Origin of the sequence: Paraplanobispora takensis, from assembly GCF_016863195.1 — a bacterium.
Taxonomy (GTDB): Bacteria; Actinomycetota; Actinomycetes; order Streptosporangiales; family Streptosporangiaceae; genus Planobispora; species Planobispora takensis.
This window is the reverse complement of record NZ_BOOK01000035.1, coordinates 1-57,671: the sequence shown is the minus strand read 5'-3', so window position 1 is coordinate 57,671 and position 57,671 is coordinate 1. Positions and strand designations below refer to the sequence as shown.

40 protein-coding genes and 1 pseudogene (1 of these 41 running past the window's edge) are annotated in these 57,671 nt (G+C 69.0%); 19 read left to right on the top strand and 22 right to left on the bottom strand.

Features of this window, described 5'->3' with window-relative positions:
- Together Pta02_RS23700 and Pta02_RS23695 are read left to right on the top strand one after the other, a co-directional pair.
- On the top strand, positions 1 to 404 hold the 3' portion of the coding sequence (locus Pta02_RS23700; protein ID WP_203877119.1) for a VWA domain-containing protein. The gene continues 730 nt to the left of window position 1, outside the view; 404 of the gene's 1,134 nt are visible here — the last part of the coding sequence; its start codon lies beyond the left edge, outside the window; its stop codon occupies positions 402 to 404.
- Positions 401 to 2,461, top strand: coding sequence for a YehQ family protein (locus Pta02_RS23695; protein WP_203877118.1), 2,061 nt, complete (start codon positions 401 to 403; stop codon positions 2,459 to 2,461). Before Pta02_RS23700 ends, Pta02_RS23695 begins: the two co-directional genes overlap by 4 nt.
- Positions 2,462 to 2,688: 227 nt before the next feature.
- Here Pta02_RS23695 and fabG read toward each other — a convergent pair whose 3' ends face one another.
- Positions 2,689 to 3,393, bottom strand: a complete 705-nt coding sequence (gene fabG / locus Pta02_RS23690; protein WP_203877117.1) for a 3-oxoacyl-ACP reductase FabG — start codon at positions 3,391 to 3,393, stop codon at positions 2,689 to 2,691.
- An 11-nt stretch (positions 3,394 to 3,404) separates the two neighbouring features.
- Positions 3,405 to 4,745 (bottom strand): annotated as a pseudogene (locus tag Pta02_RS23685) (2-isopropylmalate synthase); the annotation flags it as partial.
- 163 nt (positions 4,746 to 4,908) lie between these two features.
- On the opposite strand from Pta02_RS23685, the gene Pta02_RS23680 reads away from it, so the two are divergent.
- The 3 genes from Pta02_RS23680 to Pta02_RS23670 all read left to right on the top strand — a co-directional run bounded on the left by Pta02_RS23680 (position 4,909) and on the right by Pta02_RS23670 (position 7,660).
- Positions 4,909 to 5,862, top strand: a complete 954-nt coding sequence (locus tag Pta02_RS23680; protein WP_203877115.1) for a UbiA family prenyltransferase — start codon at positions 4,909 to 4,911, stop codon at positions 5,860 to 5,862.
- A gap of 170 nt (positions 5,863 to 6,032) precedes the next feature.
- The gene (locus tag Pta02_RS23675; protein WP_203877114.1) at positions 6,033 to 6,995 is read left to right on the top strand and encodes a sensor histidine kinase; all 963 of its coding nucleotides are present in this window, start codon (positions 6,033 to 6,035) and stop codon (positions 6,993 to 6,995) included.
- Entirely contained in the window at positions 6,992 to 7,660 is a 669-nt protein-coding gene (locus Pta02_RS23670; RefSeq protein ID WP_203877113.1) for a response regulator, read from the top strand. Before Pta02_RS23675 ends, Pta02_RS23670 begins: the two co-directional genes overlap by 4 nt.
- Positions 7,661 to 7,674: 14 nt before the next feature.
- Here the strand turns inward: Pta02_RS23670 and Pta02_RS23665 are convergent, their stop codons facing one another.
- The 11 genes from Pta02_RS23665 to Pta02_RS23615 all read right to left on the bottom strand — a co-directional run bounded on the left by Pta02_RS23665 (position 7,675) and on the right by Pta02_RS23615 (position 19,730).
- Positions 7,675 to 8,532, bottom strand: coding sequence for an aldo/keto reductase (locus Pta02_RS23665; protein WP_203877112.1), 858 nt, complete (start codon positions 8,530 to 8,532; stop codon positions 7,675 to 7,677).
- 19 nt (positions 8,533 to 8,551) lie between these two features.
- Positions 8,552 to 9,544: a cytochrome d ubiquinol oxidase subunit II gene (gene cydB, locus Pta02_RS23660; RefSeq protein WP_239131182.1), complete on the bottom strand. Its 993-nt coding sequence runs from the start codon at positions 9,542 to 9,544 to the stop codon at positions 8,552 to 8,554.
- Between the two features lie 10 nt (positions 9,545 to 9,554).
- On the bottom strand, positions 9,555 to 10,838 hold the full coding sequence (locus Pta02_RS23655) for a cytochrome ubiquinol oxidase subunit I (RefSeq protein WP_203877110.1): 1,284 nt from the start codon (positions 10,836 to 10,838) through the stop codon (positions 9,555 to 9,557).
- Positions 10,828 to 12,246, bottom strand: a complete 1,419-nt coding sequence (locus tag Pta02_RS23650; protein ID WP_203877109.1) for a class I adenylate-forming enzyme family protein — start codon at positions 12,244 to 12,246, stop codon at positions 10,828 to 10,830. Before Pta02_RS23650 ends, Pta02_RS23655 begins: the two co-directional genes overlap by 11 nt.
- The gene (locus tag Pta02_RS23645) at positions 12,243 to 13,325 is read right to left on the bottom strand and encodes a sugar phosphate nucleotidyltransferase (RefSeq protein WP_203877108.1); all 1,083 of its coding nucleotides are present in this window, start codon (positions 13,323 to 13,325) and stop codon (positions 12,243 to 12,245) included. Before Pta02_RS23645 ends, Pta02_RS23650 begins: the two co-directional genes overlap by 4 nt.
- A gap of 29 nt (positions 13,326 to 13,354) precedes the next feature.
- Positions 13,355 to 14,143 (bottom strand): AfsR/SARP family transcriptional regulator, encoded by a 789-nt coding sequence (locus Pta02_RS23640; protein ID WP_203877107.1) that lies wholly within the window; start codon positions 14,141 to 14,143, stop codon positions 13,355 to 13,357.
- 197 nt (positions 14,144 to 14,340) lie between these two features.
- Positions 14,341 to 14,985, bottom strand: coding sequence for a guanitoxin biosynthesis heme-dependent pre-guanitoxin N-hydroxylase GntA (gene gntA, locus Pta02_RS23635; protein ID WP_203877106.1), 645 nt, complete (start codon positions 14,983 to 14,985; stop codon positions 14,341 to 14,343).
- A gap of 16 nt (positions 14,986 to 15,001) precedes the next feature.
- Positions 15,002 to 16,450: a carboxyl transferase domain-containing protein gene (locus tag Pta02_RS23630; RefSeq protein ID WP_203877105.1), complete on the bottom strand. Its 1,449-nt coding sequence runs from the start codon at positions 16,448 to 16,450 to the stop codon at positions 15,002 to 15,004.
- Entirely contained in the window at positions 16,447 to 17,196 is a 750-nt protein-coding gene (locus Pta02_RS23625) for a hypothetical protein (protein WP_203877104.1), read from the bottom strand. Before Pta02_RS23625 ends, Pta02_RS23630 begins: the two co-directional genes overlap by 4 nt.
- Positions 17,189 to 17,950 carry an enoyl-ACP reductase FabI gene (fabI, locus tag Pta02_RS23620; protein ID WP_203877103.1) on the bottom strand — a complete coding sequence of 254 codons (762 nt, stop codon included), beginning with the start codon at positions 17,948 to 17,950 and terminating at the stop codon, positions 17,189 to 17,191. Before fabI ends, Pta02_RS23625 begins: the two co-directional genes overlap by 8 nt.
- Position 17,951: 1 nt before the next feature.
- Positions 17,952 to 19,730 (bottom strand): NAD(P)/FAD-dependent oxidoreductase, encoded by a 1,779-nt coding sequence (locus tag Pta02_RS23615; RefSeq protein WP_203877102.1) that lies wholly within the window; start codon positions 19,728 to 19,730, stop codon positions 17,952 to 17,954.
- A gap of 147 nt (positions 19,731 to 19,877) precedes the next feature.
- Here Pta02_RS23615 and Pta02_RS23610 point away from each other — a divergent pair, with 147 nt between their 5' ends.
- From Pta02_RS23610 to Pta02_RS23580, 7 genes are all read left to right on the top strand, one after another.
- A complete protein-coding gene (locus Pta02_RS23610; RefSeq protein ID WP_203877101.1) occupies positions 19,878 to 21,071 on the top strand; it encodes an MFS transporter in 1,194 nt (397 codons plus the stop codon).
- Between the two features lie 81 nt (positions 21,072 to 21,152).
- Positions 21,153 to 25,616 (top strand): type I polyketide synthase, encoded by a 4,464-nt coding sequence (locus Pta02_RS23605; RefSeq protein ID WP_203877100.1) that lies wholly within the window; start codon positions 21,153 to 21,155, stop codon positions 25,614 to 25,616.
- A gap of 37 nt (positions 25,617 to 25,653) precedes the next feature.
- Positions 25,654 to 28,341, top strand: coding sequence for an aldehyde dehydrogenase family protein (locus Pta02_RS23600; protein ID WP_203877099.1), 2,688 nt, complete (start codon positions 25,654 to 25,656; stop codon positions 28,339 to 28,341).
- Positions 28,338 to 29,996, top strand: coding sequence for a thiamine pyrophosphate-binding protein (locus tag Pta02_RS23595; protein ID WP_203877098.1), 1,659 nt, complete (start codon positions 28,338 to 28,340; stop codon positions 29,994 to 29,996). The genes Pta02_RS23600 and Pta02_RS23595 overlap by 4 nt, the downstream gene beginning before the upstream one ends.
- Entirely contained in the window at positions 29,996 to 31,240 is a 1,245-nt protein-coding gene (gene fabF / locus Pta02_RS23590; RefSeq protein ID WP_203877097.1) for a beta-ketoacyl-ACP synthase II, read from the top strand. Before Pta02_RS23595 ends, fabF begins: the two co-directional genes overlap by 1 nt.
- Positions 31,241 to 31,271: 31 nt before the next feature.
- The gene (locus tag Pta02_RS23585; RefSeq protein ID WP_203877096.1) at positions 31,272 to 31,526 is read left to right on the top strand and encodes an acyl carrier protein; all 255 of its coding nucleotides are present in this window, start codon (positions 31,272 to 31,274) and stop codon (positions 31,524 to 31,526) included.
- A 92-nt stretch (positions 31,527 to 31,618) separates the two neighbouring features.
- Positions 31,619 to 32,536 carry an acyl-ACP desaturase gene (locus Pta02_RS23580; protein ID WP_239131181.1) on the top strand — a complete coding sequence of 306 codons (918 nt, stop codon included), beginning with the start codon at positions 31,619 to 31,621 and terminating at the stop codon, positions 32,534 to 32,536.
- 52 nt (positions 32,537 to 32,588) lie between these two features.
- Here Pta02_RS23580 and Pta02_RS23575 read toward each other — a convergent pair whose 3' ends face one another.
- Positions 32,589 to 35,258: a LuxR C-terminal-related transcriptional regulator gene (locus tag Pta02_RS23575; RefSeq protein WP_203877095.1), complete on the bottom strand. Its 2,670-nt coding sequence runs from the start codon at positions 35,256 to 35,258 to the stop codon at positions 32,589 to 32,591.
- 162 nt (positions 35,259 to 35,420) lie between these two features.
- Between Pta02_RS23575 and Pta02_RS23570 the strand changes: the two genes are divergently transcribed.
- The 5 genes from Pta02_RS23570 (at position 35,421) to Pta02_RS23550 (ending at position 41,250) form a co-directional block, all read left to right on the top strand.
- On the top strand, positions 35,421 to 36,746 hold the full coding sequence (locus Pta02_RS23570; protein WP_203877094.1) for a cation:proton antiporter: 1,326 nt from the start codon (positions 35,421 to 35,423) through the stop codon (positions 36,744 to 36,746).
- A gap of 800 nt (positions 36,747 to 37,546) precedes the next feature.
- Positions 37,547 to 37,858, top strand: coding sequence for a hypothetical protein (locus tag Pta02_RS23565; protein WP_203877093.1), 312 nt, complete (start codon positions 37,547 to 37,549; stop codon positions 37,856 to 37,858).
- Between the two features lie 600 nt (positions 37,859 to 38,458).
- Positions 38,459 to 39,076, top strand: a complete 618-nt coding sequence (locus Pta02_RS23560; RefSeq protein ID WP_203877092.1) for a hypothetical protein — start codon at positions 38,459 to 38,461, stop codon at positions 39,074 to 39,076.
- A gap of 284 nt (positions 39,077 to 39,360) precedes the next feature.
- On the top strand, positions 39,361 to 39,990 hold the full coding sequence (locus Pta02_RS23555; RefSeq protein ID WP_203877091.1) for a DUF2637 domain-containing protein: 630 nt from the start codon (positions 39,361 to 39,363) through the stop codon (positions 39,988 to 39,990).
- Between the two features lie 336 nt (positions 39,991 to 40,326).
- Positions 40,327 to 41,250, top strand: coding sequence for a hypothetical protein (locus Pta02_RS23550; RefSeq protein WP_203877090.1), 924 nt, complete (start codon positions 40,327 to 40,329; stop codon positions 41,248 to 41,250).
- Here the strand turns inward: Pta02_RS23550 and Pta02_RS23545 are convergent.
- The gene (locus Pta02_RS23545; protein WP_203877089.1) at positions 41,183 to 42,700 is read right to left on the bottom strand and encodes a hypothetical protein; all 1,518 of its coding nucleotides are present in this window, start codon (positions 42,698 to 42,700) and stop codon (positions 41,183 to 41,185) included. The genes Pta02_RS23550 and Pta02_RS23545 overlap by 68 nt on opposite strands.
- Positions 42,701 to 42,925: 225 nt before the next feature.
- Between Pta02_RS23545 and Pta02_RS23540 the strand changes: the two genes are divergently transcribed.
- Positions 42,926 to 43,642 (top strand): hypothetical protein, encoded by a 717-nt coding sequence (locus Pta02_RS23540; protein ID WP_203877088.1) that lies wholly within the window; start codon positions 42,926 to 42,928, stop codon positions 43,640 to 43,642.
- Positions 43,643 to 43,723: 81 nt separating this feature from the next.
- Here the strand turns inward: Pta02_RS23540 and Pta02_RS23535 are convergent, their stop codons facing one another.
- Positions 43,724 to 44,809, bottom strand: coding sequence for a DNA cytosine methyltransferase (locus Pta02_RS23535; RefSeq protein WP_239131180.1), 1,086 nt, complete (start codon positions 44,807 to 44,809; stop codon positions 43,724 to 43,726).
- Between the two features lie 282 nt (positions 44,810 to 45,091).
- On the opposite strand from Pta02_RS23535, the gene Pta02_RS42210 reads away from it, so the two are divergent.
- Positions 45,092 to 45,889: a very short patch repair endonuclease gene (locus tag Pta02_RS42210; protein ID WP_307837494.1), complete on the top strand. Its 798-nt coding sequence runs from the start codon at positions 45,092 to 45,094 to the stop codon at positions 45,887 to 45,889.
- 168 nt (positions 45,890 to 46,057) lie between these two features.
- Here the strand turns inward: Pta02_RS42210 and Pta02_RS23525 are convergent, their stop codons facing one another.
- The 6 genes from Pta02_RS23525 to Pta02_RS23500 form a co-directional block, all read right to left on the bottom strand.
- On the bottom strand, positions 46,058 to 49,219 hold the full coding sequence (locus Pta02_RS23525) for an ATP-dependent DNA helicase (RefSeq protein WP_203877085.1): 3,162 nt from the start codon (positions 49,217 to 49,219) through the stop codon (positions 46,058 to 46,060).
- Positions 49,220 to 49,390: 171 nt separating this feature from the next.
- Positions 49,391 to 50,857 (bottom strand): DUF6339 family protein, encoded by a 1,467-nt coding sequence (locus Pta02_RS23520; RefSeq protein WP_203877084.1) that lies wholly within the window; start codon positions 50,855 to 50,857, stop codon positions 49,391 to 49,393.
- Positions 50,857 to 51,753 carry a hypothetical protein gene (locus Pta02_RS41360; protein ID WP_239131179.1) on the bottom strand — a complete coding sequence of 299 codons (897 nt, stop codon included), beginning with the start codon at positions 51,751 to 51,753 and terminating at the stop codon, positions 50,857 to 50,859. The genes Pta02_RS23520 and Pta02_RS41360 overlap by 1 nt, the downstream gene beginning before the upstream one ends.
- Entirely contained in the window at positions 51,750 to 53,651 is a 1,902-nt protein-coding gene (locus tag Pta02_RS23510) for a hypothetical protein (RefSeq protein WP_203877083.1), read from the bottom strand. The genes Pta02_RS41360 and Pta02_RS23510 overlap by 4 nt, the downstream gene beginning before the upstream one ends.
- Positions 53,648 to 54,664, bottom strand: a complete 1,017-nt coding sequence (locus tag Pta02_RS23505; RefSeq protein WP_203877082.1) for a PD-(D/E)XK motif protein — start codon at positions 54,662 to 54,664, stop codon at positions 53,648 to 53,650. Before Pta02_RS23505 ends, Pta02_RS23510 begins: the two co-directional genes overlap by 4 nt.
- On the bottom strand, positions 54,661 to 57,222 hold the full coding sequence (locus Pta02_RS23500; protein ID WP_203877081.1) for a Z1 domain-containing protein: 2,562 nt from the start codon (positions 57,220 to 57,222) through the stop codon (positions 54,661 to 54,663). Before Pta02_RS23500 ends, Pta02_RS23505 begins: the two co-directional genes overlap by 4 nt.
- Positions 57,223 to 57,671 lie beyond the last annotated feature (449 nt).

The following is a 57,671-nucleotide window of genomic DNA, read 5'->3' as shown; positions in this document are numbered from 1 at the left end:
CGGGCGTGCGCACCCACCTGGTCGCCTTCGACACCGAGGTCGTCGACCTGACCTCCGACGTCGACGACCCGGTGGAGCTGCTCATGAAGGTCCAGCTCGGCGGCGGCACCGACATCGCCCGCGCGACGGCGTACGGCGCCGATCTGGTCGACCAGCCCCGCAGGGCGATCGTCGTGCTGATCTCCGACTTCTACGAGGGCGGCGATCCCGGCCGGCTGGTGCGCGTCGTCCGCGGCCTGGTCGAGCAGGGTACCAAGGTGCTGGGCCTGGCCGCCCTCGACGAGCAGGCCAACCCCGACTACGACCGGGGCCTGGCGCAGCGCCTGGCGGACGCCGGGGCGCACGTGGGCGCGATGACCCCCGGCGAGCTGGCCTCCTTCGTCGCGGAGCACGTGGGCCGATGAGAACCGACCTGCTCGCGCTCACCCCCGACTCCCTCGCCGCGCTCACCAACCGGGGCCTGGTCAAGCGTGCCGCCAAGGAGCTCGACAACGCCGCGCCGCGGCTGCGCACCGACGCCGACGGCACGGTGCACGGCGAGTTCCCCGACGGCCCGACCGCCGGCCTGCCTCCCGGCGGCCTCGACGCCGGGCGGTGCACCTGCGGCGCCACCGGCGTCTGCCGCCACCTGATCGGCGTGATCATGGCCTATCAACGCGCCGAGCGGCCGGACGAGGAAGTCCCGGTCGAGCAGCGCGCCGACCGGCCGAGCGAGGGATCCCCGGCTGAGCAGCGCGCCGGCGAGCCCGGCGTGGAACTTCCAGCCGGCCGGCGTGTCGAGGGGCCCGGCACGGGACGCCCGCCCGCCCGGCCGTCCGTGTCCTGGTCTCCGGGGCAGGTGACCGACGACGAACTCACCGCCAGGATCGGCACCCGCATGATGGCCGCCGCCCGCCGTACCGAACAGGCCGGATACACCGCCCGCGTCCGCCGCGCCACCGCCGCCGATCCGGTGCCGCAGGTCGAGCTCGCCACGGCGACCGTACGCTTCCTGGTCCCCGGCGACCTCGGCTTCGTGCACACCGACACCGTCGCGGGCAGCCGCGACGAGATCATCGCCTTGGCGGTGTGGGCGTTCCGCGCCGCCGACGACGGGCACCCCGGCGTGCCCGACGTACGGGTCGACGTCGGCGGCGTCGAAGCGGGCACCGGCTCCGGGCTGGAGCGGGCACTCGCGCTGGCCGCCACGGTCCTGCACGACGGCGCGACGCATCTCGGGCCGAGCCTGCAGACCACCGTCGCCGACGTGCGCCGCCACCTCGACGACGCCGGTCTGCGCTGGCCGCTGCTGGCCGTCGACGACCTCGCCGAGCAGCTGACCGCCTACCACGGCCGCGGCGCCCACTACCGTCCGGAGCTGCTCGCCGGTCACATCGCCGAGCTGCACGCCCGCCACCGTACGGTGACCCGCCCGGATGCCACCCTGCGCAGCAGCGTGCTGGGCACCGCGGAGGCCGCCGAGACACCCCTGCGCCGGGCCCGCCTCGACAGCCTCGGCTGCCGCGTCCGGGCCCTCGGCGACCAGCGGATCGCCGAGGTGTACCTCGCCCACGGCGCCGGCGCCATGGTGCTCGTACTCCGCCGCCACTGGGACGGCGACGCCGACGGCGCGGAACTGTCACGACGGCGGATCGCCACGACCACGCTGTCCGCGCTCGCCGCCGGCAACCTCGTCACCGAATCCGCCGTCCGCAGCGCCAGCCGGACGGTGCGGCTGGCCACGGGACGGATCTCCAAGACCACCGTCAGCCCCTCGCGGGGCGCCTGGGACGAACTGCCGCCGTCACTGGTGGCAACCGACTTCGCCGCCCTCGCCCGCGAACTCGACACCCTCGCCCCCCGGCCGATCCGCCCGCGTGTCGAAGCGGAGCTGGTCCGAGTCGTCGCCGTGGCCGGAGTGGAGTCCGTCACCTACGCCCCCGGCGACCAACGCCTCGACGCCGTGATCCTCGACCGGGCGGGCCACGCCGCCACCGTCAGCGCCACCCACACCGGCGCCGCCCCCGGCCGCCTCGACACGCTGGCCGCCGTACTCGCCGGCGCGGAAGGCGAGCTGCGTTTCATCAGCGGCATCGTGCGAAGAACGGCCGGAAACATCGTCATCGAGCCGGTGGGCCTGGCGACCGGCGACCGGGTCGTCGTCCCCGACCTGCGGCCCGCGGGAAACTCCGGCAGGCTCACGACCACTGACGCGCCCCCTCGCGAACCGCTGGCCGCGGCTCTGACCGACACCCGGGATCTGCTCGCGGAAGCACCCCACCGGGGCCTGAACCACCTGCCCCCGACGTACGGCGGTCGGCTCGCCGACGCGGCGCACCGGCTGACCGCACTCGGACTGCACCGCGTCGCCCAGGCCGTCACGGCCTTCGCGGCGACGCTGACCGGCGACCGCGACCAGAGGACCGAGCACGCCTGGGTCGACGCCTACCTGCGCCTGGAAATCGCCCTTGACCTGTGCTGACCGGCCCGATTCACAAGCGGGATGATGTGTTCCGGCTTTGATGGAGTTTTTGTCATTTCCGAAAATGGCGGGCTTGTCATTTCGCCGGTGATGACGACGGTGCCGGTCCTTGAGCGGGGGTCCTTTGCCTGCCCGTTCCGGACCGCCGGGCAGACCGGGTTTTCCTCGTCCCTTGTAACGCCCTGCCTGATCTTCTCCAGGATGTCCGTCGATATCTCGGCGGTGGATCAGTGGCCCATCGAGGCGCCCCCGTCCACCGGAATCACCGCGCCCGTGAGATAGGACGCCTGCGGTGAGGCCACGAAGCGGACCACGTCCGCGATCTCCTCGGGCGTCGCCATCCGCTGCAGCGGGATCTGGGCGCACATGTCGGCGATGCGCTGCTCGGGGAGCACGGCCGTCATGTCGGTGTCGGTGAGGCCCGGGGCGACGACGTTGACGGTGACGCCGCGCTTGCCGAACTCCCACGCCAGCGAGCGGGCGAACCCGATCAGACCGGCCTTCGAGGCGGCGTAGTTGCTCTGGCCCTGCTCCCCGCGGAGCCCCACGGTCGAGGAGATGAAGACGATGCGGCCGCGGCGGGCCTTGAGCATGGCCGGGGCGACACGCTTGGCGACGCGGAAGGCCCCCCTGAGGTTGGTGTCCAGTGTGGCGTCGAAGTCGTCCTCGGTCATGCGCAGGAGGAGCTTGTCGCGGGTCACGCCCGCGTTGGCGATCAGAACCTCCACGGGACCGTGCAGGGCCTCGACCTCGGTGATCGCGCGGGAGACGTCGTCGGGGGAGGTCACGTCGCACCGGTAGCCGGGCAGGTCCGGGGGAGGGGCGGTGGTGCGGTAGGTGACCGTCACCTTGTCGCCTGCGGCGGCGAAGGCGCGGGCCACGGCCAGGCCGATGCCGCGGGCGCCTCCGGTGACCAGGACGGAGCGGGTCATGGCGTCTCCCTGTACATGGAGGTGAAGGCGGCGGCGATGCGGTCGGAGGTGATCTCACCGCCCTCGGCGTCCGCCATGGACTGGATCACGTCGGCGAACTCGCGGCGGTCCGCCACGGGCACGTCCACCCCGTGGTGAGCGCTCATCACGTACGCGACGCCGCCCTTGCCGGACTGGCTGTTGATGCGGACCATCGCCTCGTACGATCGGCCCACGTCGTTCGGGTCGAGCGGCAGATACGGGACGCGCCACGGCAGGTCGCCCTCCGGCACACCGGCCTCGCCCGCCTCGCGGCTGAGCGCGTCCATGCCCTTCTTGATGGCGTCCTGGTGCGAACCGGAGAAGGCCGTGTAGACCAGGTCACCCGCGTACGGATGGCGGGCGTGGACGGGCATGCCCGTGCAGTGCTCGGCCACCTGCCGCACCTCGTCGATGTCGGAGAAGTCGATGCCGGGGTCGATGCCTGCGGTGAGCAGGTTCATGCCGAGGGTGACCAGGCACACGTTGCCCGCGCGTTCGCCGTTGCCGAACAGGCACCCCTCGACGCGTTCGGCGCCGGCCAGCAGGCCCAGCTCGGTGGCGGCGACGCCGGTGCCGCGGTCGTTGTGGGGGTGGATCGACAGGCACACGTGCTCACCCCGCCGCAAATTACGGTCGAGCCATTCGATCTGGTCGGCGAAGACGTGCGGTTGAGATCGTTCCACCGTGGTGGGGAAATTGAGGATCATCTCGCGCCCCGGACCGGGCTCCCAGGCGTCCATGACCGATTCGCAGACCTCGACGGCGAAATCCGGTTCCGTTTCGTTGAACACCTCGGGGGAGTATTGGAATCGGAGATCGCAGTCTGCGAGTGTGCGCTCTGCGAACTTCATCATGACGTGTGTCCCGCGCACCGCCATGTCCTTGCACTCATCGCGGGACATTTTGAAGACGACCTGTCGGAAAACGGGTGCGGTGGCGTTGTAGAGATGGAAGGTGGCCCGCGGCGCGCCGCGCAGGCTTTGCATGCTCTGCCTGATCGCCTCGTCCTTCGCGGGCACGAGCACGGTGATCCACACGTCCTCGGGGATGCGCTCCTGCTCGATCAGCATGCGGACGAACGCATGATCATCCCTGCTGGCGACGGGGAAGCCGACCTCGATCTCCTTGTATCCCATGCGGACCAGAAGCTCGAACATCGCCAGCTTCCGCTCGGGGTCCATCGGGACGGCGAGGGACTGGTTCCCGTCGCGCAGGTCGGTGGACAGCCAGCGCGGCGCGGCGGAGAGGCGCTGGTCGGGCCAGGACCGGTCGGGCAGCGACAGCGGGATGAATTGTTTATACCGGTCGGCGGATATTTGAGCGCGTTGCATGTCCCCGGATTTCCTTTCTCGGTCGCGTGCATGGCCGGATTTACGCTACCGCCGGGGCGTGGGAGCCAACAAGTACGAGGGAAAATATCGGAAGTAGTAGACCGGCCTACAACTTTCCATGTCCCCCTTACCGGAGGTCAATATTTAATGCAGCCTCATCATTATGCCAAGCGTCCGGACTTCCTCGGTTCCTTCTCCCTTCGTCCTCGCCAGGGACGGCGCCAACATGATGCGCATGTGCCTGCTGGAGACGCGCCCGTCGGTGCTCGCGCTGTTCGGGCTGCGTTTCGCCGCGGGGGCCGTCCTGGGTGCGAGCGTGCTCGGTCCCGGCGAGGGCACCTGCCTGCAGGTGGCGGGTACCGCCCTGGTCTGGGTGACCGCCATCTTCGCCGTCTACCTGTACAACGGGGTCGCCGACGTCCGGGAGGACCAGGTGAACGGGTCGGCGCGGCCGATCGCCAGGGGCGCGCTGGCGCCCGGTGCCGCGCTCGCCGTCACCTGCCTGGCCGTGCTCGGCGCCGTCGTCGGAGCGATGCACCTGCCGGTGCCGGTCTCGTGGATGGTGCTGGTCCTGCTGGCGCTCGGCTATCTGTACTCCGGTCCGCCGTTCCGTCTCAAGCGCCGCTCGGTGGGCACGGCCGTGATCGGCATACTCGCCTGTCTCCTGACGTACGCGGCCGGCTTCCTGGTCCAGGCCGCCGACGACTGGGTCGTGCAGGTGGAACTGCTCGTGGTGTTCACGCTGGCCGTCTCGTTGTGGACGGGACTCGTCGGCAGCCTGACCAAGGACCTGTCCGACATCAAGGGCGACGCCGCGGCGGGCCGGATGACGCTCGGCGTCACCCGCGGAGAGGGGGCGGTCCGGCTGCTGGCGGCCGTCGCGGCGCTGGGTACGGCGTGCGCGTTCGCGTTGGCGGTGGTGATTTTGCGGCTCCCGCTGATGGCCGCGGCGGTCATGATGGTGATAGGCGCGGGTGTGGTAACGGTCGTTACCCTCGGTCCGCTCTCGAGGGGGAACCGGACGCGCCGCAGGCGACCGTATCGCGCGTACATGATGACGCAGTATGTAGTTCATCTGATTTTAGTTGGAACGATGGTCATATCTCCTGTTGCCTGACCAACATAAAATGGGTAAAAATATGCCATCCGGTTTCCCTAGGTCCGGAGGCGGCGTAGGTGGGGACGCATGCACACGGGGCACAAAACTTCACGGTCGTCGTAGACGGCTGTCGCGAGGAGATCCTCCGCGAATACACTCGCAGGCTCGGAGTCGAATGCGCTTCGCTGGTGCGCGAACCAGCGACGTTGCGGCAATTGATTTCCAACGCCGAGGAGATTCTGGACGACGTGGTGATGGCCCTGTCCGAGGGCAGGGTCCCGACGGAGGCCTCCATCAGCCGCCTCGCCTGGGACATCGGCGCGGACCGGGCTGAGGCGGGCATCCATCCGAAGGAGTCGCTCGACGCGGCTTCGATCTTCTTCAGGGTCGCGCTGCCCTCGCTGAGCGAGGCGCTGATGCCGTTCCCCGACTTCGTCCGGTTGTTCAACATCGTGGCGATGAGCCTGGAGCACAGCATCTCGGCCCGGATCCGCACGGCCTCGGCGAGCTACACGGGGTTCCTGCTCAACCGGCTGCACAACGTGCAGGTCGAGGAGCGCCACCGGATCGCCAGGGAGCTGCACGATCGCATCGGCCACGGGATCAGCGTCGCGCACCAGCAGCTCGAACTGCACGAGTACAACCTCCTCGCGGAGCCGGCCAGGGCGTCGGGGAACGTCAAGCTCGCCGAGCGGGCCATCCAGGAGACCATGCGCAACCTGCGTCAGGTCACCTCCGAGCTGTACCCGAACGAGCCGCTCAAGAGCCTGGAGAAGGCCCTGCTCGGTTACCTCGACACCGTGGACACCCGCGAGACGGCCGTCGGCCTGCACATCAACGGCGACGAGGCGTGGGCCTCGCCCGAGGTGCGCGACGAGTCGTTCCTCATCTTCCGCGAGGCGCTGCGCAACGCCCTGGGGCACGCGCGCGCCTCGGCGGTGCTGATCCGGATCGACATCGCCCCGCACGAGATGCGGGGCATCGTGCAGGACAACGGGTGTGGCTTCTCGGGGAAGGAGTCCGCCTCCTCGGGGATGGGCCTGAGATCGATGCGCGAGCGGGCCGAGCTGCTCGGCGGCTCCGTCGTCGTGTCGAGTGAACCGGGCAAGGGGACCTCAGTGGAATTCCACGTGCCGATGGCGACGTCATGAGCCAGCCGACGACGGTGGGCATAGTCGACGATCACGCCCTCTTCCGCGAGGGCCTGCGCGAGATCCTGGAGGCCTGCGACGGCCTCAAGGTGGTCGGCGAGGCGGGCGATTCAGGTGAGGCGCTGGCCCTGGTCGAGCGGGAGCGCCCGGACGTGCTCATGCTCGATGTCGAGATCCCCGGCGACGACGTGCTCGACACGGTCGGCAGGGTGCGGGTCATCTCGCCCGCCACCAAGATCATCGTCCTGAGCATGTACGACGGTCCCCAGCTCCTGCGCAGGCTGTTGTCCAGCGGCATCCGCGGCTACCTGCTCAAGAGCGTGCACAGGGAGGAGGTGATCTCCGCGATCAGGAGCGTGGTCAGCGACCCCGAGCGCCTCGTGCTGGCCGTGTCGCGCGACAGCCTCGCCCAGGTCCACGCCCCCACCCCGAACACCTTGACCGACAAGGAGCGGCAGGTCCTGGAGTTCGCCGCCCAGGCGCTCAGCAACCAGCAGATCGCCACCCGGCTCGGCCTCACCGAGGCCACCGTCAAGCGCCACCTGCGCAACGTCTTCGTCAAGCTCGGGGCCGTCTCCAGGATCGACGCCGTCAACCGGGCGATCGCCGCGTCGCTGATCAGCGTGCCGCGTGATTCCGGCTCGATGCCGAAGGGCTTCGGCTAGCGCCTGCCAGCGCATCACTCGCCGTCCGCGGGGGTGAACACGCGGGCCAGCCGCTCGCACGTCTCGCGCGTCAGGTGCACGCCGGCCGCGGCGATGTCCATCTCCAGCTGGATCGGGTCGAGCGCGCTGGGCAGCGGCACCACGTCCGGGGTCCTGGACAGCAGCCAGGCCACGGCCAGGCGGCTCATGCCGATGTCGAGGTCGGCCGCGATGTCCTGCGCCGCGCGCAGCATCCGCAGGGCGCCGGGTGACAGGCGCGAGTCGCGCCCGGCCAGGTCTGGCGCGCGCCCGCCGAGCAGCCCGCGCGCGAACGGGCAACGGGCGACCATGCCGATGCCGAGCTCCCTGGCGACGGGGAACTGCTCGGCCTCGGCCTCCCGATGCTTGACCGAGTACTCCGCCGCCAGCGCCGTCACCGGATGAACGGCGTGGGCCAGCCGGAGCTGCCCGGCCGAGCCGTCGAGCAGGCCGATGTAGCGGACCTTGCCGTCGGCGACCAGCTCGGCCAGTTCGGCGATGCCGCTCTCGATGCGCGCGGGCGGCCCGGCGCGCAGGTAGTAGATGTCGATGTAGTCCACGCCGTAGCGGGCCAGGGTGTCCTCACAGGAGCGCCGCAGCGACTCGGGCCGCTCCTGGTGCGAGGCCGCCAGGAGCAGGTCGGCGCGGTGGGTGGACAGCGCCTTGCCGATCAGCGGCTCCAGCTCGCTGCCCGCGTCCAGGTCGCTGACGTCGAACAGGGTGATGCCCGACTCGATCGCGTAGTGCACCGTCTCGATCCACGCGGCCGGGTCCGCACGTCCGAACACGCCGGTCAGCGACAGGCCGACGCACGATGACACGGGCCCGTACCGGCCCAGCCTCCTGTACTGCACAGGATCACCTCCTCGTCGTTCACAGATACGTCGCCGCCCGGCCGCGGAAGGCCCACCACCCCATCGCCTGGAAAGCGAGCACCAGGGGGATCGTCAGCACCGCCACCGGGAACAGCAGCCGGAGTGTGGCGGCGTCCGCCGCGGCCTCGGCGACGGTCATGCCGCCTTCGCCACCCGCGACCGCCAGGACGTTCGGGTACAGGCCGAACCCGATGATCGGCACGGGGAGGGCCGCGGCGCAGGATGTGGCGGCGAACGCCCACCTCGGAGCCTGGCGCGCCAGCGCGTACACGGCGCAGGCGAGGACACCCGGGAGCGCGGCGGCGAGCGCGGTCATGAGCACGCCACCCGCCGCGAGGCCCGACGCCGCGCCCACGGCCGCGGCCGCCACCGTGCCCAGGGCCGCCGCCGCCAGCAGCGGCCTTCCCGCGCGCGCCGCCCGCCGGCGCAGGCCGTCGCGGGTGCGCATGGCGATGAACGCCGCGCCGTGACCGGCGAAGAGCGCCACCGCGGTGGCCGCGCACACCAGCACGAACGGGTCGAGCAGGTCGGCGAGCCCGACCTCGAACGTCACACCGCCCGCGGTCCGGGCGGGCAGGCCGCGCAGGAGGAGCCCGGTGACCAGACCCCAGCCTGCGGCCGCCACGAGCCCGCCCGCCAGGGCGAGCGCGCCCCAGACGCCGCGCGCCGCGTGGCCGGTGTGACGGCTGCGCAGCTGGACGGCCACGCTGCCGAGCACGACGCCGCCGACGATGGCGGACACCGGGAGGAACAGCGAGGACAGCAGGGCGGCCTCGAAATGGGGGAAGGCCCCGATGAGGACACCGGCGAACGCCACCAGCCACACCTCGTTGCCCAGCAGGAACGGCCCGAAGGAGTTGAGCGCCAGCCGCCGCTCGTGCTCGTCGCGGGCCAGCGGACCGTGCAACATCTGCACGCCGTAGTCGTAGCCGCCGAGCACGAAGTACCCGGTGAGCAGCAGCCCCAGCAGGGCCAGCCAGATCGTTTCCAAGAGAGCCTCCCTACAGGCGGACCGCGACGACGGGCCCCTCGGGGGTGGCCGCCGCCGGCGTACCGAGGTCGGTGTCACGCGGACCGCGCCTGGCGTAGCGGGCGATGAGGCACCAGTTGGTGATCGCCAGGGCGCCCAGCAGGGTGCTGAACCCGATCAGGGAGGCCAGCATCGTCCCCGGCCCGGCGGGGGAACGGGCCTGGGAGGTGAGCAGTTCCCCGTACACCGCCCACGGCTGCCTGCCGACCTCGCGCACGAGCCAGCCGAGCGTGGCCGCGACGAACGGGATGGGCACGATGAGGACCACGACGAGCGCGGCGGCGCGTGAGCGGGCCAGCACGTCGCGGATCAGGAACGCCGCCCCGAGCAGGGAGATCACCACGATGAAGAACGCCGAGGTCATCATGACGTCGTAGGCGCCGGTGATCCAGCCGGGCGGCGCGTAGTCGCCGGGCCCCAGCCGCTCGGCCATGGCCGCCTGGACCTGCGCCACGGTGTCCGTGCCGCGGTCCTCGGGCAGCAGGACCTCGCGCAGCGCGGCCGTCTTCATCGGCTGCGCCTCGTGCAACGGCGGGATCTGCCGGAACCCGGTCTCGGCCACGGCGATCGAGAACGGCGCCGCGAGCGCCAGCCCGGCGCGGGCGGAGCTGAGGAAGAACGGCACCTCGTGGGTGCGCCGGATGAACTGGTAGGCGCTCACCCCGGCCACGAACCCGCCCCCGGCCACCAGGGCCGCCGACACGACGTGCCACATGGCGTACAGGGCGTTGGGGTTGGTGAGCATGGCGGAGAAGTCGGTCAGGTACGCCACCCCGCCCCTGACCTCGTGACCCACCGGGTGGTGCATGAAGCCGTTCGCCACCAGGATCCAGTACGCGGAGGCGTAGGCGGTCAGCGTCACGAGCCAGAACAGCAGCATGTGCACCACTTTGGGCAGCCGCCCCCACCCGAAGATCCACAAGCCGAGGAAGGTGGACTCGGCGAAGAACGCGACCAGTGTCTCCATGGCCAGCGGCGCGCCGAAGACGTTGCCGGCGAACACCGACAGCCCACTCCACGACAACCCGAACTGGAACTCCATCACGAGCCCGGTGGCGATGCCGAGCACGTAGTTCACGACGTAGATCTGCCCCCAGAAACGGGTCATCCGTTCGAAACGCGGGTTCCCGCCGAAGACGTGCCGCGCCTGCATGTACGCCACCAGCGGCGCCAGCCCCAGCGTGAGCAGCACGAACAGCCAGTGGAACCCGACGGTGACGGCGAACTGCACCCGGGCCAGGATCTCAGCGTCCATCGCCGCCGCCCCGGAGCAACGCGGCGGCCAGCTCCTTGAGCGCGTTCACGTCCACCTTGCCGTTGCGGTTGACGGGGAACTCGGGCAGCGTCACGACGGCGTTGGGCCGCTCGTAGGAGGCCAGGCAGGCGCGTAGCCGGCCGCGCCAGACGCGCTCGTCGTGGACGGCGTCCTGGACGAAGAAGACCAGCACGGCCCCGGCGCGTTCGTCGTCGAGCGCGACGACCTTGACGGGCGCGCCGCACTCTTCCGCGCGGCGTTCGAGGTACTCGGGGTAGAGGGTGTGGCCGAGGCGGTGCACGGCGTTCATCCTGCCGTACACGTGCAGGACGCCGTTCCCGTCGATCCTGCCGAGGTCGCGGGTGCGGAACCAGGGCTCGTCGTAGGGAGCCAGGCTGCCGTCGGGCCGCAGGTACCCCTCCAGCCTGCCGGGGGTGCGCACCTCGACCTCCCCGACTTCGCCCTCGCCGGCGTCCTCGTCCGAGGCGCGTACGCGCACCTCGACGCCCGGCAGCGGCCTGCCGCAGCCCTCGGCCAGATCGGGGAGGGCGAGGGCGATGTTGCCCGTCTCCGTCATGCCGTAGCCGTCGAGCAGCGGCTGGCCGGTGGCGTCGCGGAAGCGCTCGGCCAGGGGGCGGTTCAGCGGCGCGCCGCCCACGCACCACATGCGGACCTTGCGCAGGCCGTCCAGGTGGGCGGGGTTGCGGGCGAACAGGGTGAGCATGCCGTGATAGGTGGGCGGGGTGCCGTCCACCACGGTGGCGCCGGACTCGGCGATCGCGGTGAGCGCGGGCTCCAGCCTGCGGTAGGGCGCGACGAGCAGCCCGCAACCGGTCAGCCACCAGATGAGCAGCAGCGACATGCCGTACTGGTGGGAGAAGGGCAGCAGCGGGGCGAGCACGTCGTCACGCGTGTAGCCCATGTGGGCGGCGGTGACGCGGGAGTTCTCCAGCACGGCGCGGCCGGACTTGACCACGGACTTGGGCGCGCCGGTGGTGCCGGAGGACCACATGACCACCGCGTCCGCACGGCTCTCCCAGCGGTCGAGCACGATCGTCCCGGCGGCTGCGGGGTCGGCGGGGTCGGCGGGGTCCGGCGCGGCGGGGGCGGTCAGGTCCAGTACGGCGGAGCCGGGCAGCGGGATCCCGTCGGCCGTGGCCCCGGCGACCGCCCAGCGCACGTTCGCGGTGCGGGTCATATGGGCGAGCTGGTCGGCCGCGAGCTGCGGAGCCGCCAGCACGATGGACACGTCCAGATGGCACAGCGCCAGCAGCGCGGCCACGAACGAGGACGAGTTCTCGCCGGTCAGCAGCACCCGCTCACCCGGGCGCACCCCCTGCCGGGCCAGGCGCGCCGCCAGCCCGAGCGCCTGCTTCTCGACCGCGGACGGCCACAACACCTCGGTCACGACATCACATCCGCGGGCAGCAGGACCTGGCTGTGGTCGGCGAGCACCAGCCGCGCCCCCGCCGGCTCGGCGACGACCCGGGCGTTGCGGCCGATCAAAGAGTTCCTGAGCGGCCCCACCCCCAGTAAGGAGGCCCCTTCCAGCACGATGGAGTGCTCGACCATGCTGGAGTCCACCTCGCAGTCGGGGCCGAGCGAGGTGTGCGGGCCGATCACACTGGCGGTCACGGTGGCGCCGACGCCCACGACCGCCGGGCCGATCACGCGGGAGCCGCGGACGGAGGCCCCCGCGTCCACGAACACCCTGCCGAGCAGTTCGCTGTCGTCGTCCACGTCGCCGAGCACCAGCGGATCGAGCCGGGAGAGCACCTCGCGGTTGCAGTCGAGCACGTCGTCCACGCAGCCGGCCGTGTTCCAGTAGCCCTGCGCCGAGTGGGCGAGCACCGTACCGCCGTGCGTGATCAGCCACGACACCGCACCGGAGAGCTCGCGGGCGCCGCGCCAGTCCGGCCGGGCCGACAGGACGGCCTGGTGGACGGCGGGCCCGAAGACGTACGGGCCGATCAGCGCCCGGCCGGACGACGGGTGTCCCGGCCCCCGCGTCACCCCGGTCACCCGGTCGTGCCCGTCCACGACGGCGATCGGCCGCTCCCCGCCCCGCGTGACGTCGCCCACCATGGCCATCGCGTCGGGCCGCCCGCGCCGCGCGAACTCCGCGACCAGGCCGGGCAGATCGTCGAGCACGACGTCGTCGGCGCGCAGGACCAGGAAGTCGTCGTCACCCAGGTAGTCCCTGGCGACCAGCACGCACCCGCCGAGCCCGGAGGCGGGCCCGGAAGAGAAGCCGGCGTCGTCCTGCTGGAGGTAGGTCACGTCGAGGCCGAAGGCCGCGCCGGTGCCGACGTGCTTGCGTACCGCGGCGCCGGACCCGGCCGAGACGACGATCGCGGTCTCGCAGACGCCCGCCTTCCTGATCGATTCGAGGCCGTAGGAGAGCACCGGCCGGTTGGCGACGGGTACGGCGTGGCCGTGGGGACGCGGACGCGTCCCCACGTGCCCCGCCAGGATGAGAGCCTTCACTGTCGTGAACCCTTCCGATGAGAATGCCGTCAGGCCGCGCCGGCCTTGACCCGGCGCCGGGAGCCCTGTGCGTGCAGCATCCGGTACCGGAGCTGACGCAGCTCCCGCGAGGGCTCCAGGCCGAGCTCGCGGTCGAGCACGGCGTGCAGTTCCTGGTAGGCGCCCAGGGCCTCGTTCCGCCTGCCCACCTGGCACAGCGCCTCCATGAGCCGGCCGTGGAACCACTCGTTGAGCGGGTTGGTCGCGACCAGGAAACGCAGCTCCCCGATCAGGTCGCGGCCCCTGCCGATCTCCAGATCGGCCTCGATGCGCAGTTCCAGCGCCCGCAGCCGCGCCTCCTCCAGATCGGCGAGGTAGGCCTCCAGCACCTGGCCGGGCGCGACGTCGGTGAGCGGGTGCCCGGCCCACAGGTCGAGTGCGAGCCGCAGCCGCCGCGCCGCCTCCTCCGGCCGCCCGGCGGCGAGGCAGGCGCGGCCCTCGCCGGCCAGCCGGCGGAAGGCGAACACGTCCACCTGCTCCTCGGGCACCCGGACGAGGTAGCCGGGCGGCCGCGTGACGATCAGCTCGTCGCCGGAGGGCAGGCCGCGCTCGTGATCGAAGAAACGGCGAAGCTGGTAAATGTAGGTCTGTATCGTTGTGAGAGCGCTCTTCGGAGGATTTTCCCCCCACAACTCCGACATGAGCGTCCCGGTGTCCACGATCTGGTTCGCGTTGAGCAGCAGCAGGCCGAGTATCTGCCGCTGACGTGGGGCGCTCAGATGCCAAATCCGCCCCCCTGAGCTGATTTCCAGAGAACCGAGGACTTTGAATTCGACCATCAGGCTGAACCCCAATCTCGGACCGGTTCCGGTCGCTGTCGAAATTGACGCTATCCAGCCCCAGGTGTGGTCACAACAGTTGTTCACCAAGGTCACGCCGGGGGTATCGAAAGGAGTAGTCCCGGTCGCGACGTCCGATACGCGAACGAGCGAGGCGGGTCCGATCGCCGGTCCGCCTCGCTCGTGTGCGCCATGGATCACCCGCCGCGGGGCTTGAACGGACACCTCCACTCGGGCTCGGTGAACCGGCCGCCGTAGTGCCGGGCCTCATCTTTATAGGTGACGAAACTCGGGTTCGCGGAACCGTGAAAAGCGCGTTCCCGGCTGCGTATCTTGCTGCGCAGTTTGAAGAACTTGATGCCCAGCGCATTGAATTGCACGTGGGAGTTGAAAACCAGTGCCGGTCTGCTGAATCTGCGGCTCGGCCGGGACGCCCCGGAATGCAGCCCGACCACGAAGAACGGGTGCGAGCCCACCGAGTAGGCGAAATCCGCCGACTCCGGATCGGAGTCGTAGGTGTCGTTCCAGGGGTGGGTCTGGCTGTCGAGGTCGTGCATGGCCTGCAGATGCCGCCACAGCAGCGCCTCGTACTCGTGCTCGGACAGGTCGAGCGGCCCTTCGAAGGTGGCCACGAAGGAGGTGAAGCTGCGCGAGGAGGGCTCGAAGGTCTCCAGGAACGCGAGCACGTCGCGGTGGTGGGCCCGGACCGACTCCGCCGCGCCCAGCTCCGGATAGTGGTGGTGCACGATGGCCTTCTTGTGCAGCGCGGCCCGGGCTCCGAGGCAGACGAAGTCGCCCTGCTCGATGAACGCGGCCAGGGCGGCGTAGGCGTCGTCATCCATGCCGGAAGCTCCAAGATCAGAGAGGGATGTTGCCGCGCGAGCCCCGGGCGGGGGTCGCGCGGGCGATGGCGCGCGCGATCGCGCCGCGGGTGGCGTCCGCGGCGATGATCTCGTCCACCACGCCCAGGTCCACGGCCCGGTCCAGGCCGCCGATGGTCCGGTCGTGCTGCTCGGCCAGTTCCTGCTCCATCGCGGCCGTCTCCTCGGGCGTCGCGCAGGCGGCCAGGCGGCGGCGGTGCAGGACGCGGACGGCCGCGACCGCCCCCATCACCGCGACCTCGGCCGTCGGCCAGGCGAACACACGGGTGGCGCCGAGCGAACGCGCGTTCATCGCGATGTACGCGCCCCCGTACGCCTTCCTGGTCACCAGCGTGACCCGGGGCACGGAGGCGCCGGCGAAGGCGTGCAGGAGCTTGGCCCCGCGCCGGACTATGCCGTCCCATTCCTGGCTGACGCCGGGCAGGTAGCCGGGCACGTCCACGAGGACGACGAGCGGCACCCCGAACGCGTCGCACATCCTGACGAACCTGGCCGCCTTCTCGGCGGAGAGCGCGTTGAGGCAGCCGCCGAGCCGTATCGGGTTGTTGGCGATCACCCCGATCGTGCGTCCGCCGAGCCTGCCCAGGGTTGTCACGACGTTCGGCGCCCATCTGGCGTGCAGCTCCAGGCCGCGCTCGTCGAGCAGCCCGTCGATCAGCGGCTGCACGGCGTAGGCGCGCCTGGGGTTGTCCGGCAGCAGAGCGGAGAAGTCCACCTCGGCCACCTCGCCGGGCGGGCCGCCCTGGTCGCCGAGCAGTACGGTGAGCTCCCGCGCCCGCTCGAACGCCTCGGCGTCGGTCTTCGTGGTCACGTGCACGACGCCGCTCTTGGCGGCGTGGGTGGCCGGGCCGCCCAGGGTGACCATGTCCACGTCCTCGCCGGTGACGCTGCGGACCACGTCGGGCCCGGTGACGAAGATGCGGCCCTGGTCGGACATGATCACGATGTCGGTGAGCGCGGGCCCGTAGGCCGCGCCGCCCGCGGCGGGGCCGAACACGACGGAGATCTGCGGCACCACGCCGGAGGCGCCGGTCATGGCGCTGAAGACGGCGCCCACCGCGTTCAGTGAGCCCACGCCCTCGGCCAGCCGGGCGCCGCCCGAGTGCCACAGGCCGATGATCGGCGCGCCCATGCGGACGGCGACGTCGTAGGCGTCCGTGATGTGCTCGCACCCGGCGGTGCCCATCGCGCCGCCCTGGATCCGCGGGTCGCTGGCGAACGCCACCGCGGTGACGCCGCCCGCCCGGCCGATCCCCGCCAGCACACCGCTGTCGTCGGCGGGGGCGAGCAGCACCAGTGAGCCGGGGTCGAAGAAGGAGCTGAGCCTGAGCAGCGGGTCTCTGGGGTCCGCCGCCCGCGCGTCCTCGGCCTTCCCCACGTCCTTGGGGAGAAGGCCGGGGCCGCGGGCGCCGTCGAGGACGGTCATGCGCGTCGTCCCTCAGCCGTGAGCACGTGCTCCGTGACAGGCTCCGTCAGGCTGGGCAGGACGGGGGCGCGCCAGATCTGCACGGCCGCGGCGATCAGCCACACCGCCGGCACCAGCATGCCGAACAGCGGATAGAGCACGCCGTAGCCGAGGTCGCTCAGGCCGGTCGCGTAGAGGTAGCCGGCCGTCAGCACACCGCCGACCCCGCCGGTGACGCCCACCCAGCCGATCCACCGGGCGTACAGGCCGCTGAGGATCATGGCCAGGCCGTAGGCGACCGGGGCGAGCCCGGCCACCAGCAGGACGCCGGTGATCTCGGTCGAGTACGCGCTCCGGGAACTCGCGCTGAAGATCGCCTCCTGCACGCTCCCGGTCCGCTCCCAGGTCTGGGTCAGGAACATGTGCACGTAGCCGTCACGCGCGTAGGTGGCGATCAGCAGGGCGACACCGGCGACGGAGAACCCGTTGCCGATCATGGCCAGCGGCCTCGCGGGCGTCCCGGCGAACGTCTCACCCACGGTCAGCAGCCCGGCCAGCCGCAGCGAGGTGCCCAGCGTGACCGCGAAGTGCAGCAGCACCCACAGTTCCGGTGATGCGGCGATGCCCTTCATGTACGCCGCCGCGCTCACGTCGGCGAACGGGTCCTGGATCGCCGCCAGCACGGCCAGCGCGCTCAGCACGGCCAGCGCGACACCGGCGATCCCGGCCGCCGCGCCGATCCTGAACACGGTTCTCTTCTCAGTCACCCATCGCATGGAATCCTCCATCCACGTGAACCACTTCTCCGGTCGTCGCGGGGAACCAGTCGGACATCAGCGCCGCGCAGGCCCTGGCGACCGGCTCGCAGTCGTCGGCCTTCCAGCCGAGCGCCGAGCGCGCGTCCCAGCTCGCCTCGACGCCGGCGAAGCCGGGGATGCCGCGGGCTGCGACGGTCCGCAGCGGCCCGGCGGCGACGAGGTTGACCCGGATGCCGCGCGGCCCGAGGTAGCGCGCCAGGTAGCGGGAGCAGGACTCCAGCCCGGCCTTGGCCACGCCCATCCAGTCGTAGTTGGCCCACGAGACGGTGGCGTCGAAGTCGAGACCGACGATCGAGCCGCCCGCGGGCATCAGCGGCGCGCAGGCCACGCCCAGCGCCTTGAGCGAGTACGTGGACACGTGCAGGGCGGTCGAGACCTCCGCCCACGAGGTGTCCAGGAAGTTGCCGCCCAGCGCGGCCTCGGGGGCGAACGCGATCGCGTGCAGCACGCCGTCCAGCCGGTCCACGCCGAGCCGGTCGCCCAGATCGGCCAGGTGGCCCTCGTCGGTGACGTCCAGCTCGACGACGCGGGTGCCGGGGTCGGGCAGGCGGCGGGCGGTGCGCTGGACCAGGCTCATCCTGCCGAAACCGGTCAGCACGACGTTCGCGCCCTGCTCCTGGGCCACCCTGGCCACGTGGAAGGCGATGCTGGCGTCCGTCAGCACGCCGGTGACCAGCAGGGTCTTGCCGTCCAGGATGCCCATGTCAGCTCCCCGCGGGGGTGACGGTGACGACGCCCGTCCGCCACAGCAGCTTGACCAGGTGGAGCTGGAGCCCGGTGAGCGTCCGGCGCAGCTCGTCGTAGCGCATGCCGCCGTCGGCCAGGCAGTCCCACACGACCTTGCCGCCGTCCACCTCGTCGAAGCTGCGCACCTCGACGCCCGAGGCCGAGCCGTCGACCGAGTAGCGGTGGCAGGGCAGCGGGCGCGACAGCGGCGAGATCACGGCGTCGCCGTTGGCGACCGGGTCCTCCCAGTACTTCGTCAGCGCCGCGTCCTCCTCCTCCGTCAGCTCGAACGGCGGCGGCGGCGCGAAGCCCTTGAACCCGGGGATGTCCAGTCCCAGGCTCTTGCGGATGGTGGCGCCCGGCGTCAGCGACACGAGGTCGCCGTCGCCGATCACGCCGGGGTCGGCCATCCCGTACGCCTTCATGTACGGCCCGTCGGCGTCCAGGTCGGCCTGCGTGCCCTCGGCGTCGGTGAGCACCCGCAGCAGGTCCGGCTCCATCGTGGTGCTGAGCAGGATCTGGAAGGTCTGCTCCCGGATGCCGGCCGACAGGTCCTGGCCGCGGGTGCGCCAGTAGATGCTGTCCGGGTTGCTCTTGCCGATCGCGTGGTACCACTGGTCGATCGAGAGCGAGAACGACTCGGCGATGCCGTGCCACTCCATGTCGTAGTCGTGCCACAGGTCCCGCTTGTGCTGCTCGTCGATGCTGTCGTCGAACGTGGCCTTCAGCACGGTCGCCGCCGACAGCCCGTGGTGCATGGCGAAGGCCACGCCCGAGGAGAACAGCGGGTCCACGAAGTAGGCGGCGTCGCCGACCAGGATCCAGCGCTCGTCGAAGTCCGCGAACTTGTCGTTGATCATGGAGTAGTTCGTGGCGGTCTGCATCTTGTCCGAGATCGGCGTGCCGTTCCTCACCAGCTCGCCGATCAGCGGGATGTCCTTGATCGCGTCGGTGAACTGGTCGATCTCGGTGAAGTCCTTGCCCGGCTCCTTGAGAATCGCCGGGATCGTCACGATGCCGACCGAGTGCGTCATGACCCGCTCGCCGTCGATGACCTTCGGCACCGGGATGTACCAGCACCAGCCGTCGGAGAAGGCCGAGCACGCGATCGGTGACAGGCTCTTGTCGTTGAAGATGTTCCAGTCCTCGGGGATCGAGTACGCGTGCGTGGCCCCGGTGTAGTGCTGCCAGATCGCGATGTTCTTGTATCCGGACAGGTAGCTGCGCTTCTTCTTCGACGCGATGCTGTTGCGCCGGCCCGAGGCGTCCACGAAGTAGCCGCAGCGCACCTTCCCGCCGTCGTTGAACGTCACCTCGCAGTCGTCGGCCAGCCGCTCGAACGCCGAGATGGTCATCTCCTCGAACACGTTCGCGCCGCACTCGGCCGCGTGCTGGAGGAGGAGGTGGTCGAACTCGGAGCGGTTGACGTGCGACGCCCACCGGTGGACGCCGTCCTTCACGTACGACTCGTGGTCGAAGAAGCCCACGCTGGGCGTCCCGTCCCACTTGAAGATGCCCCCGAACTTCTTGACCTTGAACTCGCTGGACATGACCTTGTCCAGGGCGCCGATCTCCTCCAGCGCGGGGGTCGTCGGGTGGGCCAGGGATTCGCCGATGTGCTCGCGCGGGAATTTCGCCTTGTCGAAGACGGCCACGCTGAGATTGGTGGTCCGCGCCAATTGAGCGGCCAATGTGGAGCCCGCCGGACCGCCACCCATGATGATGACGTCGTAATAGTCGCTCATCTTCTCGGTCATTGATTCCTCTTCTCCGTGCGTCGGCGGCGGAGGGTGAAGTCCGCCGAAGCAACGATCGCACCGCGGGCTGCCCGGCGGACCGAGGAGATTACCGAAGTCATTGGCTGCAGCCTTAATACCGGTGTCTTCCGCGTGCACTGTTGTGGCGTGGCCGACAACGAATTCAAGGCACTACTCGCCCCGCCCGAAGCACGCCGGTTCGTCCTCGCCGGCTTCGTCGGGCGGCTCCAGATGTCGATGCTCGGCATCGCCACGATCCTGCTGGTGACCTCGGCGACCGGCTCGTACGGGCTGGCCGGCGCGGTCGGCGGCACGATCCTCCTCGCGCAGGCGTTCGCCGCCCCCCGGATCGGCAGGCTCGGCGACCGGCTCGGCCAGGGCCGGGTGCTGCGGCCCGTGCTGCTGCTGCACGCGGCGGGCCTGGCCGGCATCATGGTCGCGGTCGCCACCGGCACGCTGTGGCTGCTGTTCCCCTCCGCCGCGCTCGCCGGCGTGGCCTTCCCCCCGCTCGGCCCCATGGTGCGGGCCCGCTGGACCGCCAGAGTCGGCGGGACACCCATGCTCAAGGCCGCCTTCTCCATCGAGAGCGCCATCGACGAGGTCGTCTACATCGTCGGACCCGTCATCGCCACCACCGTCGCCGCCGCGCTCAGCCCGAGCGTCGGCTACCTCGCCTGCATGCTGCTGACGCTGGCCGGCGGGCTGGCGTTCGCCGCCATGCGGCGCACCGAGCCGCCGCCCCTGGCCGACCCGGGGCCCCGGCCGTCGCTGCTGCGCATCGCGGCACTGCGCCCGACCCTGGTGTTCGGGTTGCTCCTGGGCGTCATACTCGGCGCCACCGAGATCGCCATGGTCGGCTACGCCGCCGACCTCGGCGCGACCGCACTGGCCGGGCCGCTCGTGGGCGCCCTGTCCGTCGGCAGCCTGGCCACCGGCCTGGTCTACGGCGGACGCCGGTGGAGCTCCACGCTCTCTCAGCGCTTCGTGGCCTTCGCCGCGTGCCTGGCGGCCGGGTTGATCCCGCTGACGATGGTCACCGGCGCGCCCATGATGGCGCTGGCCTCCTTCGTCGCGGGCGCCGCCATCGCGCCGACCCTCATCGTCGTCTACGAGATCGTCGAGTCGCTGGTGCCCGGCGAGCGCAGCAGTGAGGGGTTCGCCTGGGTGCAGAGCGCGCTCGTCATCGGCCTGGCCGTCGGCGTGCAACTCGCCGGGCAGATGACCGACGCGTACGGCGCGCACGTCGCCTTCCGCGTCGTGGCCGTCGCCGGAGCGGTCGCGTTCGTGGCCGCCGTGGCCTCCACCCAGCACGTACGCGCCGCGGCCGAAGTACTTCGGTAATCCCCTCGGTGGAAAACCGCGGCCCCGGTGCGATGCTGAATCCGGTAGCGAATACAAATGATTTCGCGAGGTAGGGACACGATGCGTGATATCGCGATAGTCGGCATGGGGTGCCGTTTCCCGGGCGCCGCAAATCTGAATGAATACCTCCGGCTGCTGCTCAGCGCTGAACGTCGTTTCCACGCCGTTCCCGAGTCGCGCTGGGACCACCGCGAATTCCATAATCCGAACGAGGGCCGGGCGCCGAAGAAGGCGTACACCGACCAGGTTTCCTACCTTTCCGAGATCGACCGGTTCGACGCCTCCTACTACCGGATGCCGCCGCGCCGGGTACGCACGATGGACCCGCAGCAGCGGCTCATCCTCGACGTCACCCGCGAGGCCGTGCAGGACGCGGGCTGGGAGCGCCGGCCCTTCGACCGGCAGAACACCGGCGTGTACTTCGCGATGAGCACCGCCGACTTCATGTACCTCACGCCCGACCCGATGGACATGGAGCCCTGGTCGATCCCCGGCGAGCAGCTCAACATGGCCGCCACCAACGTCAGCCAGTTCTACGACCTGGCCGGGCCCAGCTTCACCGTGGACTCCTCGTGCTCGTCCGGGCTGGTGGCCCTGCACGAGGCCGTGGTCGCGCTGCGCGCCGGGGTGTGCGCCGAGGCGGTCGTGGGCGGTGCGTACGTCAATCTCATCCCGCACAGCCTCGTCGGCTTCTCCAAGGTGGGCGCGGTGTCCAGGGAGGGCGTGTGCCGGCCGTTCGACCGGCGTGCGGACGGGTTCGTGCTCGGCGAGGGCGTCGGCGTGGTGGTGCTGCGCCCGCTGGAGGCCGCGCTCGCCGCCGGTGACCGCGTCTACGCGGTGATCAAAGGAGTCGGCTGCTCCAACGACGGCGCCGCCGAGGGGCCGATGACGCCGCGCACCGAAGGGCAGCGGCTGTCGCTGCGCCGTGCGTACGACGACGCCGGGGTGGATCCGGGATCCGTGGGCTTCATCGAGGCGCACGGCACCGCCACCACCGTCGGGGACCGGGTGGAGCTGGACTCGCTCAGGCACGTGCGCACCTCGTCCGCGGGCGCCCCCGGGCCCACCTACCTGGGGTCGGTGAAGGCGCTGATCGGGCACTCCCTGACCGCCTCCGGGATGGCCTCGCTCATCAAGACCTCGCTGGCGCTGCACCACGGGGTGATCCCGAGCCAGCCGGAGACCGAGGTCAACCCCGAGGCCGACCCCGCCGTCGCGGCCCTTTCCATCCCGCAGGCCAACATCCCCTGGCCGCGTACCGAGACGGGTGCCCGGCGGGCGGGCATCAACTCCTTCGCCTTCGGCGGGACCAACGTCCACGTGGTGCTGGAGGAGTCTCCCGAACCCGCCGGCGACCCGGACCCGCACCCGCACCCGGCCCCGGGCGACGGCCCGGGCGAGGAGCGGGCGGAGCTCTTCCTCTTCTCCGGCGCCACGGTCGAGCTGCTCGCCGACTACGTCGAGTCGTTCACCGTGGAGCCGGGGACGTCACCGGAGGCGGTGGCACGCACGCTCGCCGGACGCGAGCTGCTCAAGGCGCGGCTGGCGGTGGTCGCGGCCGGCCGAGACGAGCTCGCCGCCCAGCTCAAGACGGCCGCCGCGGCGCTGCGGGAGGGTCGTACGGGCCCGCTCGGCGAGGGCGCCTACGCCGCGGCGGCGCCACTGGAGGAGGGGGACCGCGCGGTCGCCTTCCTGTTCCCCGGCCAGGGCAGCCAGCGTCCCCACCTGCTGGCCGACCTGTACGAGCGCTTCCCCGCCTTCCGCGCCGCGGCCGGCGAGCTGGACGCCGTGGTCAGGGACGGCTTCGCCGTGAACGTCCTGCACGACGTCTACGGCGAGGACGCCGACACCGAGGCGGGCCGCGAGCGGATCAAGGGAACCGACGTGTGCCAGCCGCTGCTCGGGGTGCTCGGCCTGGCCGCCGCCCGCCTGGTGACCTCATGCGGGGTGACGCCGTCGGTCGCACTCGGCCACAGCGTCGGGGAGTTCCCCGCCGCGGCGGTGGCCGGGGCGATGGACGACGCGGAGGCGGTGCGGCTGATGGCCGGGCGCGGCGCGGCGATGCGGCGGGCCGAGAACGGCCGGGCCGGCGGCATGCTCGTCGTCCAGGCCGCCGCCGACAAGGTGGCCGGGCTGTCGGAGGGGATCGAGGGCGTCTGGCCCGCCTGCTACAACACCCCGCGGCAGATCGTCGTCGCCGGAGAGCCCGAGGGGCTGGCCGCGCTCGCCGAGCGGTGCGCGGCGGCCCGGGTGAGCGCCGTGCCGCTCGCGGTGTCCAACGCCTTCCACACCCCGCTGCTGGAAGGAGTCCGCGGCGACGTCCGCGCGGATCTGGAGCTGCGCGAGATCGGCCGCCCCTCGGCCGCGTACGTCTCCTGCATGAGCGGCGGCAGGGAGGACGACCCCGGGCGGCTGCGCGAGCTGTGGGAGGGGCACGCCTCGTCGCCGGTCAGGTTCGCCGAGGCCGCGCTGACCGCCTATGAGCTGGGGGCGCGGGTGTTCGTCCAGGTGAGCGGCGGAAGGTCGCTGCTGGCCATGGTCAAGCGCACGCTCGGCGACCTGCCCGGCGCCTGCTACGTCGCCATGTCGGGGGACGAGACCGACGGCGGGCGCACGTTCCTGGCCGGGCTGGGCCAGCTCGCCGTACTCGGCGTGCCGGTCGGCCTGCCGGACTCCGGCCGCCGTCCCGCGCTGGTGAGCCTTCCGCCCTCGCCGCTGCTGCGCAAGGTGCACGCCCTGCCCCCGTTCCCGATGCCCCCGTCCCCGACGCGGAACGCGAAGAAACCGACCGAGGCGGCCGTGGGGCCGGCCCCAGCGGAGGAGAGTCACGTGAGCGAGATCGTCAGCCTTTTCCGTGAGCAGATAGCCCTGCTGCGCGCCGCCGGGGCCCCGGCGGCGATCCCCGTCCCCGCGGTGGCCGCCCCGGTGGCGGGCGTCTCCGCCGGGACCGTCGTCCAGCCGCCCGCCGCCGACCGGGTGCAGGCCGGCCGGGTGAAGAGCACGGTGTACGAGCAGATCGCCAGGATCGGCGCCTTCCCGGTCGAGCAGCTGAGCGGGCCGACCCTGCTGGTGGAGGAGCTCGGATTCGACTCCCTGATGGTGACGGAGCTGCGGGCCTCCCTGCAGAAGGTCTGGCCGGAGCTGACCAGCCTGCCCAAGCGGCCCACGATCGACCAGGTCGTCGCCGCCGTCTCCGGCGCGCTCGGGATGACGCAGGCCGCCCAGCCGGTCGTCTCCCAACCGGTCGTCTCCCAGCCGGTCGTCTCCCAACCGGTCGCCCCTCAGCCGGTCGCCTCTCAGCCGGAGCAGCCCGCGCGGCCCACCCCGGTCATGGAGACGACCCTGGAGAGCTGGTCGGATCTGCTGGAGCACCGGGAGTTCATGCAGGGCATCGGGCGCAACCCGTACTTCATCGACCACCAGGCGAACATCAGGGACACCACGGTCGTCGACGGCAAGGAGCTGATCAGCTTCTCCAGCTACAACTACCTGGGCCTGTCCGGCCATCCGAAGGTCAACGAGGCCGTACGCGAGGCGGTCGAGCGGTACGGCACCTCCGTGTCGGCCAGCCGGTTCCTGTCCGGCAACCGGCCGCTCCACCATGAGCTGGAGGCCGAGCTGGCCGCCCTTCTCGGCACCGAGGACGCGATCGTCCTGGTCAGCGGCCACGCCACCAACGTCTCGGTGATCGGGCACCTCGTCGGGCCCGGCGACCTCATCGTCCACGACGAGCTCGCCCACGACAGCATCCTGCAGGGCTGCGCGCTGTCCGGTGCCACCCGCCGCCCGTTCGCGCACAACGACCCGGCCGCGCTGGACGCCGTGCTCGGCCGCCACCGCCACCTGCACCGCCGCGCCCTGGTCGTCATCGAGGGCGTCTACAGCATGGACGGCGACCTCGCCGACCTGCCCGCCATCATCGACGTCAAGAACCGGCACGGCGCCGTCCTGCTCGTGGACGAGGCGCACAGCCTCGGTACGGTCGGCAAGTCGGGCGGCGGGATCGGCGATCACTTCGGGGTGGACCGCACGCAGGTCGAGCTCTGGTCGGGCACGCTGTCGAAGGCCGGCGCGAGCTGCGGCGGCTACGTCGCGGGCAGCCGCGACGTGGTCGACTACCTGAAGTACACCGTGCCGGGCTTCGTCTACAGCGTCGGCATGACCCCGCCCAACGCCGCCGCCGCGCTGGCCGCGCTGCGCGTGATGCGCGACGAGCCCGAGCGGCTGGAGCGGCTGCGGACCAACTCGGAGCTGTTCCTCAAGCTGGCCCGCCAGGCCGGGATCGACACGGGCGTGAGCAAGGACTCGCCGGTGATCCCGTGCATCGTCGGCGACTCGCACCAGTGCCTGACGCTGGCGAACAGGCTCTTCGACCGGGGCATCAGCGCCAACCCCATCCTCTATCCCGCGGTTCCCGAGGAACTGGTGCGACTGCGGTTCTTCGTCACTTCCGAGCACACCACCCAGCAGATCGAGCACACCATCGACGTCCTCGCCGGAGAGCTGAAGGGGCTGGCGGGCTGAACCACGGGCCGCGCGTCCGAACGGAATGGATGAGACAGTGGACTGGACCACAGGAAAAGTCATAACCCCCACCGCGACCTACACCTCGATCGAGATCGAGGAACTGGCACTCGGCATGGCGGCGATCCTCGGCGAGCGCCCGGTGGCCCCGGGCGACCGGGTCGTCATCAGCGCCGGCAACTCCGCCGAGTACATCGCCGTCCTGCTCGCCCTGATGCACCTGGACGCCTCGATCGTCCTCGTGGACCACCGTGAGACGGCCACCGAGCGACGCAGGATGGGCTCCGTCGCCGGGGCCCGCCTGCTCGTCACCGACGACGACCTCGCGGACCACACCTCCCCGGTGCCCGCGCTGGCCATCGGCGCACTGGCCGACGAGGCCAGGCGGCGCAGGCCGGGGACGGAGTTCCTGTCCTTCTCGGCCTGGCACGCCCGGACGGACGCGCTGGTCACCTGGTCGTCCGGTTCCACCGGCTCGGCCAAGGGAGTCGTGCGCTCCGGGCGCGGTTTCCTCAACGACCTGCAGCGCACCCGCGAGCGGATGGGCTACCGGCCCGACGACGTGCTGCTGCCGCTGCTGCCCTTCTCCCACTTCTACGGACTGACGCTGGCGATCCTGCAGTGGACGGCCGGCTGCTCGCTGGTCGTGGCGCCGCTGGATCGGCTCGACCTGGCCGTGCGGCTGGCCGCGCTGGCCGGGGCGACCGTGGTGGACGCGACACCGTCCACCTACCACGCCCTGCACGCGATGAGCCAGCGGCGGCCGAACACGGTCAGGGAACTGGCCGGCGTGCGCATGTTCTGCTCCGGGGGAGCGCCGCTGCCCTCGTCACTGGCCCAGCGCTTCGCCCGGACGTTCAGCCGGCCGCTGCTGGACGGGTACGGCAGCAACGAGGCGGGGAACATCGCCCTGGCCAACCTCGCCAACACGGGCAACTGCGGGCGCCCGCTCACCGACGTGGACGTCACCATCGTCGACCACAAGGGCGACCCGGTGCCGCCCGGTCAGGTGGGCGAGATCGTCGTCCGGTCGCCGAGCCTGATGGAGGGCTACCTCGCCGACGACGGCACCCTCCTGCCGCTGAAGGACGACCCGTACGCGACCGACGACCTCGGCTACTGGACCATCGAGGGCAACCTCGTCGTGATGGGCCGCAAACACGCGGTCCACCGCATGGGCCACAACCTCTACCTGGAGACCATCGAGCGCAGGGCCGAGTTCTGCGGCCGCCCCGTGAAGATCGTCGCGGTGGACGACGAGCGTCAGGGCAGCCAGCTCGTCTTCTTCGTCGAGGACGCCAACGAGGCGGGGGCGGCGCACTGGCGCGGCGCCATCTGCTCGCTGCTGCCCTCCTACGAGCACCCGAACAAGGTCGTCGTCCTGCCCCGGCTGCCGGTCAACGGCACCGGCAAGGTGGATGTGCGCACTCTGCGCAGGCTGGCGCAGAACGCCGTCTACCGGCCGGCCCGGACGCGTCCGCGCGACGTGCCGTACGAGGATCTGCCGACGCCCGAGGGCCTGGACAGGATCCCGTTCGCCGAGCGGATCGCCTCGCTCAGGGCGGTGGCGCATTTCCTGCGCACCGACCCCGGGGCGGTCATGGACGTGCTGACGGAGATCTCGGACTACAAGTCCGTCGAGGCGGAGATCGACGCCGCCCTGCACACGCTGGCCGGCGCCGTCGAGGAGGTGGTGCGCAACGGGCCGCCGCGGGTGGACCGGATGGCCGTGTTCATGTCGTCGAACGTGCTGCTCAACTCGTACGTGCTGTACCTGCTGGTCCCCAGCCTGTACACGGAGACGATCACGGCCAGGCCGTCCAGCCAGGTGGCGGCGCAGACGTGGCGGCTGCACGAGCTGCTCGCCCCGGTGCACGGCCTGCCGATCGAGATGACCTCGCTGAGCCAGCGCAAGTTCAAGGAAGGCCCCGTGGCCGGGGCGGACGTGGTGGTCTTCACCGGCACGTACCAGAACGCCGAGACGATCCGCGCCGAGCTGTCGCCCGAGCAGATCTTCCTGCTGTTCGGCCAGGGCGCCAACCCGTTCGTGGTGACTCCCGGCGCGGACATCGACCTGGCCTCCGAGGACGCCCTGCGCATCAGGATGCTCAACTCCGGCCAGGACTGCTTCGGCCCCGATGTGTTCTTCGTCCACGAGCACGACGCGCCGCGGTTCGTCGAGGCGCTGCTCAAGCGGCTGTCCACGCTCACGTTCGGCGACTACGACGACCCGGAGGCCGACTACGGCCCCATGTGCTACCTGAGCGCGATCGTCGAGGCCGCCGAATACCTGCAGGAGAACGGCCGGCACATCATCTACGGCGGTCAGATCGACTTCCGCACCCGCCAGATCCAGCCGACGGTCCTGCTGCGCTCCATGACGGACGAGATGTCGCTGTCGGAGATCTTCTCGCCCATCTTCAACATCGTCACCTACACCGACCTGACCCAGGTCCGCCGGCGCCTGGAGACCGGCTACTACCAGGACAGGTCCATGGGCGCCATGGTGTACGGCCACGCCCCCGAACTGGTCGAGTACCTGAGCAGGCGGCACATGGTGGCCGTGAACGAGACCCTGCTCGACATCGACGACGGCAACCAGCCGTTCGGCGGGCGCGGCATCATGGCCAACTACGTCGGCCACCGCAAGAAGCGGGTCGCCAAGCCGCTGCTGATCTCGCAGGTCGTCGCGGAGTTCGCGCCGGAGAAGGTGGGGTCGCGATGACCGCCTACCCGAGCGCCTGGCACGCCGTGGTCGACTACGCGCGCGCCTGCGGCGTGGAGGCCGTGTTCGGACTGCCCGACGACGACCTCGTCCCGCTGAAGGCGATGGAGCACACCGACCTGAGAATGGTGCTCTGCCGCGACCAGCGCGCGGCGGCGTTCATGGCCGCCGGGCACGCGCTGACCTCCGGTCGTACCGCGGTGTGCGTCATCGGCAAGGGCCCGGCCGCCGCCAACGTCGTCGGCGGCCTGGTGGAGGCCCGCTGCTCCGGCGCGCCGATCGTGGTGCTGGCCTCGGGCACCGCGGCGAAGGCACGCGGCTCGGGCGCCTTCCAGGAGCTCGACCAGATGGCCATGATCACGCCGGTGGTCAAGTGGGCGCACCGCGTGGACCACCCCGACCGGGTGGTGCCGGCGATCGAACGGGCCTTCCTGGTCGCCGAGAACGGCGCACCCGGCCCCGTCTACCTGGAACTGCCCGCCGACCTGCTGGACACCGAGGTCGTCAGGACCCGGCCGTGGCGCCTGCCGCGCGCCCACCGCCCCGCCCCCGACCTGGAGGCGCTGGCCTGCTCGCTGGCCGCGCTGCGAGCCGCCCGGCGGCCGATCGTGCTGGCCGGCGGCGGCATGCGGCACAGGAACGCGAGCGGGGAGATCGAGCGGCTGGCCGAGCGGCTGGGGGCGCCGATCTTCGTCACCGCCTCGGGGCGCGGCTGCGTCGATGAGGAGCATCCGCTGTTCTGCGGCCTGGCCGGCCTGTACGCCGCCGAGGAGACGCTGCCCCTGTGGCAGGAGTGCGACCTGGTGGTCTCCCTGGGCAGCAGGCTGGAGGAGACGGCCGTCACCAGGCCCGGCTTCGCCGCCCCCGGCACCGACGTGCTCCAGGTGAACCTCGAACCCGCCGAGATCTCCGCCGAGTGGCCGGGCCCGATCGTCATCGGCGACGGCGCCGTGACCATCCGAGCGTGGCTGTCGGAGTTCCCCCGGCAGGCCGGGGAATGGGGGCGGCGGGCGCGGGCCGCCGCGGAGGCGGCGGGCGAGCGCGTCGCGGCCGAGCGGCGGCGGGTGCGCGACCTGCCCGGCATCCACATCGCCGACCTGCTGCGCGTCATGGACGAGGTGCTGCCCGAGCGGCGCGTGCTCGTCCAGGAGAACGGGCTGCAGGACATGTGGACCTACTTCTACCCGCACTGGACCTGCGGCCCGCGGGCGGACTCGATCGTGCCGTCCGAGCAGACCAGCCTCGGTTTCGGCGCGATCGCCGCCGCCGGGGTGAAGCTCGCCGCGCCCGGCCACTTCGTGGTCGCGTTCGTCGGCGACGGCGCCTTCGGCAAGCTCGGCGCCGACCTGGACGTCCTGGTCGAGCAGGGCATCGGCGTCCTGTACGTGGTCCTCGACAACGGCGGCTACGGCTGGCTGCAGGCCCAGCTCGACAAGGGCGGCCGCTCACGGTTCGGCTTCGCGGGCCGCCCCGGCGGGACCGCGGGCGGCCGGCCCGGCGTGCACCACACGGTGGTGGACGACAAGGCGCGGCTGGACAAGGAGCTCCGCGTGGCGGTGGAGGTCTGCGCGGCCGGCCGGGTCGCGGTCGTCGAGATCCCCGTACGGCTCGACGACGTGCCCGCCGATCTCACCGACACGGAAGGACAGCACTGATGAGAACCTACGGACGACGTGTCGTCATCACCGGTCAGGGCGCCGTCACACCCGTCGGGCTGAGCGTCCAGGACTTCTGGGACGCCCTGCTGGCCGGTCGCAGCGGTGTCGGCCCGATCGAGTCCTTCGACACCGAAGGCCTCCCCGTCACGATCGCCGGAGAGGTCAAGGGCTTCGAGCCGACCGACTACATGCCGCGTACGGTCAGCCGCAGGATCGACAAGTACGCCCAGTTCGCGGTGGCGGCGGCGATGCAGGCCGTCGAGCACGCCAAGATCGTCGTGGACGACGCCAACACGCACCGCGTCGGCGTCCTCATCGGCTCGGGGTACGGCCCCACGGCCCTGGTCCAGTCGGGCACGCTGACGCTGGACGGCCGCGGGCACCGGGCGCTGGCGCCGTGGCTGTCGGCCGCCACCTCGATCGACTGCGCCGCCGGAGAGGTCGCGCTCAGGCTGGGCGCGACCGGGCCGTCCGGCGCGGTCAGCACCGCCTGCGCCTCCGGCACCTCGGCGGTGGGCGAGGCCATGCGGATGATCCAGCGCGGTGACGTGGACGCGGTGATCGCGGGCGGCGCCGACAACTCGATCACCTCCTTCGACATCGGCTCGACCGCGATGTCCCGCGCGCTGTCGCGGCGCAACGACGACCCGCAGCGGGCCAGCCGCCCGTTCGACAAGGACAGGGACGGGTTCGTGATGGCGGCGGGCGCGGGCGCGCTGGTGCTGGAGGACGCCCACTCCGCCGAGCGGCGCGGTGCGACGATTCTGGCCGAGGTGGTCGGCTACGGCGCGACCAGCGACGCCTATCACCCGACCGCGCCGCACCCCGAGGGTCTGGGCGCGCGCCGCGCCATGCAGCTCGCGCTCGACGACGCGGGCGTTCCCGCCTCGGCCGTGGACCACATCAACGCCCACGGCACGAGCACGACGCTCAACGACAGGACCGAGGCCGCCGCCATCCGCAGGGTGTTCGGCGACCACGCCCCGGCCATCCCGATCACCTCCGTCAAGTCGATGACCGGGCACATGATCGGCGCGGCCGGCGCGGTCGAGCTCATCGCGACCGTGCAGACCCTGCTCACCGGCATCGTGCCGCCCACCATCAACTGCGACGACCCCGAAGACCCGGGACTGGACTTCACCCCGCACCGGCCCAGGCAGCACGACGTCAAGGTGGCGATGAGCAACTCGTTCGGCTTCGCCGGGCACAACGCCACCCTCGTCGTGCGGCGCTACGAGTAACCCGTGGAAACCCGAAAAAGGAGAAAAGATCATGAGTAAGGAACGAGTGCTGGCCGAGTTCGCCGAGATCGTGCACGAGGTCGCCGGCATCCCCGTGGCCGAAGTGCAGGCCGGCAGCCACCTGCGCGACGACCTGGACATCGACTCGCTGTCCCTGGTCGAGATCATGGTCGCCGTCGAGGAGAAGTTCGGGGTGGCGACCCCGGACGAGATCGCGGCGGACCTGGAGACCGTGAGCGCCGTCCTGGACCACATCGAGCGGAACCAGCCGGCCGGCGTGCTCTGAAGACGGGCCTGAAGGAAGACGGGCCTGAAGCCGTACACGTGAAGGGGATGGCCGGACGCCGGCCATCCCCGCTCACCTGAAGGGAAGAACACGTGGAGGACGTGAACCTGCTGCGGGAGCTGGAGCCCGTCGTCGCCGAGAACATGGACCGCCATCTCAAGGTGGTGCGCGACTGGCATCCCCACGACTACGTGCCGTGGAGCGAGGGACGCGACTTCGCCTTCCTCGGCGGCGAGGACTGGGAGCCGGGCGACACCAGGATCGGGCCGACCGCCCGCGCCTCGCTGATCGTGAACCTGCTGACCGAGGACAACCTGCCCGCCTACCACCACAACCTGCTCACCGCGCTCGGCTCCGGCGGAGCGTGGGGCGAGTGGATCTACCGCTGGACCGCCGAGGAGGCCAGACACGCCATCACGCTGCGCGACTATCTCGTGGTGACCCGCGCGGTGGACCCGGTGGACCTGGAGCGGCGGCGCATGGCGCTGATGGCGTCGGGGCCCGCCCGCGAGCCCGTCGAGCTGCTGCCGAACGTCGTCTACACCGCCCTGCAGGAGCTGGCCACCCGGCTGTCGCACCGCAACACCGGCGCCGCCACCGGCTGCCCGATCGGCGAGCAGCTACTGGCCCGCATCGCCGCCGACGAGAACCTGCACATGCTCTTCTACCGGAACCTGGTGGGCGCCGCGCTGGAACTGGCACCCGACCAGACCGTACGGGCCATCACGGACGTGGTGAAGGGCTTCGAGATGCCCGGCGCGGGCCAGCCGGGCTTCCGCCGGATGGCCGTCGAGATCGCCAACGGCGGCATCTACGACCTGCGGTTGCACTGCGATCGCGTGATCATGCCCATCCTGCGGCACTGGCGGGTCTTCGAGCGCACGGACCTCGGCCCCGAGGGGGAGGTCGCGCGTGAGGAGTTGTCGGCGTTCATGCACGTACTGGACGCGCAGGCGAGCCGGTTCGTCGCGCGCCGCGAGGAGCGCGCGGCCCTGGCCGCCGTCCGGTGAGACTCATATTCGGATGAGACTCATATTCGGGTGAGACTCATACTCATCCGGCTCATTCCGCCCTGACCAGCTCGGCCCGGTTGGAGACGTTCAGCTTGCGGTAGACGCTGGTCAGGTGGAGCTCGACGGTCCGCTGGGAGACGAACAGCAGCTGGGCGATCTCCCTGTTCTTCTTGCCCTCCACCACCAGCTCGGCGACCCGGCTCTCGGCCGGCGTCAGCGAGTCCCACCCCGTCTGCGCCCGCCTGCGCGGGCGTGCCCCGTGTTTGACCAGCTCGGCGTGCGCGTGGTCGCCCAGCGCCGTGCCGCCGCAGCGCTGGGCCAGGTCCAGGCCGCGCCGCAGCATGTCGCGGGCCTCGGACTCCTGGCCCGCCGAGGCCAGCGCCGTGCCGAGGTCGACCACCGCGCGGCCGAGCTCCAGCGTCGCGGGTGAGCTCTCCAGCACCTGGACCGCCTCCCGCAGCAGCTCCACCCGCTCGTCCTCGCCCCGCGTCAGCAGGGCGAGGCTCCGCAGGCTGCCGCCCAGTGCGCGGCCCGCAGTCCACAGCACCGCCTCCTGGTGCTGCTCGCGCACCAGCGACAACGCCCGCTCCTGCTCGCCCAGTCCGGCCAGGGCCCGTGCCGCGTGCGAGCGCCACTCGCTGACCGCCGGGCTGGTCACGCCCCAGGCGGCCAGCCGCTCCCCGCAGGCCAGCAGGTCCTCGGCCCCGGCCCGGAGATGGCCGCACGCGATCCGCAGCCGTCCCCGGCTGTCCAGCAGGTGGTTGTGCCGCCAGGTGAGCGGCAGCTCGTTCGGCAGCCCCGCCTGCCGCAGCAGGTCGTCGGCCTCCTCGTGCTCACCGCGCTCCAGCAGCGCGTCGATCAGCACGGCCAGATGGTGGAAGACCATCGGCACGGGCAGCCCGTCGGCCACCGCCGCGACCGCCGTGCGCGCCGCGGCCTCCGCCTGCGCCACGTCGCCCTTGCGCAGCGCCAGGTGCGAGCGCATCGCGGCCAGCTCGGGCATCTGCACGGCGGGGGCGCGCTGTTCGGCGTCCAGCAGGTGCTGCTCGACCACGTCGAATCCGTCGGCGTACAGGATCGGCAGCAGTGCGAAGCTCGTTACCAGCGAGCCCGCCTCCACCAGGCGGTCCTCGGCCAGCGCCGCCTCGGCCCCGGCCCGCGCGCCCCGCAGGTCCCGCCCCGACCAGGCCAGCCGGACGGCGAGCGCCGCGCGCGTGCCGCCGTCGGGCCCACCGGGCGGCGGGCCCTGCTCGGTGGCGTTCAGCGTGCCGAGGATGAGCCGGTGTCCGCGCAGCCGGCCGGCGAGCGCGTCGTCCTCGCCGCCGATCAGCGCGATGTGGTCGTTCAGCACGGCGATCGCCGCGTCCAGATCGCCGAGCGCGGCCGTGGCGAGCGCCAGGTGCTGCCCGATCAGCGCGTGCTCGGCCGCCGTGCGCGCGCCCGTGCTGGCATTCCTGAGATGCCGGATCGAGGCGCGGTGGTCGTGGCCGCTGAGCGCGACGCCGAGCTGCAGGGTCAGCTTCAGCCGCTGGGCGGGGGACAGGGAGCTCTGGATCGCCCGCTGCATGCACGCCGTGGCCTGCTCCAGATAGCCCATCGAGGTGAGCCGCACGGCCACGTCGCACAGCAGGTCGGTGATCTCGGGCGAGGCGGTGGGACCGGCGGCCAGCAGGTGGCGGCCCATCAGCGGGGAGTCGGCGTCGCGCGCCGCCAGCAGCTTGGCGGCGGCCAGATGGTGGCGGCCGCGTTCCTCGGCGCGCATGCACCGGTACAGCACCGTGCGCGCGATCGGGTGGACGAACGAGATCGTCCCGCCCGCCCGCAGCAGGCCCAGCTCGGTCAGCCCCTGCACGGTGTCGGCGACCTCGGTGTCCTGGATTCCGCACAGCTCCCTGAGCAGCGTCGGCCGGGCGTCACCGTCCAGGACCGCCAGTACCTTGGCCACGGTCAGCGAGTGCGCCGAGTGGCGGGCCAGCCGGTCGGCGACGTAACGGGCGATCCGCGGCGGGGCCAGCCCCGGCAGCAGCCCGGCGGCCTCGTCGTCCGAGCCGATGCCCTCCAGCGTGAGCTGCCTGATCAGGTCATGGACGAACCGCGGGCTTCCGCCCGTCAGCCGCCGGCACAGCGTCGCGAACTGCGGGCTGGGCGGTGATCCCCGGTACAGCTCCAGCAGGGCCGCGACCTCCTCCTGGCCGAGCGGGCCCAGGTGGACCTCGGTGTGGTTGAGCGTGCTCCGCAGTTCGTCGTACGCCTGCCGCGACGCCGGCCGTTCCCCTACGGAAACAGAGACAGCCAGCAGAAGCGGCAGGCCGGATAACCTGCGCGCCAGGTGGGCCAGCCAGCCGAGCGAGAGCTCGTCGACCCGGTGCACGTCGTCCACGACGAGCACCAGCGGGCCCTCGCGGGTGATCTCACGTACGTGTTCGTACAGCTCCGCGAACACATCGTCCCTCCCGGACCCGGGTGCGGCGGGTGGCTGCCGAAGGCCGAGCAGCTCGCACACGGCCCCGAACCCGGGCTGCGTGCGAGGGCCCCCCGACGCGAACAGCACCCTGAGGCCGTCGCGGCGCGCCGCCGACACCACGTGGTTGAGCATGGCGGTCTTCCCCGAGCCCGCCGCGCCCTCGATGATCACAACGGCCGAGCGGCCCCGCCCGGCTTCCCCGATGACACCGTCAAGGAGCCGGATCTCAGACTCGCGGCCGAGCAGCGGACGCATGGCTCCCCCTTCCTCATGTCGCCTTCGCGCTCAGTATCGCGACGCGCGTTAGAGGGCCGCTCAACGCCGATTCAACGGAATGCTTCGGTATTTCCCTCGGTGGCAAACCAGCGGGCCGATGACAGCCTGAGAATTCGTTCACGTCATGCGGAGGTTGTTTTCATGGCTCCCATTCCGCCGATCGCGCCGCACGCGCTTCTGCTGCTTTTACTGCAAGTCGGATTGCTGCTCCTTCTCGCCCTCGCGCTCGGCCGGCTCGCGATCAAGCTGCGGTTGCCCGCGGTGGTCGGGGAACTCTGCGCCGGTGTCCTGCTCGGCCCGTCCCTGCTCCACGTGGTGGCCCCCGGTCCGTCCGCCTGGCTGATCCCGCAGCAGGCGGAACAGTTCCACCTGCTGGACGCGGTCGGGCAGATCGGCGTGCTGCTGCTCGTCGGCCTCACGGGCGCCCATCTGGACCTCAAGTTGATCCGCAGGCAGGGCTCGGCCGCCGTGAAGGTCAGCGGGTTCGGGCTGGTGGTCCCGCTCGGGTTCGGCGTCGTCACCGGGTTGCTGCTGCCCCAGTCGCTGGTCGGGAACCGGGACCAGACCGTCTTCGCCGTCTTCCTGGGCGTCGCCATGTGCGTCAGCGCGATCCCGGTGATCGCCAAGACGCTCATCGACATGAACCTCATGCACCGCGACATCGGCCAGCTCACGCTGACCGCGGGCATGGTGGACGACGCGTTCGGCTGGCTGATGCTGTCCGTCGTGTCCGCCATGGCCACCACCGGGCTGCGCATCGGGTCGATCGGCGTATCGCTGGCACTGCTGGCCGGGGTGATCGTGTTCGCCGTCGTCGCGGGCCGGCCGCTGACGCGCACGGCGTTCCGGCTCGCCGCGCGTTCGGAGGAGGCCACCCCGACCATCGCCACCACGGTCGTGCTCATCCTGCTCGCCTCCGCGGGCACCCACGTGCTCGGCCTGGAGAGCGTCTTCGGCGCGTTCATCATGGGGCTGCTCATCAGCGGGTACGGCAAGCCGGACCCCGTCAAGCTGGCCCCGCTGCGCACCGTCGTCCTGGCCGTCTTCGCCCCGGTGTTCTTCGCCACCGCGGGGCTGCGCATGGACCTCACCGCGCTGGCCAGGCCCAAGGTGCTCGGCTTCGCCCTGCTCATCCTGGCGGTGGCGATCGCGGGCAAGTTCATCGGCGCCTACCTGGGGGCGCGCACCAGCAGGCTGGGCAAGTGGGAGGCGCTGGCGCTCGGGGCGGGCATGAACGCCCGCGGCGTCATCGAGGTCATCGTCGCCATGGTCGGGCTGCGCCTTGGCGTGATCAGCACCGAGGTGTTCACCATCATCATCCTGGTCGCCGTGGTCACCTCCGTGATCGCGCCGCCCATCCTGCGCGTGGCCATGTCGAGGGTGCGGCTCACTCCCGAGGAGGACGAGCGCAGGCAGGCCCATCTCGGACTGGTCCAGCCGGCGCCCGTACTGGAACGGGTCGGCTGACATCGATTCCCGCCGTTCCGGCAGGCTCGGAACACTTTTCTCATCGCGGACAGGCGACCCCGGCACAAATGGTTGATTCCCTGGGTATGCCGCTTATCGGCGGGCCGTTGGAACTCTGTGCGTGGAGCATCGGCCCGCGCGACGGCTCGGCTCCGGCGGCCGGGTGCGCTTCGTCCGGACACGGGATCACGATGGCCGGCGGCGGGGCCGCGCGGCCCGGAGACTGGGAGAGCTCCGGGTTGTGCGGCCTTCAGCGCACGAAGAAGCCGGCCCGGGTATATCGCGGCATAAACCGGAAGAACAGCTCGGAAGGCGGCTCTGAGCTGCGGTTGCCACTCTCCGCTACCGGCGCTCGCCGGCCTTCCGCATTGATTTGATTACTCCACGCGGTCACTCTCCCTTGACCTGCGAGGAAAACGACGCGGCGACGGTGCCGGCCTTCGGTTGCGGTTCCGAGGGCGGTCTGGGCCGCGTGGCGGAGGCCAGGCGCTGGTGGAACCGGCCGGCCCCGATCGGCGGACCCCGACGCGACGGCGCTCCCGGTCCGGAACGACGGACCCGCGGCGGGCGGCGAGAATGGCACCGGGGCACCGGCGATCACCCCGCCGGCGGTCGCCCTGACGGCGAGAGACCGCTTCACTCCGCCCGCCCCGGAGATCGGCTCCTCGCCGCGGCCGGAGGATCCGCAGCTGGTCCGGCCGCCGATCCGGCTCGCCGTCGAACGGGACCTCTGGCACCCGCGTACGGCCGTCGCCACGGCGGGCGGGATCACCGCCGTCGCCGTCGCGGCACCGGCATTCGTGACCTGGACCATGGGCGACGGGACCACCGTGACCTGCCGCGGCCCCGGCACGCCGTACCGAGAGAGCCGCGACGACCCGCGCCGTCCCTCGCTCACCTGCGGTCACACCTACCTGGAGTCGAGCGCGGACGTCCCGAACGCCGAGCTCTGCGAGGAGCGGGATCCGGAGGCCGCCCTGGACGTACTTCAGCGGATCATCGTCCTGGACCCGGACCGGGAAAGGGGTGGCGCCGCATCATCCGCCTGCGGCTCCATCTCGGCCGCCGTGACCATGCCCGGAGCACGGCGACCCTTCTGGCGGAGCACCTGAACGAGCTTGGAGTGCGTCCGGTTCATGAGACGGAGAAGCTTCTCGCCCCAGGTTTCACATCGATTGCGAGAAGCTCGAGCCATGAAAGTATGACAATTTACAGCCAACCATGATCTTTTTCTTGATTGTTCTCGCATCTGCCGCTGAAACCCGGGGCGCCGGGAGGCTTCTGATTCATCATTGTGCGGGGGCGAATCTTCGAAAGCGTCTCCATTCGAGGTGCTGTGATGGATATATTTTTTCCATGGTTCAGGGAAGGCTTCGGGCTCCGGAGCACGAACGGCGCAACGCATATCACCGCAAGCGCGTGGCGGCCATCGTCGACCCGGCTGAGCGGCTGACCGCTCACATCGACTGGGTCCGATCCGTACTGGCTGCGATCCCTCACCCTGTGGATCGGGATTGCGCACGGGATGTGCTCTCCGCTGTTCTCCGTGATTTCGCGGAGAGAATGAGCCTCCCACCGGGAGTCGCCCCTCCTGCGGCTGCCGGTGAGTCTCTACCGGATGGCCCCCGGCGCGGCGCTCTCCACCTGCTGCCCCGAACGCGTTGAGGATCCCGGCATCGCTGCTCGATCTGCCACCGTAGCCGGGATCGGATTTGCATGAGACCCACGGAAACGAAGAGAGCAGCGACCCGGCACAACGCATGCTCGCGGGATTCCTGCAGGTTTCCGTTCTCGACACCGCCCAGACGGAGGGCATGCCGTTCGGAACCCGCCGAAGGCGACGGGAACCGTCGACCCGGACGGTTCCCGATGCGGTGGCGTCCACCTCTGTCGTTTTCGAGGCGTATCTGTCCTCCGACGATGAGGATTATGCTCCCGGCGGTCTCCGGGTGATGGCCGGTGATGTCGTCATCAATTCCGGCTGCTGCGTAGGGCTCGACGAATGGCGGGATTGGCTGGACGTCCGGAGCGGGCAAACGATCTATCTCGGTCATAGTCCGGACATGTTGTCGAAGCACCGCGAAGCCGTGGTCCGCATCTGGCAGGACGAGGACCAGTCCCTTTCAGGGGAACTCACCGGCTCGCCCGGCCGGCACATCGACATTCCTCGCGACGCTCTACCTGATCTTCTCCGGGGTGTTCACCAAGACCTCGCCGGTTTCCTCATCGCACCACGCCAGTGGGCACGGGACCTCGTCCCGGAGTTGGCCGATCAGTTCGTCGCGGCGGTGGACCAGCGCTTGAAGATCAGCGATCCCCTCGACTTCTGAGAGATCGGACGGCTCTGCTGCTTCCGAAGGACCTGGGGAAACGCCTTCAAGATCGTCCCCCACATGTCCCGCGATCATTGACCTACAGTTGCACGCGACGGCATTCGGCTGCATGTGATCGTCAGGAGAGGCCACGCTGAGCCCCTGGTCAAAGGCTTGGCGGCTGGTCAAGAGAGTGCCCCCGGCCGGGCACGGCGCAAATCTACGGCACCCCGGCCTGCGGTTTCCCGCGGTCGGCTCGTCGTCGAGACGCGCGTCGAGGTGGTCAAAGGGGGTGCCGGACGATGAACGACTCCCTGGCCCGGGCGGACCGCTGGATCCGGTGGACGACGACCGCCTCTGTCGTGCTCCTGGCCGCGATCGCTGCGGTCGTGTCCTACCGGCACATGCACGAGCTGGCACTTCGACACGGAGAGAGCGAGCTCGGCGCGGTGCTCGCTCCCCTGGCGGTGGACGGCATGATCATGGCATCGTCGATGTCGATCCTGCTCGCGAGCCGGTACGGCCGGCGCGGTGGCGTCCTGCCCTGGGGGCTTCTGATCGCAGGCAGTCTGGCGAGCCTCGGTGCCAACGTCGCCGTAGCTGACCCAACGGTGATCGCCCGGATCATCGCAGCCTGGCCGTCGTTCGCCTTGATCGGGGCGTACGAGATGCTCATGGTCCAGATCCGGCAGGGGCGTGCTGTCCGAGAGCCGGTCAACGAGCCTACGGATGGCTCTGAAACAAATGAGCATGTCGCCGATGTAGAGGGGAAGTGCCGAGACCTGCGACGAGAAGCTTGGCAGTGGGCTCTCGCCAACCGCTGTCCAGACGGGGGTCTCCCCTCGGGGAGGACTATCGCGGTGCGGTTTTCCCGGAGTGCCCGGTGGGGACGATGGATCAAGAATGCGGGGCTCGCTGGCGAGCTGGAGTAGTTTGCCGAGGAGCTCAGACTTTGATTGATTCCATCCCTCGAAGGAGGGTCTGCGGGCTCCAGTCGGGCCTCCTCGGTCCCATCTGGACCAGTTCTTCTGCGCGAACTCCGCTGGTTCTCCGCTGGTGCTGTGATCCCATCACCGTTGCTGCGCTTGGTGGCAAACTGATCTATATACATCTATGTGTGCAGCGTGTAGAGGCTGATTCCTAGCCTCTGCATGACCTGCGCGACGAGCTTGCCGGTCTCCTTGACGATGTGCATCGCACCCGTCCGATACTCCGGATCAAACTGGCTCCTTTGGCCGTCGTGACCCAACCTTCTTTCAGAAGCGAGCTTGTACACGCTGGCGGAAAAGTGCGCCGAGCGCGCGCCGTTCGGAGATTTAGGGACACAGCATGTGGTGGGGTGCTTCATTGGAGCAATGGAAGTTGGTGAGGTGTGGGCGTTCAGGGATCAGCCGAAGGCTGTCGGCACGCAGGTGCACCAGGTGAAGGTGGTCCGGATCGACGGGCCGCGGAAACAAGGCGATTTGCATGTGCGCTTCCTTGACGGCGAGGAGGCCGGACTCCAGGAGTGGGTGGCGCGTGGCCAGTTGGTCACTCCGTGGACTGGAGTCGAGACGTTTCTCGATGACGATCGCCGATGGGCGGCGGCATTCGAGCGCTCGCGTGAGGTACGCGGCAGCGTGGAGTTCGAGGCCGCCAAGATGATTTTTGATTGTGTCCGACCGAAGAACAGGATCCGGCTGAGGCATGCTGTCGCCGATGCCGGTGTGATGGAGATCGCTGATCTTGGTGAGGTAGCCACATGGCTCGGCTTCGATCCCCAGGAGCTGCGTCAGCAGCCCCTCGCCTTCGAGGACAGGTTCGGGACCTACGTTGCGGCGTGGCCGACGACCCGCCGAGTGGCCAGGCGAGTGGCCGAGATTCTAGGCGGAGGCGTCCTCAAGAAGCTGGCGCGGCAGGAAGAAGCACTGAAGACGCAGCGCCAGAGTGAACCCTGGTACGACAACAAGAAGACCGATCGCGAGCTGGAGCGGCTGGAATCCATCATCGAGGTGTTGTATGAGTGGTGCGGCACCGAACACGTCGACCGCTATGACGAGCTGAGAGCCCTGCGCGCCGAAGTCGAGCGCCTGGGTGACCTCGTTCAGCGTGCGGTGACGGAGCTACGACACCGTAAATGTCACGCTATCGCCGCCACCATTGAGAACGACCTTGGCGTCCACGCCACCAGCCTTCGCCGTAGACCTCGCTGACCTGTGTGTGCTGCTGGGACTGGGGCCGGTAGTACTCCTTATGCGGGCCGTGCGGACTCCAGTCTCCGAGATGAGGCCGGAGGTCATCGGGAGCCGGGTCTTGGTCGAAGGCTGCCCGGGTGAGGCGTGAGGGGCCGCGGACGGGATCCAGGCGGTCGGCCAGCGCCCGTCCCCATTCGATCCACGATCGTGCGGATTCGGCCTCCTCGGTCTCCGGGGAGTCGACCGCGGCATGTTCAAGTGCGGCGCAGAACTCGCGGATTTCGGTGGTCGTGATCCATGCGTCCAGGGCTTTGGCGAACGTCTTGTGGTGGTAGTCATCGAGGGCACAAGCATGTGCCCGCACCATCGCCTCCTCCCAGCGGGCCCGTTCGGCGGCCTCCTTGCGTTCTTGCTCGGCGAGCCACTCCTCGTGTTGCCGTCTTTGGGTGAGGGCCGCCTGCTCGTCCGCCTTGGCGCGGCTCTCGACCTCCTTGAGGATCTCCCGTACCTTGCTCTCCACCTGCGAGCGTGGAGTATCCGACCAATGATCTTGTTGGCCGTGTTCTGAATGAGGCAACTCCAGGCGCAGGCGTCCTGCGGGTACGAGTTCGTATTCCACAGGAACACGTTCCCAGTCGTAGCGCCTTCGGCGTCGTGCGTCTTGTTGCGGCGCGCGAGGCACCCGGTCGTGTTCCTCCTTGACGGCAATGGGGTACTGCCGTGTTCCGACCTGCACGTACAGCCCACGAGCTTTGCGTTTCTTAGATATCGCGAGCTTATGGCCACGACGGCCAGCCTCCTGGGCAAGGGACCTTACAAGGTCCAGCGCGCGCGATCGCAGGGTGTCGGAGACCACCAGGATCTCTGGATGGGTGCGAAGCATTTCGACCAGCGAGTTGATGTCGGTGACCTTGTCGCGTACGCCGAGGCGGATCCGGTTCCAGTCGGTCTCGTCCGAGTGTGCGTCATCGGAGAGCCTGATGATCAGATCTCCTCCGTTGCGGCCGGTATGCAGCAGGTGGAAACCTGCCGGTACAAGGCCGTGTTGTTTGGCCGCGTGAATCGCTCGCCGGTAGGCGGCGCGGGTTCCCTCGTCGGGATTTTCGATCTCGACGGTCCCCCCGTTGAGCTGAAGGCGTTCGATCAAATCCTTCGCAAGGCGGAGAGCCCCTTGGTGGGCATCGTGCCGCCCGGAGAGGGCCGGTGGGCGAGTGACGGCGGCGTCGTTGGACCTGCCCGGGACGGGCAGGTCCGGGTGGTGGCCATGCTGTAGGTAGAAGCGGCCGGCGTCGGTGATCTCGGCGTGCCATATCCCGTTCTTGCGCGGTGTGGTGATCAGACCGCGACCGCGGAGCGCGTACACCGTATTCGCCAGCTCGGGTGTCTTGGCGCTTACCGGTTCCTCGCCCTCTCCGATGCGTCGCAGCACCGTCAACTGGCGATCGTTCAACTTCTCCCAACGCTGCACGTAACCACATCACACCTCAACGTCGCCGTAGACAAGCGGTTTCATTAGTGCCGCAAAAAGCTTGCCCCGAAGGTCTGCCCGGTCGTGTCCTCGGAGCGTGGGTCTTCCGGGACTGAGGGGCTCCAGTGATCGGCTACCCGTCGAACCAGGACGCCTCCAGTTCTGGGGAGGCAGAACAATCTCAACGAGTTGTGGAGAATCAGGCGTCGTGCGACTCTATTTCAGATGATCCCGGAATCGCTCTTCGACCTTGAGCTTGAGCTTCCCGAGGAAGCGGCCTTCTGGTTGCCGAGTGCCGACCCGAAGGATGAAGGGGATGGGCTTGGCTACTTCGATAGCACTTGGTCAATTCGTGATATCGCAACAGGGTGGGCCTTCGATGTCCTCAGGACAGAGCTCGGTCTCGCACGCCTTGTGGACGAGGCTGCTCGGGACCGGCGTGAGTTCGAAATGCTGGCTTCGGCCGTCGAGTGCCCTGACGCAGAGAACGTAGATCGCATCGAGTTCGGCCACCTCTGTGAAGAGCTCATGGACGAGATCACCAGTGATGTGCCTCCCGGCCTGGGAGGGCTGGAGCTTGGAGTCGCTGGACTTGTTCACGCGCTCACCGCCTATGGGTGCGTGCCAGCGGCCAGTTGTAGAGGCCACGTGTACGACCTGCCGAGGCGGCCTTGGTCCGATAGGCCGGTGGTGTACTTCGCCTCCGAGAGGGAGGGCGCGGAGCGTCTCGTCCCGCTGGTTCGCGTATCGGGGTGTGGATTTAATTTCGATCCGGATCGGCCTAGGTTGATATTGATCGAAGCGCCATCGATCACTGAAATGATGCGGCTTGCAGAAAAGATTCTGATCGCCACTCCGTCGGGGCTCTCTGCGGACCAACGCCTCCAACTGTCAGATTCCAGGAACGGGCCGCGAGACCCTGATCAACTCGCTCTGTGGTAGCAGTACGAGCTGCGGGTTCGTTCAATTCGCCGTGCGACTCGTTCTGATTGCTCCATCGAGGGTTGGACGGGATGCGGCAGGTTATGCGGTGTCGCGACCTCGGCCTGAATGTTGGATTTTGATGGCTGTGGTTTCCGACCACAGCGGCAGCTTCTCGGCTTTTAGATTTTCGAGGATGTCAGCCCCCTCGCCGACTGCTGCGACGATGACGTGGGCAGCGAGGAGTGGTGGGATTGCGTTGCCTATCTGCTGAGGAATATCACTGCCCTCCCATGGGTAATCCCGAGGGAAGGTCTGGAGCAACCCCGACTCGGCACTATCGAAACGGGAGACGGTGCCGTCGGCTTCTAATACCCGGTTGCGAGAAATCTTTCCGGTGACGGTAGCAGACGGTTCGGTGGATTTGCGCTCTCCGCGGGCTTTAGGGTCTCCACCGGTACCGTAGTTGGAGATGACGACGAAAGGCCTCGGCCGCTTTAGTACCTCACCCATCGCCACCCAAGACTTGATACCCTCGGATTCCTCGGGGCGGGGAACTCCCTTGCGGTACGGATGATGAGTCGGCTTAGGCAGCGTCACCTTATCCGCACCACCGTCTATACGACGGGCGATCAGAACCGCGCGACGGCGAGTCTGCGGCACACCGTATTGCTCCGTGCGCAGCACGTTGTGAGCCACCGAATAGCCCAAGCCCGTGAGAATTTCGTCCATCACCGCCCAGACCGGTCGGACGGATGGCACCTGCTCCAAGATGATCGCGTCGTAAGGGCGTCCGGCGTCTCTGGCCTTGAGCACCCATCGGAGGGGTTCCAGCACCAGAGCCGTTCGCGGGTCGGACAGCTTCTCGAGGTCTGCGCTGACGTCCTCGCCGTTGGCCATGCGCTTGGCGGAGTTAAGCACATTGTTGAGGTCCTGGCGGCCGGTACCGGATCCCGCCACGGTATACGTCTGGCAAGGGGGCCCGGCCGCCAGGACGTTGGCGTCCGGGAAATCCCCGGGCCCCCAGGCGCGCACGTCTCCTCGCTCGGTGCCCAACCCGGCTGCTTCCCGAGTGGCGCACGCGTTGCCGTCGAGTTCGATGCCGATCACGGGGATCTTCAGCCAGGTCGCCGCCACATCCAGCCCGCCGGGTCCAGCGAACAGATCCACAATTCCGCGGGCGTGCACGTACTCTCCTGGCCTCGAGGGGGTCAGAGGCTGCAGGACTCGCATGCGTTGATCGCCGATACGCCTCTGGATCTACCCACGACCGGGCAAGCATACTCTCTCTTCGCGGTGGCCGGCCACCATGACATGGTGAAACCATGCCCAATAAGCACAGGTACGCTGCCGCGGTGTACCGCCCGGACCCGGAACTCCATAGGCGGGCCAAGGAGGCTGCCGCCGTGGTGGGTTCCAACATGAACGCACACATCATCGGCTTCCTTCACTGGCTCGTCGGGGATACCGATGAGATCCCTCCCCGTCCGGCTCCGATGCGCTCGGAGTCTCCGCTCACTGACGAGGCGAGTTCAATCGGAGCTTGAGCGCTTCCACCGTCCCGGGCGGGCGCCGATCCGGGCGAGGGCATCCGTCAGGAGACGAGCCCGGATCACGGGACTACGAGGAGTACAGCTGCGGCCTCTGCGCCCACCGCTGCGGCGACGGGCGGCGGGAACGCGTTTCCCACCTGCCGGTGTCTGGCTGTCTTCTTGCCGACGAGCTCCAGGCTTGTGGGGACCCTTGCCTTTTGCATCAAGTGAGACCCGACATGTGAGCCGACTCGGCGACGACCGCCATATCTTTGACCCCATGGGTGCGAGAGCAGAGTCGTGGGCTTCCAGCGACGCTGTCCGGGCGAGCATGCGATCCAACAAGAGTCGCGATACCAAGCCCGAGCTCGCCCTGCGGAAAGCGGTGCACGCTCTCGGCCTGCGTTACCGGGTCGCTGTCCGTCTCCCTCTTCCGGGCCGCCGCCGAACGGCTGATCTGGCCTTCCCCCGTCTCCGCATCGCAGTTTTCCTCGACGGCTGTTTCTGGCACGGATGCCCCGAACATCACAGCGTGGCCAAAACCAATTCCGCTTACTGGTCGGAGAAGCTCCGCGCCAATAGGGAGCGGGATGCAGACACCGATCGCAGGCTCAAGGAGGCGGGCTGGTCGGTCATCAGGGTCTGGGAGCATGAGGACCCCGTGGAAGCGGCACAACGCGTCGCGACAGCGGTCCGTACCGCCCGAGCCTCACAAGTGGCGGGGCGGAGTCGATGACGCCGCCTCGCTGCAGTTCCCCGTGTTCGGACGGGCTCCAGGACGTCGGTGCCGGTGACCTGTCCTCCACCACCGGACGACTGGCTATGACGGAGGCGAGCGGGTCCGGCACGGTTGCTGTCATGCTTCAGCGGCCCGGTTCGAGACGGATCGGTGAAGGCATCCCTACTACGCGGTCGACGGGTTCCTGCTCAAGCCGCAGATGCGGGACCAGTCGCAGGTGATGCAGCGGGGACCACCGTTCTTATCCGGCTTGTGGGGACCCGAGCGGAACTGACGACGTTGGATGCCGCCTGCGAGGGTCCTCACCGTCGCCAGGCTGTCGTCGATGGTCTGCTGGTCGAGCGGGACGTCCAGTTCCTTGCGTGAGGGGTCCTTCTCACCCAGGTAGCGGACCAGGCCTCGCTCGGGCTCGTACTCCAGTTCCTGGCGGGCCGCCACGGCGTACAGGGAGACCTGGAGCTTCATCTCGTCTTCGTCGAGGGCGTCGTGCTTGTCGGTCTCCCGTTCTCCCGACTTGAAGTCGATGATCGTGACTTGGGGCGGAGAGTCGAGGCGTACGACGTCGATGGCGCCGGAGACGAGCACGTCCTCACCGGGAACGAGCACCTCGAATTCCCGCTCGGGCTCGAAGGCGAGATGGCGGAGTTCGTCCGCATAGGTCTGGACGTAGTCGGTGACGATCTCGGCACCGCGACGGCGCATGTTCTCGGCCGGTTCGCCCGTGGTGTGCCGCAGGTAGAAAAGGCCGCGGTCGATGAGCTCTTGGACGGCCTGTCGGAGGGCGACAGGGTCGGCGGCGAGTCCGGCCCAACGCGCAGGGTCGGTGTGGACGGCGCGCATGAGGTTGTGGACGCCGCGGCCGTAGCCGAAAGCCTGGTCGATGGTGGGGGTGAAACCGAGGACTTTGCGCAGGTAGAAGTCGTGCGGGCACTCCAGGTAGTAGCGGAGATCGGAGAACGAGGTGATCAAGCGGTCTTCGCGGCTGCGCTCGCTGACGATCGGACGGAGGCTGGGGATGGCTTGCGGGACGCTGTCCGTGGAGTCCCAGACATGGGAACCGGCATCCTTGACGATCCCCTTGAGCTCCTTGAAGAACTTCGAGGGCTTGGACGCGGAGATGTAGAGGAACCGCTCGGCTCTGGTGATCGCGACGTACATCAGCCGTCGTTCGTCGTCGTTGTTCGCGTTGTCCGCGAGGGTGGCAGGGTCGATGATCTGGGCCAGCGGACCTCGGAAGGGAAGCTTCGGTGCCTGCTTGGCATTCTTGCTCGGGAAACGGGATGAGCACACGTCGGCTACGAATACGGCGGCGTACTGCAGGCCCTTGACGCTGTGGATGGTGGTGACGGTGACCGCGTCGGGGGTGGCGAGGAGCGGCGCCTCCTGCGGGCGGGCTGATTCGGTTCCCCACAGCAGCAGACTGGTGATCTGGTGCCTGTAGGACTTGGCCCGCGTCCACCCGGGGGTCTCGATCCCTGTGACGAGGGAGCTGAGTTGTCCGAGGTGGTACATCGCGGCGACGGCGCGGTCGTGTTGCGTGTCCCACGCGGAGACGCCCGCTTCCGACATCAGCCACTGAAGCATCGTCTGCGGGAAGACTCTTCGGACGGGATCACGACCGGACAGCCACTTCCGCAGTTCCGGGGTGCTGAGGACGGCGATATCTGCTCGGTTGGCGGGGATTCCGGCAAGCCGAGCCTCCATGCCTCTGGCGGCGCGGATGACCCTGTTGGCTGAACCGGGGGCGATGGTCAACCCTTCGCCGGCGAGGGTGTTGAAGGCCGCACGGATGGCCCGCTCGGCTGCGCCCGGGAGATCCGCGTCCGTGATGCCCAGGACATCCCTGAGCCGGCTGGGCAGTGATCGCTTGTTCCAGTCGGCGCCCATGAAGGTGTCGCGTCCGCCGGAGAGTGACAGCGCCGCCGCGAACAAGAGTATTTCGGGCTGGGCGAATAGGTCCGGTCCGGCTTTCACGACCGCCGGGATTCCGGCGTCGCGGAGAGCCTGCAGGTAGGTTCGGGCGTCGGTGCTGCTGCGGACGAGTACGGCGACGTCGGAGTAGGTGATGCCGCGTTCACCGTCGGGTGTGTCGTGGGCGGCGCCGAGAGTGTGGGAGGGGACCAGTTCCTTGACGGTCGCGGCGATCCATTCGGCCTCGTCCGCGCGGTCTCCGTTGAAGTCGACGATCCCGATGTGCTGGGTTTCGGCGTCCACACGACCGACGCGACCGTGGGACATGTCCGGACTGGACATCGTTCCCGGCACGTTGATCGTGGCGTTCCAGCGGTTGGAGATGTCGATGATCCGCGGTGTCGAGCGGTAGTTCCTGGTCAGGTCGAGGACGTCGCCGTCCTCGTCGGCCGTGAGCTCGGCTGCGAGGTCGGCCATGATGTCGATGCGGCCGCCGCGCCAGCCGTAGATGGCCTGACGGTGGTCGCCGACGGCGGTCAGCCAGCCGTCCTGGTCGTCGACGAGCATGCGCCGGATCCCGTCCTGGACGGGGTTGATGTCCTGGACCTCGTCGACGACGAGATGGGTGATCGATGTACGCAGTCGTGCCAGAGCCGCATCATCGGTACGGAGCCGACGGGTCAGCTCGGACTGGGCCGTGCTGAAGTCCAAGAAGTGCCTGCATCGCAGATAGGCGTAGTAGCGGGCGGCTGACCGGGCGAAGGCTTCGGCGACGGGGCCCTCGCCGATCTCCGTCAGGAGTCGAGCCTGCTTGCACCATTCTTGTTCCGCACCGATGTCGGGGCGGGGTTCAGAGGGGAACTCGACGTCGAGCCGGTCGTACTCGTTCAGGAGGTCGTAAGCCTGGAGGAAGTACTCGATCGTTCGGCCGCGGGAAGAGTACGGCTTCCCCGACTCGGCCTGGAGGGCCTTCTCGAGCGCCTCGAGCCCGAGAAGGTAGGTATAACCCTCCTGGATGAGGGAGTATCGGGCGACGTCGTCGACCACGTCGTCGTTGTGGTACTCGTCCGGCCACAGCTTGCGCAGGGTCTCCAGGCAGAAGCCGTGGATCGTTCCGACGTACATGCCTCCCAGGCTCGGGTCGGTGCCGGGCGCTTCGACGACCTGGATGTACTTCCGGATCCGGAACTTCATCTCCTCGGCGGCCTGCTCGGTGAAGGTGAAGGCCACGATCTGGTCCTTCGGGATCCCGTCGCGCGCATGCCACCAAGCGATCCGCCGAGCCATCGCCTCGGTCTTGCCCGCACCCGCGCCGGCGATCACCAGCAGACGCCGGGCATCGGACGTCACGATGGCTTGCGCTTCGGGGCTCAGAGCCTTCAGGAGTTCGGCCCGGACAGTGGCGGAAAAGGTCATGATCGATCAGCTCTCTTGCGCATGATTGAGATCACTGGATCCGGAGGGCGCCAGCGTAGCCACTCGGACCGACACTTCCGGATGGAACTTGGCGGGACATCACCGATCGAGCCGGACGGAGCGACGCATCCGTCGGTGGAGCAGAGCGTGCTGGTCAGGTGATATCCCATGCTACAAGCCGTATCTCTGCAGGGCTTCGAGCAGGATCTCTTTGAAGCGCTCCGTCGGTTTCTCCTCTCCGAGGAGCAGGGAGACGCGTTCTGCGAGCACGTCATGGTCCTGTGTCGGGCCCTCGGCCTGCACCGACTGCACGGCCGTCACCAGTTCCCGGCCGGGTATCTCATCGAGATCGCGTGGACCGCGAGTCCGGAGAGCGCATGTCGGCTGGCCGGGCAGTCGAAGCGTCGCCCTCAGATAGTCGGCTTGACCGATCTCGCTTTCCGCTTCGATCAGCCTGGTACGGACGGCGTACTTCGTCGCACTCACCAGGATGCCGACCGTCACATCGTCCAGAGGCATCCCGGCCAGTCGGCTGATGATGCGGTAGACACGCACGGCCTGGACCGGGCCCTCCGCCGCCACGACGGCCGCGATGGCTTCGGCGCGCTCTCGAAGGCCGAGTTCGAAGGGGTCGCCGAAGCCCTGACCTCGGTACGCGTTGTAGGGCGTCGTACCGCCGGCGGACTGATCGATGCCCTCCGTTCCTCCTGGTGCCGGCTCGTCCAGAGAAAAGCGATCGGTTTGAGCGGACGGGGGTTGTACGGGAGAGACCTCGCCATGAGGGGCTGGTGTCGTCCCTGTCCATCCGACGCGCGCGTCCCCCTCCGCAGAACCGCCGAAGACGGCGTCGATCCTGATCTGTCGCTCGTCGGCGGTCAGCGATGTCGTGCTGAGCAACGCGCTGACGGTCTCCCTGGTGGCCCTGCGGAGTTCGCCGTCGAGTGACTGGTCGCTGAGAGCCTCGAAGAGCACGAAGGGGGTCAACCGGAGCAGTCGCTTGAGGAAATCTTGTAGGGCATCGCGTTCGCCGAGCCCCCGGAGATCGAGTTCGTTCCAGACCCGCAGGATGGCTTTGACCAGATGAGGGCTGTTGCCGAGCGCTTTGCGGCGCGCGTAGATCTGATCGAAAGCGGCCTCTCCGAGGATGTTCAAAGCCGCGTAGGGATCGGAGTCGCCGGGGGAATGCACGAGCTGGGCGCGCCACCACATGCGTCCGAAGACGTGTCGTGTGAGGTCGGTGGCCAGAACACGGTCACCCGGAGGGACCGGATACCGCCAATAGGCGACGTCGGGGAGCAGAACCAGGGCGAGGAACGCCCACACGTCTCCGGATGCGGCTTCTGCGGGTACGAGTCTCATCTCGGAGTGCAGAGCGGCGGCGAGACGCAGATCGAACGCCGCACGGAGCTCACGGTTGGACTCGTTGGGGAAGCCGGACTCCTTGGCGAGGTCCACCACCAGATCACGCAGCTCGCGGAGCCTGGTTTCAGAGACCCGATCGCCTCCCGTCGCGATGTACACGGCTGAGTCGTGGGCGGTGGTAGCGCGTCCCATCAGGTCGGTGATCGGTAGGTGCCGGTATTCCTCGTGAAGCGGCCTGGCCTGGCCGGCCAGGAGGCGGGGATAGAGGAACCCCATCACACCTCCCCGAAAATCTTGACTGCCGCCTGGAGTTCTGAAGCGAAGAGGCTGGGCGAGTGGTTGAACCTGAGCTGGACGTCATTGATCGATGAGCCCGGGAACATCTGATGGAACAGTGACAGCAACGTGGAACCTAAGGTGTCGTCGGGGAAAGTCGCTCCGTCTCCGAAGTCGTCATGGCGCAGCGCGTGTTCGATCATGACGCGTGCGGCGTCGGCGTAGACGGCCGACAGGACGACTCTGTCGACTGGACGAGGTTTCGCCGCGTTCTGGAACGCGGTCGCCGTGACGGTGTTCTGCTCATTGACCAGTAGGAGCAACGAACCCATGGTGGCTCCGTGCAGGTTGCTGCCGATCTGGAGGTGCCAGGCCGCGTTCTCGGGGAACGAGGTCTTGGCGAAGTCGATCACTGCCATCGGGAACTGCGGAGCGTCGCCCTGAAGCCTCAGGGATCGGTGGTCGCTCCAGAGCACCGATCCGGCGCGGCGTGGTGCCGACGGCTTGCCGTTCGGGAGGGCATCCGATAGCACCAGCGCGGTGTCCAGGACGAGTACACCGCCCAGGTCGGACCCGCGGAGCTGAGCCCTGATCTCGACCTCGGCGGGACCGGTCTCCTCCATCCGGATGCGATCCGCGAGGCCACGTAGGTTCGACCCGGTGGCGGTCCAGACTGCAGCCAAGGTCAGGGCGGTCTCCGGTGAGAGTCCGGTCTCGGATCTGGCGCGGTCCAGATCGACGCGCACCCTGCGACGGAGTTCCAGATCCATCTGGTAGTCCCAGTCTGACAGCGACTCGGGCAGCGCCAGATCGCCGTCCTCGGTCACCAGGAACCATGAGTCGGCCTGCACGATGTCCTCGGACGGACGCCGGTACGGCAGCACGCGACGGGTCATGGCGTCTGCACCGCTTCCGTGAAGATGTCGACCTCAGTCATCGTGTCGGGCGCGGGACGGATGATCGCACGCCAGGTCGAACCGTCACCGCCCTCGATGACATGGGACGGAGTCTCATGCAGTGACCCGTCCGGATCCTCCCAACCGATCAACTCGGGCATGGCGGCTCCCAACGGCGGATCGGTCTCACGCCCGCCGGGACCCGCCACCGCCACGGCAAGGCCGACGCGTACCTGCTGAGGGCCGGGCACGGGCAAGCGGAACTCCTGGATCAACACCGGGGCGCCCGAGAGCTCTCCGTAATAGGGGTCACCGGCGTATTCCACGCGAGGGCGGCGTCGAGCCGTCCTGCCCGGGGGCACCCCCTCAGCCGATCCGGATGGTGTTGATGCGGGACCGCGGGATGCCGTCTCGACGCCGTCGGGCTTGCCGTGGTCGGCATCGTCGGGCCTGCTGTAGTCAGTGGCGCCACCCGTCCCCCACACGCCGCCGACGAGGGAAGCGAACTTCGTGCTGGCCGCGCCCAGCGCGACCCTGGCGGAGTCGCCCCTTGTCACGCCGCCGAGGTCGAACAGCGCGTTCAACGCCTCGTCGATGCGTCGGAACGTGGTGTTGACGTAGGTCCTCTCCGGAGACTCGAGAGACTGCGGATGCCATGCGTCGTGCGTCGGGGGCTCCGCTTTGGCGTAGGTCTCATCCAGCGCTGGATCGGCCCGGAACACCCCGGCGTAGTGCTGATACTCACTCGGGGACTTCGGTCCCGGGCGATACGTGACCACGAGCTCCGCCGGACGCATGAGGCATACATGGTGAACCGCGCTCTCGATGTCCACCATCCGCGATGCGGTGGTGGCCTCCAGAGCCGGCGCGGTGCGTTTGACCAATCCGAGTCTGCCGAGGAACTTCTTGGGACTCAGGCAGTGCAGGTCCTTGCCCTCGGGGCCCTCCATGACCTCATATGCCGCGACGAACAGGTTGAGCGGTCGGGTTTCCCGAGGATCGGGGACCGGGTAGGCGACGCCGTCGCAGGTCACCGAGAAACGCATCGCAGGCTGTCCGTCGGAGGAGTCGAGCATCTTCGGCCACAGGTGCCATGCGATCGTGTCCGCCAGGTAACCGGCTGCCTCGGCGGGGGAGTCCCGGCCCTCCAGGAGCGGATCGATGATGACGATCGTGGTGCCCGTCTCATCGGCACCGAAGGGGCGTAATCCGAGACGATGCGCCACGGCGTCCGCTTCGGTGCCGACCAGCGGTTCGACGACCTCTCCGGTGGTGTCGCCCCACCAGTGCCGGCCGGTGTACCGCCGTTCTCCGCCTGATCCGTTGGCCACGTAGCTCTTCCAGAGGGCACAGCCCATCAGACGGGTCTCGTATCCGCCGTCGACCCTGCACCGCGTGTGGATCAGGATCGTTCCAACTTCAGAGATCAGATAGAAGATGCCCTTGCCGAACCCGTATGTGCCGCCGCCGAGCTCCGTGTCCCGGGGCTCTCCGACATTGCGTACGAAAGACACGAAATCGTGGCCCTTGGCCACGGCCTCATCCGCCCGAGTCGGGCCGCCGAGCCCGCTGGTACCGCGATCGGAGACCGCCATCACCCGGATCGTCGGCCGGCTCAACGATTGCCGGAGCGGCAGATGGTCATTGAGGGGCGCATCCTGCGACAACAGGTCGCGCCAAGCCGCCGCACGCGCGGGACTCACAGTCCACACGTCGATGGCGTAGTCGACCGGCTCGGTGCGGTCGGGCAGGCGGGCGTCCCAGCTGTTCTGGGCCGACTCCCTTACGAGAATCGTCAGCAGATCCAACTCGGGACGGCCGAGTTGCTTGCGGATCCCCTCGGCCGCGCTCGCCCCCTCGGGCGGGAAAGGCTGGGAGAACCAGGACGCTTTCATCATGAGGGCTCCCGGAGCATGCTGGTCAGATGTTCGTTCACTCGGTCCGGTTCCAAAGGGGTCGGCGGCTCGTGGGACAAGTCGATCGTGTAGGCGACGTCCGCCACAGTGATCGGGATGCCTGCCGTTGCAAGATCTTTACCTGTCAGTTTGGGGAACAGGGCGTCCACCTCGTACCAGCGTTCCTCGACAGCTGAGAAGCGGATATCGCGGTAGAGATCGACGTCGGATGAGTGGTAACCGACGGCGGCGAGCAGGCTGAGTAGGGCGCTCTCGTCGTCCACGAGTCCGAGTGCCCGCTCGATCAGCTCGGGGAGAGATTCTCCTCGGTTGGAGGGCCGCTCCAGGCGATACCAGGCCAGCTGCAGAGACCCGCTGTGCGGCGCCTCCAACTGCCCCAAACCATGGATGCGTACGCGACGGCGGTCACCGCCGACCGATGCCTTCACCTCGACAGCGGTGCGGTCGGCGGAGAAATCGTGATGATGACCGCCTGGGCCCCGCCACAGCCGGTGGGCGCTGCCGTCTTCCTCCAGCAGCCGTACGAGTACCGTCAGTTCACCGAACAGCCCGGCGAGTTGTTCGACGCCGAGGGGAGCCCCCTTGGTCTGGAACAACGCCTTCCATCGGTCCAGCACGCGGTAGAGGGCTTTGAGGGGGGTGCTCGGCATGGTTTCGGTCGTCTTCATCACGTCCGCACACAACAGGGTGAAGAGGTCGTTCAGATCGGGACGCAGGCAACCGAGATCCGCATACGTCTGGTAGCTGTCCTCCCCTTCGAGAGGGCGTTTCCGCAGTACGAGGACCGGTCCGTCGGGACCGCGTCGTACACCCTGATGGGAACCGATCGGCACCAGCACATGGCGGTGGCCCTCGTAGTCGACGGCGACGGCCAGACGGCCGTGGGCGATGTCGAAGGGAAGCTCGGAGACGCGCACCTTGCGATCTCCGGAGGCTCGCTGGGACTCCAGCTTCTTCCAGTGCTGATCGATGAGGTCTCGGAGGCCGTCGCTCACTCGGTCTCCTCGGCGTCGATCGGGCTGAGATCCACCTCTTCGATCTCGATGTCGACGCCGGAGAGGTCCGCAGAGATCCATTCGATGGTGCTGTCCTCGCCGTCGGGTCGGGGGAAGACCAGACCGACACCGATCACGTGTTCATCGGCGTCGAGCGGCTTGCGGCGCTGCTTCTCCCGCTGCGGGGGCGTGGAGACCTTGTCGATCGGGTAGAGCACCAGCAGCCCCGTGTCGGGCAATTGCTTCTGCCGCTCGGTTTCGATCTCCTTCTCGGTGAGCTGACCGGTTTCACCAGTCAGGTCGACCGCTGCATCCCGACGGCTCATCAACGTCTTGATGTCGGCGAAGCCCGACTCGGGGGTGTCCAACCGCGCACGGACGATCCGCTGGACCGCCACCCCGGGGGCGAACTCGAACGCACCGGCGGCGTCCCCCAACGGGTTCCCCACGATGGCGACGTTCCACCGTCGCAAGGATCCCGCGTTGCGGACCCGCTTCTCGATGTAGCGGATGAGCAGGCCGGCGTCGCACTCCTGCGACTTCTCGTGGAAGCTGTATCGCTTCAAGAAGCCGATCACCAGATCGTATGGGACGTCGCGGAAGATGAACCGACCGTCTTCCGGACGTTCATCGCACCGGGTCGCATGCTGAACGGCCTTCGCGACGAGTTGCTTGGCGGCGGCCTGGTTGTCGAGGAGCCAGTCGGCGTCGGTGTGGAAGTACCGAGTCTGCACACGCCGACCGCCGTAGGCGGAGGCGGCCGTCACGGCATCCTTCATCTTGGCGGCCTGGGTGACCCGGAGCGCAGGGTGAGTGCGCAGGCGCACCGCGAAGGTCAGCGGTGTGTGGTCCTCGGTCATGTAGATGTCGATGTCCCGACGCATCTCGGTCTCGACTGTGGCCAGGTGCCGGAACCATTCGTTGAGCTCGGCCGTCATCCAGATCCGAGGCAGGTCGGCATAGCCGTTGCGGTAGCCGAACCAGCGCCCCATCTGCAACAGGGTGTCGTACGCGGACACGGCGCGTACGAAGTAGCTGACCGACAAGCCTTCCAGCGTGAGACCGCGTGACAGGGTATTTCCGCCGACTGCGATGGCCATCACGGGGCCGTTCTCGTAGTCGAGACGGTCCTCGCTGCTGGAGTTGTCCATGACGATCCGGCAGTCGTCCAGAACGCCGGGCAGTTCGGGGAGCAGGTCGTCGAACTCCACCTTGACTTCGCCGAAGTCCTCGGCCGAGACCCGGGCGGTCTCGTCGTCCCACAGCTTGCGAAGTTCTTGGAGGACGGTCGAGTCGTCGAGGGAGGCTCTCGTCTCCTCCTGGAGGTTCTTCAAAGGACCTCGGAAGCTGTTGTGCACTGCTGTGTTGACGCTCGTGTGGATGAGCATGGTGCTGTGCGGATTGCCTGCGCCGCGTACACGTCGGGCCGAGGTGACCATCCAGAAGTAACGGATGGCGTCACGCAGGGTCGCGGTGATCTCGGGCGTGAATCCGTCGACGTCGACCCGCCTGAGAGGGCGCACGAGTTCCACATCGCTGTCGGGAACCTCGCGGATCATGTCGTAGCCGTCGTCGATGTCTTCCGGGTCTTCCCCGTCCAAGGCGTACCGACCGAAGAGGACCTCTGTGCCGAAGTGTCCTTCGGGCTTGGGCAGGTTAACGATGAAGTCCTTCGGGTACAGGTCGCCGGCGCTGGGATCGATCAGCAGGTTGGCGAACGGTGAGGCGGTGTAGCCCACGTACGCGGATTTGGGCAGGCGCTCGAGGATCTCCCGAATCTTCGGGTTGATCGTCTTGGTAGCGACCGTGGCCTGGTCGGCCTCGTCATCGATGATCAGCGCGGGGCAGTCCTGCAGGTAGTCCGACGCCGAGGCGAGCCACTTGCTGAACTTTCGCAGGACCGTCGAGTTCTTCTTGATGACGCACAGTACGTGTGCCTTGTTGCTCTTCCCGAAGAACGACGCGGCGTTGGCGGTCGGGACGAAGTCCCGATCGAGGTCGGTCAACTGATGCCAGAGCGTGGGGTTCGGCTCGACGAGCTGCTGGACGAGCCGGGCCTGGGTCTGCCTACGCAGACCGTTGTGGATACCCGCCAGGACGATGAACAGCTTGTATCCACGGTCGGCGGCCTTGGCCATGACTGCGGTGAAGTTGGTCGTCTTGCCCGACTGCACGTAGCCGACGACCAGCCCTTGGGTGGAGAACTTCTTCTCCTTGGGATGGCTCAGCAGCGAGACGATCCGGGTCGAGGCGGTGTCGAGGCTGTCGGTCGCAGACGGGGACCAGTCGGCCTTCTCAAGCTGATGGACTATCGCCGGCCAACACTTGTCCTTCGGGGACGGGCCGGTGTACCAGGTGTCGCGGTTTCCCAAGACGACGGAGTGGGGCTCCTCAAACTCTTTGATCCGGATGGTCTGCCGCTCGTGCCGATCCCTGATCTCCTGGATGACAGCCTGGTCGACCCCCATGAGTTCGAGCCTCTTGATCGCCTCCGTGGGAGTGAAAGCGTCGAGAAGAGCCCTGAACGTTTCGTATATATATTCGAATTCGTTGTTCATGGGATCTCCTGATAACGCAGCTCGATGAACATCAGTACGCGGACGTCAAATGGAAACTTGACCCAAGCGTAGGTGTTCCTTCCAGGGAAGGACTCGGGTTGAGGGTCCGTCTGACCGGCCAGAGTGAGGCTACGGCCAGGGACTGACAATCCACCAGCCCCACCGGTGGCACGTCGGGTAAGCATTGGGCGGTCAAGTCTTCGACTTGCAATGGTAGATAGCTCTACCCGTGGAGCATCGACAGCGATATTTCGCCGACTCGCCAATGTACTGCTGAGTGATTCCCGCGAGCTGGTCGGTCTATGCCGTCGCTGCTTTCCTCCATCGATGAGCGGAATCATCTGTGGAGAGTCTGGGGAGGTCGGATACGTATGGTACAGGCCGGTGGTTCCGGTCGAAGTCGTCAGTGGAACGAGAACCGACGCCGGTGTGTCAACGACGCGCGAATC

Coding starts and splice junctions, on each gene's coding strand:
- Pta02_RS23695 (WP_203877118.1), top strand. CDS start 401: ATGAGAACCGACCTGCTCGCGCTCACCCCCGACTCCCTCGCCGCGCTC.
- fabG (WP_203877117.1), bottom strand. CDS start 3,393: ATGACCCGCTCCGTCCTGGTCACCGGAGGCGCCCGCGGCATCGGCCTG.
- Pta02_RS23680 (WP_203877115.1), top strand. CDS start 4,909: ATGCCAAGCGTCCGGACTTCCTCGGTTCCTTCTCCCTTCGTCCTCGCC.
- Pta02_RS23670 (WP_203877113.1), top strand. CDS start 6,992: ATGAGCCAGCCGACGACGGTGGGCATAGTCGACGATCACGCCCTCTTC.
- Pta02_RS23655 (WP_203877110.1), bottom strand. CDS start 10,838: ATGGACGCTGAGATCCTGGCCCGGGTGCAGTTCGCCGTCACCGTCGGG.
- Pta02_RS23640 (WP_203877107.1), bottom strand. CDS start 14,143: ATGGTCGAATTCAAAGTCCTCGGTTCTCTGGAAATCAGCTCAGGGGGG.
- gntA (WP_203877106.1), bottom strand. CDS start 14,985: ATGGATGACGACGCCTACGCCGCCCTGGCCGCGTTCATCGAGCAGGGC.
- Pta02_RS23630 (WP_203877105.1), bottom strand. CDS start 16,450: ATGACCGTCCTCGACGGCGCCCGCGGCCCCGGCCTTCTCCCCAAGGAC.
- fabI (WP_203877103.1), bottom strand. CDS start 17,950: ATGGGCATCCTGGACGGCAAGACCCTGCTGGTCACCGGCGTGCTGACG.
- Pta02_RS23615 (WP_203877102.1), bottom strand. CDS start 19,730: ATGACCGAGAAGATGAGCGACTATTACGACGTCATCATCATGGGTGGC.
- Pta02_RS23605 (WP_203877100.1), top strand. CDS start 21,153: ATGCGTGATATCGCGATAGTCGGCATGGGGTGCCGTTTCCCGGGCGCC.
- Pta02_RS23595 (WP_203877098.1), top strand. CDS start 28,338: ATGACCGCCTACCCGAGCGCCTGGCACGCCGTGGTCGACTACGCGCGC.
- fabF (WP_203877097.1), top strand. CDS start 29,996: ATGAGAACCTACGGACGACGTGTCGTCATCACCGGTCAGGGCGCCGTC.
- Pta02_RS23585 (WP_203877096.1), top strand. CDS start 31,272: ATGAGTAAGGAACGAGTGCTGGCCGAGTTCGCCGAGATCGTGCACGAG.
- Pta02_RS23575 (WP_203877095.1), bottom strand. CDS start 35,258: ATGCGTCCGCTGCTCGGCCGCGAGTCTGAGATCCGGCTCCTTGACGGT.
- Pta02_RS23570 (WP_203877094.1), top strand. CDS start 35,421: ATGGCTCCCATTCCGCCGATCGCGCCGCACGCGCTTCTGCTGCTTTTA.
- Pta02_RS23555 (WP_203877091.1), top strand. CDS start 39,361: ATGAACGACTCCCTGGCCCGGGCGGACCGCTGGATCCGGTGGACGACG.
- Pta02_RS23540 (WP_203877088.1), top strand. CDS start 42,926: ATGATCCCGGAATCGCTCTTCGACCTTGAGCTTGAGCTTCCCGAGGAA.
- Pta02_RS42210 (WP_307837494.1), top strand. CDS start 45,092: ATGAGATCCCTCCCCGTCCGGCTCCGATGCGCTCGGAGTCTCCGCTCA.
- Pta02_RS23525 (WP_203877085.1), bottom strand. CDS start 49,219: ATGACCTTTTCCGCCACTGTCCGGGCCGAACTCCTGAAGGCTCTGAGC.
- Pta02_RS23520 (WP_203877084.1), bottom strand. CDS start 50,857: ATGGGGTTCCTCTATCCCCGCCTCCTGGCCGGCCAGGCCAGGCCGCTT.
- Pta02_RS41360 (WP_239131179.1), bottom strand. CDS start 51,753: ATGACCCGTCGCGTGCTGCCGTACCGGCGTCCGTCCGAGGACATCGTG.
- Pta02_RS23510 (WP_203877083.1), bottom strand. CDS start 53,651: ATGATGAAAGCGTCCTGGTTCTCCCAGCCTTTCCCGCCCGAGGGGGCG.
- Pta02_RS23500 (WP_203877081.1), bottom strand. CDS start 57,222: ATGAACAACGAATTCGAATATATATACGAAACGTTCAGGGCTCTTCTC.